Origin of the sequence: Burkholderia glumae LMG 2196 = ATCC 33617, assembly GCF_000960995.1 — a bacterium.
In the GTDB taxonomy this organism is placed as follows: domain Bacteria; phylum Pseudomonadota; class Gammaproteobacteria; order Burkholderiales; family Burkholderiaceae; genus Burkholderia; species Burkholderia glumae.
Genome location: NZ_CP009435.1, coordinates 2,383,848 through 2,440,366, shown reverse-complemented (window position 1 = coordinate 2,440,366; position 56,519 = coordinate 2,383,848). Strand labels below are relative to the sequence as shown.

At 69.3% G+C, this 56,519-nt stretch carries 44 protein-coding genes, 8 tRNA genes and 1 pseudogene (1 of these 53 only partly in view); 17 read left to right on the top strand and 36 right to left on the bottom strand.

The genetic code is table 11. From position 1 onward, the window contains the following. A protein-coding gene (locus KS03_RS30405; RefSeq protein WP_015875320.1) for a pseudouridine synthase crosses the window boundary here: on the top strand, positions 1-1,182 show its 3' portion. 450 nt of this gene lie to the left of the window's left edge; 1,182 of the gene's 1,632 nt are visible here — the last part of the coding sequence; the start codon falls outside the window, past its left edge; its stop codon occupies positions 1,180-1,182. Between the two features lie 103 nt (positions 1,183-1,285). Here KS03_RS30405 and def read toward each other — a convergent pair whose 3' ends face one another. The 5 genes from def to KS03_RS23540 form a co-directional block, all read right to left on the bottom strand. Next, the gene (gene def, locus KS03_RS23560) at positions 1,286-1,819 is read right to left on the bottom strand and encodes a peptide deformylase (RefSeq protein ID WP_015875319.1); all 534 of its coding nucleotides are present in this window, start codon (positions 1,817-1,819) and stop codon (positions 1,286-1,288) included. Then, entirely contained in the window at positions 1,816-4,059 is a 2,244-nt protein-coding gene (gene ligA, locus KS03_RS23555; RefSeq protein ID WP_045678902.1) for an NAD-dependent DNA ligase LigA, read from the bottom strand. Before ligA ends, def begins: the two co-directional genes overlap by 4 nt. 123 nt (positions 4,060-4,182) lie before the next feature. Continuing rightward, the gene (locus KS03_RS23550; protein WP_015875317.1) at positions 4,183-5,487 is read right to left on the bottom strand and encodes a cell division protein ZipA C-terminal FtsZ-binding domain-containing protein; all 1,305 of its coding nucleotides are present in this window, start codon (positions 5,485-5,487) and stop codon (positions 4,183-4,185) included. A gap of 57 nt (positions 5,488-5,544) precedes the next feature. After that, positions 5,545-9,063, bottom strand: coding sequence for a chromosome segregation protein SMC (gene smc, locus KS03_RS23545; RefSeq protein ID WP_015875316.1), 3,519 nt, complete (start codon positions 9,061-9,063; stop codon positions 5,545-5,547). A 130-nt stretch (positions 9,064-9,193) separates the two neighbouring features. Next, complete coding sequence (locus tag KS03_RS23540) at positions 9,194-10,126, bottom strand: DMT family transporter (RefSeq protein WP_015875315.1); 933 nt, start codon at positions 10,124-10,126, stop codon at positions 9,194-9,196. A 292-nt stretch (positions 10,127-10,418) separates the two neighbouring features. Between KS03_RS23540 and dapC the strand changes: the two genes are divergently transcribed. The 6 genes from dapC to cls all read left to right on the top strand — a co-directional run bounded on the left by dapC (position 10,419) and on the right by cls (position 16,608). Continuing rightward, positions 10,419-11,636, top strand: coding sequence for a succinyldiaminopimelate transaminase (gene dapC / locus KS03_RS23535; protein ID WP_015875314.1), 1,218 nt, complete (start codon positions 10,419-10,421; stop codon positions 11,634-11,636). Between the two features lie 46 nt (positions 11,637-11,682). Continuing rightward, on the top strand, positions 11,683-12,510 hold the full coding sequence (gene dapD / locus KS03_RS23530; protein WP_015875313.1) for a 2,3,4,5-tetrahydropyridine-2,6-dicarboxylate N-succinyltransferase: 828 nt from the start codon (positions 11,683-11,685) through the stop codon (positions 12,508-12,510). Then, on the top strand, positions 12,510-12,866 hold the full coding sequence (locus KS03_RS23525) for an ArsC family reductase (RefSeq protein ID WP_015875312.1): 357 nt from the start codon (positions 12,510-12,512) through the stop codon (positions 12,864-12,866). The genes dapD and KS03_RS23525 overlap by 1 nt, the downstream gene beginning before the upstream one ends. A gap of 97 nt (positions 12,867-12,963) precedes the next feature. After that, entirely contained in the window at positions 12,964-14,103 is a 1,140-nt protein-coding gene (gene dapE, locus KS03_RS23520) for a succinyl-diaminopimelate desuccinylase (protein ID WP_015875311.1), read from the top strand. Between the two features lie 10 nt (positions 14,104-14,113). Beyond that, entirely contained in the window at positions 14,114-15,040 is a 927-nt protein-coding gene (gene prmB / locus KS03_RS23515; protein ID WP_015875310.1) for a 50S ribosomal protein L3 N(5)-glutamine methyltransferase, read from the top strand. Positions 15,041-15,168: 128 nt separating this feature from the next. Then, positions 15,169-16,608, top strand: coding sequence for a cardiolipin synthase (gene cls / locus KS03_RS23510; protein WP_015875309.1), 1,440 nt, complete (start codon positions 15,169-15,171; stop codon positions 16,606-16,608). A gap of 41 nt (positions 16,609-16,649) precedes the next feature. On the opposite strand, the gene KS03_RS23505 is transcribed toward cls, so the two are convergent. Then, entirely contained in the window at positions 16,650-17,129 is a 480-nt protein-coding gene (locus KS03_RS23505) for a glutathione peroxidase (protein ID WP_015875308.1), read from the bottom strand. 194 nt (positions 17,130-17,323) lie between these two features. On the opposite strand from KS03_RS23505, the gene KS03_RS23500 reads away from it, so the two are divergent. Next, on the top strand, positions 17,324-19,258 hold the full coding sequence (locus tag KS03_RS23500) for an ATP-binding cassette domain-containing protein (protein ID WP_015875307.1): 1,935 nt from the start codon (positions 17,324-17,326) through the stop codon (positions 19,256-19,258). Positions 19,259-19,298: 40 nt separating this feature from the next. Here KS03_RS23500 and KS03_RS23495 read toward each other — a convergent pair whose 3' ends face one another. The 3 genes from KS03_RS23495 to alr all read right to left on the bottom strand — a co-directional run bounded on the left by KS03_RS23495 (position 19,299) and on the right by alr (position 22,157). Further along, positions 19,299-19,562, bottom strand: a complete 264-nt coding sequence (locus tag KS03_RS23495) for a DUF2866 domain-containing protein (RefSeq protein WP_015875306.1) — start codon at positions 19,560-19,562, stop codon at positions 19,299-19,301. Between the two features lie 137 nt (positions 19,563-19,699). Then, positions 19,700-21,076, bottom strand: a complete 1,377-nt coding sequence (gene radA / locus KS03_RS23490) for a DNA repair protein RadA (protein WP_015875305.1) — start codon at positions 21,074-21,076, stop codon at positions 19,700-19,702. Between the two features lie 10 nt (positions 21,077-21,086). Continuing rightward, positions 21,087-22,157: an alanine racemase gene (gene alr / locus KS03_RS23485; RefSeq protein ID WP_015875304.1), complete on the bottom strand. Its 1,071-nt coding sequence runs from the start codon at positions 22,155-22,157 to the stop codon at positions 21,087-21,089. Between the two features lie 212 nt (positions 22,158-22,369). On the opposite strand from alr, the gene lplT reads away from it, so the two are divergent. Both lplT and thiD read left to right on the top strand, forming a co-directional pair. Beyond that, positions 22,370-23,677: a lysophospholipid transporter LplT gene (lplT, locus tag KS03_RS23480; RefSeq protein ID WP_015875303.1), complete on the top strand. Its 1,308-nt coding sequence runs from the start codon at positions 22,370-22,372 to the stop codon at positions 23,675-23,677. A gap of 145 nt (positions 23,678-23,822) precedes the next feature. Beyond that, complete coding sequence (thiD, locus tag KS03_RS23475; RefSeq protein WP_015875302.1) at positions 23,823-24,632, top strand: bifunctional hydroxymethylpyrimidine kinase/phosphomethylpyrimidine kinase; 810 nt, start codon at positions 23,823-23,825, stop codon at positions 24,630-24,632. Positions 24,633-24,877: 245 nt separating this feature from the next. Here thiD and KS03_RS23470 read toward each other — a convergent pair whose 3' ends face one another. Genes KS03_RS23470 through tsaB form a run of 4 tightly spaced genes read right to left on the bottom strand, consistent with a single transcriptional unit; the run spans position 24,878 to position 28,212 of the window. After that, positions 24,878-25,840 (bottom strand): DUF1853 family protein, encoded by a 963-nt coding sequence (locus KS03_RS23470; protein WP_035982481.1) that lies wholly within the window; start codon positions 25,838-25,840, stop codon positions 24,878-24,880. Next, positions 25,837-26,925 carry a uracil-DNA glycosylase gene (locus KS03_RS23465; protein WP_015875300.1) on the bottom strand — a complete coding sequence of 363 codons (1,089 nt, stop codon included), beginning with the start codon at positions 26,923-26,925 and terminating at the stop codon, positions 25,837-25,839. Before KS03_RS23465 ends, KS03_RS23470 begins: the two co-directional genes overlap by 4 nt. Then, the gene (gene rimI / locus KS03_RS23460; RefSeq protein WP_015875299.1) at positions 26,912-27,409 is read right to left on the bottom strand and encodes a ribosomal protein S18-alanine N-acetyltransferase; all 498 of its coding nucleotides are present in this window, start codon (positions 27,407-27,409) and stop codon (positions 26,912-26,914) included. Before rimI ends, KS03_RS23465 begins: the two co-directional genes overlap by 14 nt. After that, on the bottom strand, positions 27,406-28,212 hold the full coding sequence (gene tsaB, locus KS03_RS23455; RefSeq protein ID WP_015875298.1) for a tRNA (adenosine(37)-N6)-threonylcarbamoyltransferase complex dimerization subunit type 1 TsaB: 807 nt from the start codon (positions 28,210-28,212) through the stop codon (positions 27,406-27,408). Before tsaB ends, rimI begins: the two co-directional genes overlap by 4 nt. Before the next feature lie 146 nt (positions 28,213-28,358). Here tsaB and KS03_RS23450 point away from each other — a divergent pair, with 146 nt between their 5' ends. The 3 genes from KS03_RS23450 to aceA all read left to right on the top strand — a co-directional run bounded on the left by KS03_RS23450 (position 28,359) and on the right by aceA (position 32,364). Continuing rightward, positions 28,359-28,628, top strand: coding sequence for an acyl-CoA-binding protein (locus KS03_RS23450; protein WP_015875297.1), 270 nt, complete (start codon positions 28,359-28,361; stop codon positions 28,626-28,628). Positions 28,629-29,098: 470 nt separating this feature from the next. Then, a complete protein-coding gene (locus tag KS03_RS23445; RefSeq protein WP_015875296.1) occupies positions 29,099-30,673 on the top strand; it encodes a DEAD/DEAH box helicase in 1,575 nt (524 codons plus the stop codon). A gap of 383 nt (positions 30,674-31,056) precedes the next feature. Further along, entirely contained in the window at positions 31,057-32,364 is a 1,308-nt protein-coding gene (gene aceA / locus KS03_RS23440) for an isocitrate lyase (protein ID WP_015875295.1), read from the top strand. Between the two features lie 269 nt (positions 32,365-32,633). Here the strand turns inward: aceA and KS03_RS23435 are convergent, their stop codons facing one another. Further along, positions 32,634-33,536 carry a LysR family transcriptional regulator gene (locus KS03_RS23435; RefSeq protein WP_015875294.1) on the bottom strand — a complete coding sequence of 301 codons (903 nt, stop codon included), beginning with the start codon at positions 33,534-33,536 and terminating at the stop codon, positions 32,634-32,636. Positions 33,537-33,670: 134 nt separating this feature from the next. On the opposite strand from KS03_RS23435, the gene KS03_RS23430 reads away from it, so the two are divergent. Continuing rightward, the gene (locus KS03_RS23430) at positions 33,671-34,444 is read left to right on the top strand and encodes a haloacid dehalogenase type II (protein WP_015875293.1); all 774 of its coding nucleotides are present in this window, start codon (positions 33,671-33,673) and stop codon (positions 34,442-34,444) included. Positions 34,445-34,528: 84 nt separating this feature from the next. Here the strand turns inward: KS03_RS23430 and KS03_RS23425 are convergent, their stop codons facing one another. Continuing rightward, on the bottom strand, positions 34,529-34,933 hold the full coding sequence (locus KS03_RS23425; RefSeq protein WP_015875292.1) for a gamma-glutamylcyclotransferase family protein: 405 nt from the start codon (positions 34,931-34,933) through the stop codon (positions 34,529-34,531). 266 nt (positions 34,934-35,199) lie between these two features. Here KS03_RS23425 and KS03_RS23420 point away from each other — a divergent pair, with 266 nt between their 5' ends. Beyond that, positions 35,200-36,099: an AraC family transcriptional regulator gene (locus KS03_RS23420; RefSeq protein ID WP_015875291.1), complete on the top strand. Its 900-nt coding sequence runs from the start codon at positions 35,200-35,202 to the stop codon at positions 36,097-36,099. 25 nt (positions 36,100-36,124) lie between these two features. Here the strand turns inward: KS03_RS23420 and KS03_RS23415 are convergent, their stop codons facing one another. From KS03_RS23415 to KS03_RS23355, 13 genes are all read right to left on the bottom strand, one after another. Continuing rightward, positions 36,125-36,592, bottom strand: a complete 468-nt coding sequence (locus tag KS03_RS23415; RefSeq protein ID WP_015875290.1) for a GNAT family N-acetyltransferase — start codon at positions 36,590-36,592, stop codon at positions 36,125-36,127. Positions 36,593-36,811: 219 nt separating this feature from the next. Next, positions 36,812-36,888: transfer RNA gene (locus KS03_RS23410), tRNA-Asp, on the bottom strand. Between the two features lie 78 nt (positions 36,889-36,966). Beyond that, positions 36,967-37,042 (bottom strand) — tRNA-Glu (locus tag KS03_RS23405). Between the two features lie 74 nt (positions 37,043-37,116). Further along, positions 37,117-37,193, bottom strand: a tRNA-Asp gene (locus KS03_RS23400). A 74-nt stretch (positions 37,194-37,267) separates the two neighbouring features. Beyond that, positions 37,268-37,343 (bottom strand) — tRNA-Glu (locus tag KS03_RS23395). Positions 37,344-37,424: 81 nt separating this feature from the next. Then, positions 37,425-37,501 (bottom strand) — tRNA-Asp (locus KS03_RS23390). Positions 37,502-37,579: 78 nt separating this feature from the next. Beyond that, positions 37,580-37,655, bottom strand: a tRNA-Glu gene (locus KS03_RS23385). A gap of 159 nt (positions 37,656-37,814) precedes the next feature. Continuing rightward, positions 37,815-37,890, bottom strand: a tRNA-Ala gene (locus KS03_RS23380). Between the two features lie 210 nt (positions 37,891-38,100). Beyond that, positions 38,101-38,176, bottom strand: a tRNA-Ala gene (locus tag KS03_RS23375). 166 nt (positions 38,177-38,342) lie between these two features. Next, positions 38,343-39,743 (bottom strand): glutamate--tRNA ligase, encoded by a 1,401-nt coding sequence (gltX, locus tag KS03_RS23370; RefSeq protein ID WP_015875289.1) that lies wholly within the window; start codon positions 39,741-39,743, stop codon positions 38,343-38,345. 242 nt (positions 39,744-39,985) lie between these two features. Beyond that, positions 39,986-42,463 (bottom strand): trimethylamine-N-oxide reductase TorA, encoded by a 2,478-nt coding sequence (gene torA, locus KS03_RS23365; RefSeq protein ID WP_015875288.1) that lies wholly within the window; start codon positions 42,461-42,463, stop codon positions 39,986-39,988. Continuing rightward, on the bottom strand, positions 42,447-43,139 hold the full coding sequence (locus KS03_RS23360) for a TorD/DmsD family molecular chaperone (protein WP_015875287.1): 693 nt from the start codon (positions 43,137-43,139) through the stop codon (positions 42,447-42,449). Before KS03_RS23360 ends, torA begins: the two co-directional genes overlap by 17 nt. Further along, the gene (locus tag KS03_RS23355; RefSeq protein WP_015875286.1) at positions 43,136-44,761 is read right to left on the bottom strand and encodes a c-type cytochrome; all 1,626 of its coding nucleotides are present in this window, start codon (positions 44,759-44,761) and stop codon (positions 43,136-43,138) included. Before KS03_RS23355 ends, KS03_RS23360 begins: the two co-directional genes overlap by 4 nt. Before the next feature lie 631 nt (positions 44,762-45,392). Between KS03_RS23355 and KS03_RS23350 the strand changes: the two genes are divergently transcribed. Further along, positions 45,393-46,310, top strand: coding sequence for a patatin-like phospholipase family protein (locus tag KS03_RS23350; protein ID WP_015875285.1), 918 nt, complete (start codon positions 45,393-45,395; stop codon positions 46,308-46,310). A gap of 139 nt (positions 46,311-46,449) precedes the next feature. Here KS03_RS23350 and KS03_RS23345 read toward each other — a convergent pair whose 3' ends face one another. The 5 genes from KS03_RS23345 to KS03_RS23325 form a co-directional block, all read right to left on the bottom strand. Further along, complete coding sequence (locus KS03_RS23345; RefSeq protein ID WP_015875284.1) at positions 46,450-47,130, bottom strand: C40 family peptidase; 681 nt, start codon at positions 47,128-47,130, stop codon at positions 46,450-46,452. A gap of 114 nt (positions 47,131-47,244) precedes the next feature. Further along, positions 47,245-49,002, bottom strand: coding sequence for an ABC transporter ATP-binding protein (locus KS03_RS23340; protein ID WP_230674422.1), 1,758 nt, complete (start codon positions 49,000-49,002; stop codon positions 47,245-47,247). Further along, positions 48,999-50,096, bottom strand: coding sequence for an ABC transporter permease (locus KS03_RS23335; protein WP_015875282.1), 1,098 nt, complete (start codon positions 50,094-50,096; stop codon positions 48,999-49,001). The genes KS03_RS23340 and KS03_RS23335 overlap by 4 nt, the downstream gene beginning before the upstream one ends. 1 nt (position 50,097) lies before the next feature. After that, positions 50,098-51,138 carry a microcin C ABC transporter permease YejB gene (locus KS03_RS23330; protein WP_039202107.1) on the bottom strand — a complete coding sequence of 347 codons (1,041 nt, stop codon included), beginning with the start codon at positions 51,136-51,138 and terminating at the stop codon, positions 50,098-50,100. 85 nt (positions 51,139-51,223) lie between these two features. Then, entirely contained in the window at positions 51,224-53,050 is a 1,827-nt protein-coding gene (locus tag KS03_RS23325; RefSeq protein ID WP_045678901.1) for an extracellular solute-binding protein, read from the bottom strand. A gap of 107 nt (positions 53,051-53,157) precedes the next feature. Between KS03_RS23325 and KS03_RS23320 the strand changes: the two genes are divergently transcribed. Continuing rightward, on the top strand, positions 53,158-53,367 hold the full coding sequence (locus KS03_RS23320; RefSeq protein ID WP_017432467.1) for a hypothetical protein: 210 nt from the start codon (positions 53,158-53,160) through the stop codon (positions 53,365-53,367). A 61-nt stretch (positions 53,368-53,428) separates the two neighbouring features. Here KS03_RS23320 and KS03_RS23315 read toward each other — a convergent pair whose 3' ends face one another. The 3 genes and pseudogenes from KS03_RS23315 to KS03_RS33435 form a co-directional block, all read right to left on the bottom strand. Continuing rightward, positions 53,429-53,791: a hypothetical protein gene (locus tag KS03_RS23315; RefSeq protein ID WP_015875279.1), complete on the bottom strand. Its 363-nt coding sequence runs from the start codon at positions 53,789-53,791 to the stop codon at positions 53,429-53,431. A 673-nt stretch (positions 53,792-54,464) separates the two neighbouring features. Further along, the gene (locus KS03_RS23310; protein WP_015875278.1) at positions 54,465-55,337 is read right to left on the bottom strand and encodes a LysR substrate-binding domain-containing protein; all 873 of its coding nucleotides are present in this window, start codon (positions 55,335-55,337) and stop codon (positions 54,465-54,467) included. An 875-nt stretch (positions 55,338-56,212) separates the two neighbouring features. Further along, a pseudogene (locus tag KS03_RS33435) lies at positions 56,213-56,272 on the bottom strand (hypothetical protein); the annotation flags it as partial. Positions 56,273-56,519: the final 247 nt, after the last annotated feature.

Sequence of the window (56,519 nt, the reverse complement as noted above, 5' to 3'; positions counted from 1 at the left end):
GGGCGACCTGCTCGCGACGGCGAGCGCCCCGTCCGCAGCGGCGCACGTCCGCCGCGCGACGGCGAGCGGCCGTTCCGCAGCGAAGGGCGACCTGCTCGTGACGGCGAACGCCCCGTCCGCAGCGGTGCACGCCCGCCGCGCGACGGCGAGCGGCCGTTCCGCAGCGAAGGGCGACCTGCTCGCGATGGCGAGCGCCCCTTGCGCGGCACAGCACGGCCCGTGCGCGACGGCGAGCGCCCGGTCCGCGCCGGTACACGCCCGCCGCGTGACGGCGATCGACCGTCGCGGGTCGAATCCCGCCCCGCTCGCGACACGGATCGCCCGGCCCGCAAGCCGCGCGTCACCACGGAGCGTCCCGCGCCCTCGCGCCTGAAAGTCGCGCAGCCGGTCAAGGCACGTCCGTCGTTCGATTCCGGCGATGAAGCCGGGATGATGCGTCTGTCGAAGCGGATGTCGGAACTCGGCCTCTGCTCGCGGCGCGAGGCGGACGAATGGATCGAGAAGGGCTGGGTGCTCGTCGATGGCGAACGGATCGACACGCTCGGCACCAAGGTGCGCCCGGACCAGAAGATCGAGATCGACGATCAGGCGATCGCCGCCCAGGCCGCGCAGGTCACGATCCTGCTGCACAAGCCGGTCGGCTACGTGTCGGGTCAGGCCGAGGACGGCTACGAGCCGGCCGTGACGCTGATCACGCGCGAGAACCACTGGAGCGGCGACCGCTCCGCACTGCGTCTGTCGCCGCTGCATCTGCGCACGCTGGCGCCGGCCGGGCGGCTCGACATCGATTCGACCGGCTTGCTGGTGCTCACGCAGGACGGCCGCATCGCCAAGCAGCTGATCGGCGAGCAGTCCGACATCGACAAGGAATATCTGGTGCGCGTGCGCTTCGGCGAGCACGTGATCGACGTCGACCAGCATTTCCCGGCCGAATCGCTGGCCAAGCTGCGTCACGGCCTCGAACTCGACGGCGTGCCGCTGAAGCCCGCGATGGTGAGCTGGCAGAACAGCGAACAGCTGCGGTTCGTGCTGCGTGAAGGCAAGAAGCGGCAGATCCGCCGCATGTGCGAGCTGGTCGGGCTCGAGGTGGTCGGCCTGAAACGCGTGCGCATGGGCCGCGTGATGCTCGGTGCGCTGCCGCAGGGCCAGTGGCGCTACCTGGGGGCCGACGAGACGTTCTGATCCTGACGGCGGCGCCGCGCGGCGCCGCCCACGATCCGGCGCGCGCGGCGGCCTGGCCGCGCCGCCAGCCATCTCCCGCGCCTGCTCACGGCGCGCCGCCCGTTCAGTCGTCCGAGTTCGGATCGAGCCCCGGGAACAGCACGTCGGTGAAGCCGAACTTCGAGAAATCGGTGATCCGCATCGGATAGAGCTTGCCGATCAGATGATCGTATTCGTGCTGGACCACGCGCGCGTGAAAATCCTCGGCGATGCGGTCGATGCGCTTGCCGTATTGGTCGAAGCCCGTGTAATGCACCTTGCGGTAGCGGCTCACCACGCCGCGCATGCCCGGCACCGACAGGCAGCCTTCCCAGCCCTCCTCCATGTCCGGCGGCAGGTATTCGATGCTCGGATTGATCAGCACCGTTTCCGGCACGGCCGGCGCGTCGGGATAGCGCGCGTTGTTGCCGAAGCCGAAGATGATCAGCTGCAGCCCGACGCCGATCTGCGGCGCGGCGAGGCCGGCGCCGTTCGCGTGATGCATGGTTTCGAACATGTCGGCCACCAGCTCGTGCAGCGCCGGCGTGTCGAACGCCTCGACCGGCTTCGCCACGTCGAGCAGGCGTGGGTCGCCCATTCTGAGGATCTCGCGGATCATGACGGTGATTCCCCTTTCAGCAGTTGATGCATCCCGTCCTCGTCGAGCACCGGGATGCCGAGTTCCTCGGCCTTCGCGAGCTTGCTGCCCGCCTCCGCGCCGGCCACCACGTAGTCGGTCTTCTTCGAGACCGAACCCGTCACCTTCGCGCCGGCCGCCTCGAGCAGCGCCTTCGCTTCGTCGCGCGAGAGCGTGGGCAGCGTGCCCGTCAGCACCACGGTCTTGCCGGCCAGCACGCCCTGCGGCTCGCGCGGCGCGGGCGGCCCCTCGGGCCAGTCCACCTTCTCGCGCAGCTGCGCGATCACGGTGCGGTTGTGTTCCTCGGCAAAGAACTGATGCAGCGATTCGGCCACCACCGGGCCGACGTCGTTGACTTCGAGCAGAGCGTCGATCGAGGCATCCATGATCGGCTGCAGCGCGCCGAAGTGCTTGGCCAGGTCCTTCGCGGTCGATTCGCCGACGTGGCGGATGCCGAGCGCGTAGATGAAGCGCGCGAGCGTGGTGTGGCGCGCCTTCTCGAGTGAATCGAGCAGGTTCTGCGCGGACTTCTCGGCGAAGCGGTCGAGCGCGGCGAGCGTCGCGAAGCCGAGATGGAACAGGTCGGCCGGGGTGCGCACGAGGTTCTGCTCGACCAATTGGTCGATGATCTTCTCGCCTAGCCCGTCGATGTCGAGCGCGCGGCGCTGCGCGAAATGCCAGAGCGCCTGCTTGCGCTGCGCGGGGCAGAACAGCCCGCCCGTGCAGCGCGCGATCGCCTCGTCGGGCAGGCGCTCGATCCTCGAGCCGCACACGGGGCATTCGGTCGGCATCCTGAACGGTTCCTGCTCGACGAACTCGAACAGGCTCGGCCGCAGGCATCCCCGCCGCACCCGGATGCCGCGGCGATCCGTCGGCTTCAGCAGCCGCGGCTTCCAGGTCATCGGCCGGCCCGACGAGGCGGCCGCGCGCAGCCGGTTGCGCCGCGCGACCGTCCGCACCCCGCGAAACCGGACCCGCACCTGCATCGCGTGCGGGCCGTCCCGGCCGACCACCTCGGGAATCACGTCGCCGGCGCGCCGCACGATCACCGTGTCGCCGACCCGGATGTCCTTGCGGCGCACTTCGTCCTCGTTGTGCAGCGTCGCGTTGGTGACGGTCGCGCCGCCCACGAACACCGGCTCGAGCCGCGCGACCGGCGTGATCGCGCCGGTGCGGCCCACCTGCACCTCGATCGCGACGAGCCTCGTGCGCGCCTCCTGGGCCGGGAACTTGTGCGCGAGCGCGAAGCGCGGCGCGCGCGAGACGAAGCCGAGCCGGTCCTGCTCGTCGCGCCGGTTGACCTTGTAGACCACCCCGTCGATGTCGTAGGGCAGCGCCTCGCGCTTCTCGCCGACCTTGCGGAAGAAGTCGAGCAGCCCTTCGGCGCCCTGCACCACGGCGCGCTCGCGATTGACCGGCAGGCCGAGCGACTCGTACCAGTCGAGCAGGCCGCTGTGCGTGTCGGGCATCGGCGCGCCGTCGAGCACGCCGATGCCATAGGCGAAGAACGACAGCGGGCGCTGCGCGGTGACCTTCGAATCGAGCTGGCGCAGGCTGCCGGCCGCCGCGTTGCGCGGGTTGGCGAACTCGCGCTGCTCGGCCGCGCGCTGGCGCTCGTTGAGGCGCGCGAAATCGCGCTTGTACATCAGCACCTCGCCGCGCACGTCGAGCAGCGCGGGCGGATGCTTGCCCTTCAGCGTCAGCGGAATCGACTTGATGGTGCGCACGTTCTCGGTCACGTCTTCGCCGGTGGTGCCGTCGCCGCGCGTGGCGGCCTGCGTGAACTTGCCATGCACGTAGCGCAGCGAGATCGCGAGCCCGTCGAATTTCAGCTCGCAGGCGTATTCGACCGGCTCGGCGGTGCCGGCCAGATCGACCGCCTTGCCGAGCGCGTCGGCCACCCGCTTGTCGAACGCGGCGATGTCCTCGTCGGTGAAGCCGTTGTTGAGCGAGAGCATCGGCGCGTCGTGGAGCACCGGCGTGAAGCCGTCGGCGGCCTCGCCGCCCACGCGCTGGGTCGGCGAATCGGGAGTGATGAAGTCGGGGTGCTCGGCCTCGATCTGCTGCAGTTCGCGAAACAGCCGGTCGTACTCGGCATCGAGCAGTTCGGGCTGGTCGAGCACGTAATACGCGTGGTTGGCGCGCTCGAGTTCCTGGCGCAGCCACGCCGCGCGCTCGGACGGCTGGCTGGCGGGGGGGGCGGCTGGGGTGGTTCGGGCCATGCTGGCGGCAATCTTCCGGATGACAATCAGGAGACGATTATCTCAGGCGGCGCGCGCTTTGGCGCGCCTGCCGAATGGGAGAAACCCGCGATGCTCAACCGGAATCCGGCCCGCGGCCGGTGCTCACTGGCTGAACAGCCGCCGCGTGACCGGCGAGCCGGCCGGAATCCCGGCTTCCTCGAGCTTCGCGTAGAGCTTCATCAGTTGCTGCTCGATCGCCACCAGCGTCGATTCGGGCAGCGGCCGGCGCGAATCGTCGACCACCTGCGCGCCGATGCGGTCCGACAGCGATTTCGCGTAGTCGCACATCAGCTTGAACGGCAGGATGTCCTCGTCGGCCACCGGCACGTCGAGCACCAGCGTGATCATGTTGCCGCCCTTGTAGGTCAGGTCGTCGCGCAGGAAGTTGGTGTCGCCGAACTGCAGCATGAACACCGGGTTCTGCTTCGCGTCGAGCTTGACGAAGCGCGTGCCGTCGCGCGACAGCAGCAGGCCGTCCTGCGAGGCGACCGCCTGCACGTAGTTCGCCGACCACGGCGCGCCGTCCGACATCACGTTGATCGACAGCTGCGCGTCGCACTGCGCGGCGAATCCGTCGAGCTCGCGCGCCATCGAGACGGTCTCGAGCATGTCGGGGAACTCGGGCGCGCCGTCGATCGCGTCGGCGAACTGGTTGACGCCCGAGACGAATTCCGAATACTCGAGCTCGTTGAGCGGACCGCTGCGGTTCGCGAGCTGCGCGGCCGCGCGCAGTTCCTCGTAGCGCACCCCGTTCTGCAGCAGTTCCCAGCCGCTGCCGCCCTCGGGCTTGCCCTCGATATGCACGGGCTTGCTGCCGGCGCGGCGCAGCCGCTGCGCGGCCGGCACGATGCGCTCGCCGGCGAGCGGCGCGCCGAGCCGGATCGGCACGATGCAGTCGATGCGGCGGTCGACGATGGCCGGCGGCGCGGCCGAGATCGTGGTGGCGGCGGGCAGCACCGGCTCCGCGACGGCCTCGCCGGCACCGGCCGACGCTTCGGCCGGCCCGGCGCCCTCGCCCGCCTCGGCGTCCCGCTCCGCCGGGTCGGTGGCCCCGGCCGTCAGCGTCTCGTCGGCCTGCAGGTCGGCCGGCGTATCGATCGGGGCCGGCTGCGCCGGCGCGCCGCCGAAGGTCGGCTCGACGCGCCTGTCGCGATCGCCCGCGCCGGCCGCGGCCGGCGGCGCCACCGGCTCGAGCGGGGCCGCCGCGCGGCGCGCGGGCTGCCGCACCGGTTCGATGAACGGCGCGTCGTCGTCGCGCTCGTGGCGCGCCAGCGTGTCGGCCGCGTCGGCCGGCATCGGCCGCGGCATCCGGCGGCGCACTTTCGCGGCCTGCCACATGTTGTAGATCCAGATGCCGCCGATCACGACCACGCCAGTACCGACCAACCCGAGTGTCAACTCGTCCATGCATGCTCCATCATGAATGCTGCTTCGAGCGCGCCGCGCCGGCGCGGCCCGCGCCCATCAATTCAAATTCTGTGCAAAACCGGCGGCCGTTTCCATGTCGACCGCCACGATCCGCGACACGCCCTGCTCCTGCATCGTCACGCCGATCAACTGCTGCGCCATCTCCATCGCGATCTTGTTGTGCGAGATGAACAGGAACTGCGTCTTGTCGGACATCGCGCGCACCAGGTTCGCGAAGCGCTCGGTATTGGCGTCGTCGAGCGGCGCGTCCACTTCGTCGAGCAGGCAGAACGGCGCCGGATTGAGCTGGAACATCGCGAACACGAGCGCGGTGGCAGTCAGCGCCTTCTCGCCGCCCGACAGCAGGTGGATCGTCGCGTTCTTCTTGCCGGGCGGCTGCGCCATCACCTGCACGCCGGCATCGAGGATCTCGTCGCCGGTCATGATCAGCTTGGCCTGGCCGCCGCCGAACAGCTTCGGGAACAGGTCGCTGAAATGGTGGTTGACTTCGTCGAAGGTGCCTTGCAGCAGGGTGCGCGTTTCCTGGTCGATCTTGTGGATCGCGTCTTCGAGCGTGGTGATCGCGCTCAGCAGGTCCGCCGACTGCGCGTCGAGGAACACCTTGCGCTCGCTGGCGGCCGCCAGCTCGTCGAGCGCGGCCATGTTGACCGGGCCGAGCGCCGCGATCGCGTTGTTCAGGCGCGTGACCTCGCCCTGCAGGTAGGACGGCTTCAGGTCCGGCGTCAGCTTCGGCAGCAGCGCCGCCTCGTCCACGCCGGCCGCCGCGAGCTGCTCGTCGAACTGCTCGGCCGACAGGCGCGCGGCCTGCTCCTTCAACTGCAGCTCGGTGATGCGCTCGCGCAGCGGCTGCAGCGAGCGCTCCGCCATCAGACGCTGCTCGTCGGCCGCGCGCAGCTTCGCCGTCAGGTCGTCGAGCTCGAGGCGCGCGGCGCCGAGCGCCGCTTCCTTCGCGGCGCGGATTTCCAGCGCGTCCTGCAGGCCGGTGTGCGCGGTCTGCTCGTTGATGGTCTCGAGCTCGGCGCGCGCCTCCTCGAGCGAGGCGGCGATGCGCTCGGTCTGGTCGTGCGCGATCTGGATGGTGCGCTTCAGTTCGTCGATGCGGGTCGCCGAGTTGCGGGCCGCGAAGCGCGCGTCGTTGGCGGCGCGCTCGAGATCGCGCGCCTGCTGGCGCGCGGCGGTCAGCGCCTCGTCGAGTGCCTCGAACGCGAGCTGGTTGTCCTCGAACTTCGCCTGCCGCTCGGCCAGCTCGCCGTCGTACCGCTCGAAGTTGGCCTCGGACTCGGCGCGCAGCGCGCGCTGCTCCTCGATCTGCGCGCCGATCTCCTCGAGTTCCTCGCGGATCTGCGTGCTGCGCTGCGTGTAGCGCTCGTGCGCCTGGGCCAGCTTCAGCACCTCCAGCTGCAGTGCGTGGACGCGCTGCGTCGCGCGTTCGGCCGCGCCGCGCAGCTCGCCGAGCGCGGCGGCCGCCTGCGTATGGGCCGCCTCGGCGCGCACCGCGGCCGTCTTCGCCTCGTCGGCCAGCAGTGCCTGCGCGCGCACCTGGCGGCCGAGGTTCTCGATCTCCTGCTGGCGCGCCAGCATGCCGGCCTGCTCGGAATCGGCCGCGTAGAGCTGCACGCCCGAGCGCGTGACCACGTGGCCCGCCTTCACCACGTAGGCCCCGCCCGCCGGCAGCTGCGCGCGCGCGGCCAGCGCCTGGCCGAGATCGTCGGCGATGAACACCGTGCCGAGCCAGTCGTTGAGCACGGCGCGCAGGCCGGCGTCGTCGATCCGCACCAGCGAGAGCAGCGGCCGCAGGCCGGCCGGCGCGGCGAGCGGCTCGCCCGCCGGCGGCGGCGAGAAGAACGCGAGCTTGGCGGGCGGCGCGTCGGAGGCGAACGCCTTGACCCAGTCGAGGTTCGACACTTCGAGCGCGGCGAGCCGCTCGCGCAGCACCGCCTCGAGCGCGGTTTCCCAGCCGGCCTCGACATGCAGCTTCTTCCAGAGCCGCGGCAGCGCGCCGAGCTCGTGCCGCTCGAGCCAGGGCTGGACCTTGCCTTCCGTCTGGACGTTGTCCTGCAGCTGCCGCAGCGCGGCAAGACGCGCTTCGAGCTGATGGATCTGCGCGCTTTCGGCCTGCACGCGCTCCTGCGCGGCGCGGCGTTCGGCGTCCAGCCCGGGCAGCGCTTCCTGGGCGTCGGCCAGGCGCGCCTGCGCGTCGTGCAGGATTTCCTCGTGCTCGGCGAGCTGCATGCGCAGCTCCTCGAGTTGCGACTCGTCGGGCGCGTCGAGCCCGCCCGCCTCCGACTTCAGCCGCTCGTGGCGCTGCTGCAGCTGCATCAGCTGCTGGTCGGCATTGCGCTGGTGCGCGGCCTCCAGCTTCAGCGCCTGCTCGGTCTGCGAAATCCGGCTGCGCTCTTCGTTGAGCTGCGCCTGCGCGTCGCGCCAGCGCGCTTCGAGCGCCGGCAGTGCGTCGTGCTTGGCGGCCGCGTCGTCTTCGGCCAGCGCGGCCTTCTCGTCGGCGATCGCGCGCGCCTCCTCGGCTTGCTCCAGATCGTCGTGCGCCTTCTGCGTCTGGGCCTGCCACTGCTCGCGCTGCGCCACGAGCGCGGCGATCTGCGCCTGCACCCGGTTGCGCGACTCGACGATGAACTTGATCTCGGCCTCGAGCCGGCTGACCTCGGCGTTGGCCTCGTAGAGCGCGCCCTGCGCGCCCTGCATCGCGTCGCTCGCCGCATAGTTCGCCACGCGCAGCGTTTCGAGCTGGGCCTCGACCTCGCGCAGCTTCGCGGTCTGCGCCTCGAGATCGATCTGCGCCTGCTCGATGCCGCGCTGCTGCTTGTGCTGCTCGCCCTGCGCCTCGTTCCTGCGCAGCAGCCACAGCAGGCGCTGCTTCTCCTCGCCGTCGGCGAGCAGTTCCTTGTACTTGGTGGCCACCACGGCCTGCGCTTCGAGCTTTTCGAGGTTCGCGCCCAGCTCGCGCACGATGTCCTCCACGCGCGTGAGGTTCTCGCGCGTGTCATGGAGACGGTTCTCGGTCTCGCGGCGGCGCTCCTTGTACTTCGACACGCCCGCGGCTTCCTCCAGGAACACGCGCAGTTCCTCGGGCTTGGCCTCGATGATGCGCGCGATCATGCCCTGCCCGATGATCGCGTAGGCGCGCGGCCCGAGGCCGGTCCCGAGGAAGATGTCCTGGATGTCGCGGCGCCGCGCCGGCAGGTTGTTGATGTAGTAGCTGGAGGTGCCGTCGCGCGTCAGCACGCGCTTGACGGCGATCTCGCCGTACTGGCCCCACTGGCCGGCCGCGCGGCCGTCGGAGTTGTCGAAGATCAGTTCGACGCTGGCGCGGCTGCCGGGCTTGCGCGCCGTCGAGCCGTTGAAGATCACGTCCTGCATCGACTCGCCGCGCAGCTCCGAGGCGCGCGACTCACCGAGCACCCAGCGCACGGCATCGATGATGTTGGACTTGCCGCAACCGTTCGGGCCGACCACGCCGACGAGCTGGCCCGGAACCTGGAAATGCGTGGGATCGACAAAGGATTTGAAGCCTGCGAGTTTGATCGAGCTCAGTCGCACGTCGGTATCGGTATTGAATGTGAATTGAAACGGGCGGCAACCGGCGGCACGTCGCGCGCGCCGCCCATTCCGAAGAAAATCGGGCCGACCGGCCGCGCGGTCGTGCCGCGAGCCGCGTCAAGCGGTCCAATCATACCATCGCGCGCGCACCGTCCCGGCCGTCCGCGTCGCCGGCCGGGGCCTTGTGGACGCGGGCCGACAGCAGGGTCGCGGCCACGATGCAGGCGCCGCCCGCCCACTCGCGCGCGCCTGGCAGCTCGCCCGCGAACAGCCAGGCCGAGAGCGCGGTCACGACGATCTCGAACAACATGATGATCGACGCGCGGTTGGCCGGCACCCGGGCAAGCCCGTATTGCACCAGCACGTTGTTGAGCGCGGTGACCACCCCGATCGCGGCACCGATGCCGAGCGCCGCACCGAGCGCATGCGGCGCCGGCAGCGGCGGCACGCCCTCGACGAACATCGCGGCGAAGCTGAACGCGGCACCGCCCGCGAACAGCGTGGCGGTGCGCATCTCGGGCCGCAGCTCGGGCAGATCGCGCGCGATCCGGACCGACAGCACGTTGCCCATCGCGAAACTGAGACCGGCGGCAAGCCCCGCCCATTCGGCCGGATTCGACGGCAGCGGCGCGCCGAGCCCCGGCGACCAGAGCATCAGCATCGCGCCCGAGATCGACAGCGCCGCGAGCGCGGCGGTGGCCCAGGTGAGCCGGTCGCGCAGCAGGAAATGCGCGTAGATCGCGGTCCAGGCCGGGGTCAGATAGAACAGCAGCATCACGCGCAGCACCTGGCCGTGGATCGTGCCCCAGACGAAGCCGAGGTTGGTGATGCCGGCAGCCGCGCCGAGCGCGAGCAACAGCCAGTGCCAGCGCAGCGTGCGCAGCGAGCGGCGGCGCCAGACCACCACGAACAGGCAGGAACAGAGGCAGGTCAGCGCGCCGGCCGCGGTGCCGGTCAGCCCCTGTCCCGCCAGCAGCCGCAGCGGGTACCAGACGAGGCCCCACACCGAGGCGCCCACCAGGATCGCGAGGGTCGGCAGCGCCGACCGTTGATTGCCCATCATTTCCGCTGTTCCGCCCTGTCCGCCCCTGGAGGTTGCCGCCCGCCCGCGGGCACCGCGCGCCGGCGACGGCACGCTATAATCGCCCGGCTGCCGGCCCGGCGCGTCGCCATCCCGGCCACCGAAGCCTGGCAGGCCGACCCGCCAGGCCGGGTCCGGCGCCGCGCGCCCGAGGCCGCCGCCGTGCTGCGCCGGCCCTGCGCCGCCGGCCGCCGCCCTCGGCGGTCGTGCGGCCGGGCCGCGCTCCGATTCAATCCGTCCCCGACGGCCTTCCACCGCCCCGATATCCTAGCCCGTGAATCCACGACTCGATACGCTCCAGCCCTATCCGTTCGAAAAGCTCCGCGCGCTGTTCAAGGACGTGACGCCGTGTGCCGCTTACGCCCCGATCAGTTTCGGCATCGGCGAGCCCAAGCACCCGACGCCGGCCCTGATCCGCGAGGCCGTGGTCGACGCGCTCGACGGGCTCGCGTCGTATCCGGCCACGGCCGGCTCCGCGCCGCTGCGCGCCGCGATCGCCGGCTGGATCGAGCGCCGCTACGGGCTGCCCGCGATCGACGCGGCGCGCGAGGTGCTGCCGGTGTCGGGCTCGCGCGAGGCGCTGTTCTCGCTGGCGCAGGCCGTGATCGACGCGACGCCGCGCGCCGACGGCGAGACCGCGATCGTACTCTGTCCCAATCCGTTCTATCAAATCTACGAGGGCGCGGCGCTGCTGGCCGGCGCCACGCCATGGTTCGTCAACAGCGACCCGGCGCGCAATTTCGCGCCCGATTTCTCGACGGTCCCCGACCACATCTGGGCGCGCACCCAGCTGCTGTTCGTCTGCTCGCCGGGCAATCCGACCGGCGCCGTGCTCAAGCTCGACGACTGGCGCGAGCTGTTCGCGCTGTCGGACCGCCACGGCTTCGTGATCGCCTCCGACGAGTGCTATTCGGAGATCTATTTCGACGAGTCGGCCCCGCCGCTCGGCGGCCTCGACGCGGCACACCGGCTCGGCCGCGGCTTCGAGCGGCTGGTGATGCTGTCGAGCCTGTCCAAGCGCTCGAACGTGCCGGGCATGCGCTCGGGCTTCGTGGCCGGCGACGCGGCAATCCTCGAGCGCTTCCTGCTCTACCGCACCTATCACGGCGCGGCGCTCTCGCCGGTCTGGCAGCGCGCGAGCATCGTCGCGTGGGGGGACGAGGCGCACGTGCGCGATAACCGCGCGCGCTATGCGCAGAAGTTCAACACCGTCACGCCGATGCTGGCCGAGGTGCTCGACGTCGCCCTGCCCGACGCCGCGTTCTACCTGTGGGCCAACGTGGCACGCACCGGGCTCACCGACACCGAGTTCGCCCGGCGTCTGCACGCCGACTATAATGTGACGGTTTTGCCCGGCTCGTACCTCGCGCGCGACGCGCACGGCACGAATCCGGGCCGCGATTTCGTGCGCATCGCGCTCGTGGCCGGCGCCGACGAATGCGTCGAGGGTGCGCGGCGCATCGTCGAATTCTGCCGCGGCCTCGCCCGCTGAGCCCGCCCGTTTCCCCTTCATCCCACTTCCAGCGAAGCAATCAACCATGTCGCAACAACTTCAGCAAATCATCGACAACGCGTGGGAAACCCGCGCTGAACTGTCGCCGAAGGCGGCCCCCGCCGAGGTCCGCGAAGCCGTCGCCCACGCGATCGAGCAGCTCGATCGCGGCGCGCTGCGCGTGGCCGAGAAGCAGGGCGGCGACTGGATCGTCCATCAATGGCTGAAGAAGGCCGTGCTGCTGTCGTTCCGCCTCGAGGACAACGCACCGATGCCGGCGGGCGGCTACTCGCAGTTCTACGACAAGGTGCCCTCGAAGTTCGCCAGCTACACGGCCGAGGACTTCGCCGCGGGCGGCTTCCGCGTGGTGCCGCCGGCCGTCGCGCGGCGCGGCTCGTTCATCGCGAGGAACGTGGTGCTGATGCCGTCGTACACCAACATCGGCGCCTACGTCGACGAAGGCACCATGGTCGACACCTGGGCCACCGTCGGCTCGTGCGCGCAGATCGGCAAGAACGTCCACCTGTCGGGCGGCGTCGGCATCGGCGGCGTGCTGGAGCCGCTGCAGGCCAACCCCGTCATCATCGAGGACAACTGCTTCATCGGCGCGCGCTCGGAAGTCGTGGAAGGCGTGATCGTCGAGGAAAACTCGGTGATCTCGATGGGCGTCTACCTCGGCCAGAGCACCAAGATCTACGACCGCGAGACGGGCGAAGTCAGCTACGGCCGGATTCCCGCCGGCTCGGTGGTGGTGGCCGGCAACCTGCCGTCCAAGGACGGCTCGCACAGCCTGTACTGCGCCGTGATCGTCAAGAAGGTCGACGCCAAGACGCGCGCCAAGGTCGGCCTGAACGAACTGCTGCGGGGCGACTGATGACGACCGTCGTCTACGGCATCCCCAACTGCGACACGGTGAAGAAGGCCCGCAGCTGGCTCGACGATCACGACGTCGCGTTCGATTTCCATGACTTCAAGAAGGCCGGCCTCACCGAGGCCGTCATCAAGGGCTGGCTGAAGGACGTGCCGCTGGAGGTGCTCGTCAACCGCCGCGGCACCACCTGGCGCGCGCTGCCCGACGAGGCCAAGGCCGCCGCCGACAGCGAGGCCGGCGCGATCGCGCTGATGCTCGACAAGCCGTCGGTGATCAAGCGCCCGGTGGTGGTGGTCGACGGCCGCGTGAAGGCGGTCGGCTTCGTGGCCGACCAGTACGCGGCGCTGTTCGCCGCCTAGGCCGGCGGCGCGGCGCGCGCGACACCCGGCGCGCCGCTGCGCCACCCCGCCCTGCCGGCCGCCGCGCCGGCATTTTTCATCGAAAGTGGTCCGAACCATGTCCGCCACCCTTGCCCTTACCGAACAGCTGATCGCCCGCGCGTCGGTGACGCCCGACGACCAGCACTGCCAGCAGATCATGATCGAGCGCCTCGCCGCGATCGGCTTCGACTGCGAGACCCTCGCTTCAAACGGCGTGACCAATCTGTGGGCCGTCAGGCGCGGCAGCGCCGGCCGCGACGGCAAGCTGCTCGCGTTCGCGGGCCACACCGACGTGGTGCCGACCGGCCCGCTCGAACAGTGGAGCTCGCCGCCCTTCGTCCCCGCGCATCGCGACGGCAGGCTCTACGGCCGCGGTGCGGCCGACATGAAGACCTCGCTGGCCGGCTTCGTGGTGGCAAGCGAGGAGTTCGTGGCCGCCCACCCGGACCATCGCGGCTCGATCGCGATGCTGATCACGAGCGACGAGGAAGGCCCCGCCACCGACGGCACCGTCAAGGTGATCGAGGCGCTCGCCGCGCGCGGCGAGCGCCTCGACTACTGCATCGTCGGCGAGCCGACCTCGTCGGCCACGCTCGGCGACATGGTCAAGAACGGCCGGCGCGGCTCGATGTCGGGCGAACTCGTCGTGAAGGGCGTGCAAGGCCACATCGCCTATCCGCATCTGGCGAAGAATCCGATCCACCTGCTCGCGCCGGCGCTGGCCGAACTGGCCGCCGAACGCTGGGACGACGGCAACGAGTATTTCCCGCCCACCACCTGGCAGGTCTCGAACCTGCACGGCGGCACCGGCGCGACCAACGTGATTCCCGGCCACGTCACGCTGCTGTTCAACTTCCGCTTCTCGACCGCGAGCACGGTGGACGGGCTCAAGGCGCGTGTCCACGCGATCCTCGACCGGCACGGCTTCGAATACGCGCTGACCTGGTCGGTCAGCGGGCTGCCGTTCCTGACGCCGCGCGGCGAGCTGTCGGACGCGCTGGAGCGGGCGATCCTCGCCGAAACCGGCGTGGTGACCGAGCTGTCGACCACGGGCGGGACCTCCGACGGCCGCTTCATCGCGCGGATCTGCCCGCAGGTGATCGAGTTCGGCCCGCCCAACGGCTCGATCCACAAGATCGACGAGCACATCGAGCTGCGCTTCGTCGACCCGCTCAAGAACGTGTACCGCCGCGTGCTCGAACAACTGATCGCCTGACGGAGCCGCCATGACGACCCCCACGCCCACCACGCCGTTCCAGACCGTCCGCGACCTGGTCCGCTATGCGGTGACGCGCTTCTCGGCCGCGCAGCTCGCGTTCGGCCACGGCTCGGACAACGCCTACGACGAAGCCGTCTATCTGGTGCTGCATACGCTGCACCTGCCGCTCGACACGCTCGAGCCGTTCCTCGACGCGCGCCTGCTGGCCGACGAGATCGACGCGGTATTGCAGCGCATCGAGCGCCGCGCCGGGGAGCGCCTGCCGGCTGCCTACTTGACCAACGAGGCGTGGATGCACGGCCACCGCTTCTACGTCGACGAGCGCGTGATCGTGCCGCGCTCGTTCATCGGCGAGTTGCTCGACGACGGCCTGCAGCCCTACGTGGCCGACCCCGAGCAGGTCGGTGCCGTGCTCGAGCTCTGCACCGGCTCGGGCTGCCTCGCGGTGCTCGCGGCCGAGGCGTTCCCGAACGCCGAGATCGACGCGGTCGACCTGTCCGAGGACGCTCTCGCCGTGGCCGAGATCAACGTGGCGGACTACCGGCTCGACCACCGCATCGCGCTGCACCACGGCGACCTCTACGCGCCGCTGCCCGCCGAGCGGCTCGCCGATCCGGAGCTGCGCTACGACGTGATCCTGAGCAATCCGCCCTACGTGAACGCCGCCTCGATGGCCGCGCTGCCCGACGAGTACCGCCACGAGCCCGAGATGGCGCTGGCGGGCGGCGACGACGGCATGGACGTGGTGCGGCGGATCCTGCGCGAGGCGAAGAAGTGGCTGAAGGAAGACGGCGTGCTGGTGGTCGAGATCGGCAACGAGCGGCCGCACGTCGAGGCCGCGTTCGGCGGGCTCGACCTGATCTGGCTGCCGACCAGCGCCGGCGACGACTGCGTGTTCCTGATCCACGCCGCCGATCTGCCGCATTCGGCATAAGGCGACGCGGGACGGCCGGCGCGGGACGGATGGCCCGCAACTCGCGCCGGACGGCGCGGTTCGATAAGATGCAGGACCGGCTGCCGCATCCCGCGGCGCGCCGCGAACCATCCGGACCTCCACGCTCGATGCAACTCGACTGGCTCCATCTCGGCACCTTCGTCGCGCTCGCCCACATCCTCGGGACGATCGCGGCATGCCACGCGATCCTCAACACCCGCACCTCGCAGGGCGCGATCGCCTGGGCGGTCTCGCTGACCGCGATGCCGTACCTGACGCTGATCCCCTACCTGTTCCTCGGCCGCAGCAAGTTCTCCGGCTACGTGAACGCGCGCCGCCACGAGACGGCCGCGCTGCGCACGCGCTCGCGCCCCTCGGCCTGGGACACGCACGGCAGCTCGCTCGGCGCCCCGGCCGATACGCTCGGGCTCGCGACGGTGCGCGCGCTGACCCACCTCGGCGGCATGCCGTTCGTGGGCGGCAACGCGGTGCGGCTGCTGGTGAACGGCGAGGCGACGTTCGCGGCGATCCTCGCGGCGATCGAAGCGGCGCGTCACTACGTGATCGTGCAGTTCTTCATCGTGCGCGACGACACGCTCGGCGAAATGCTGCGCGACGCGCTGCTCGCCTGCGCCGCGCGCGGCCTGCGCTGCTATCTGCTGTACGACAGCATCGGCAGCTTCGACCTGCCGCACGCCTACGTGAACCGGCTGCGCGCGGGCGGCGTCGAGGTCCATCCGTTCGCCACCCACAAGCAGTTCGTCAACCGCTTCCAGCTCAACTTCCGCAATCACCGCAAGATCGTGGTGGTGGACGGCGAATGCGCGTTCGTGGGCGGCCACAACGTGGGCGTGGAGTATCTCGGCGCGAACCCGCGGCTCTCGCCGTGGCGCGACACGCACATCGAGCTGCGCGGGCCGGTGGTCGCCAACATCCAGTACGTGTTCGCGGAGGACTGGCACTGGGCCACCCAGTCGCTGCCGGCCGCCGCGCCGACGCCGCCCGCGGCGCCGGACCAGGACATGCATTGCCTGGTGGTGCCGATGGGGCCGGCCGACAAGCAGGAGACCGGCTCGCTGTTCTTCGTCGAGGCGATCCACGCGGCGCGCGAGCGGGTCTGGATCACCACGCCCTACCTGGTGCCCGACGAGGCCGTGATCGCGGCGCTCAAGCTCGCGGTGATGCGCGGCGTGGACGTGCGGATCCTGATCCCGATCCGGCGCGACCACTACGTGGTGTTCGAGGCCTCGAAGCTCTACGCGCGCGACCTGATCGAGGCCGGCGTGCGGATCTTCCGCTACCGGCCCGGCTTCCTGCACCAGAAGGTGGTGCTGATCGACGGCAAGGCCGCCGCGATCGGCAGCGCGAACCTCGACAACCGTTCGTTCCGCCTCAACTTCGAGATCATGGTGCTGACCGTGGACGCCGGCTTCGCGGCCGACGTCGACGCGATGCTCACGGCCGACTTCGCCTGCGCCGACGAGGTCGATCGCGGCGAGCTGGCGCGCGCGGGCGCCTGGCGGCGCATGCTGATACACGTCGCGCGGCTGTTCGCGCCGATCCTCTGAGCCGCCCCGGCCCCGGCCCCGGCACCGCGCCGCCGGGCAGCTCACAGCAGCTTTTCGATGTCCTCGGCGATCTCGTCGGGCTTGGTCTGCGGCGCGTAGCGCTTGACGACGTTGCCGCTGCGGTCCGCCAGGAACTTCGTGAAATTCCACTTGATCATCTTGGTGCCGAGCAGGCCCGGCGCCTCGTCGGTCAGGTAGCGGAACAGCGGATGCGCATGCTCGCCCTTCACGTCGATCTTCTCGAACAGCGGGAACGTGACGCCGAAGCGCTGCTCGCAGAACGCGCCGATCTGCGCGGCGTCGCCGGGCTCCTGGCCGCCGAACTGGTTGCACGGGAAGCCGAGCACGGCCAGCCCGCGCGCGCCGAAGCGCTCGTGCAGCTGCTGCAGGCCCGCGTACTGCGGCGTGAACCCGCATTCGCTCGCGGTGTTGACGATCAGCAGCACCTTGCCGCGATAGGCATCGAGCGAGACCTCGCCGCCGCCGAGCGCGTTGGCGCTGAATGAATAGAGTGTCGACATCGGTTTGCCTCCTGACGGATATGGGCGAATGGGAACTGCGGCGGCGTTTCGAAACGCGGCGACCGGCCGCCGCCCGTCACGCAGTCTATGCGAAACCGTCCGGGCGCGCCGGCCGCCCGAACGGAGAATCGCCCGCAGCGGGCGGGCGGGCGGTCTAGAATAGCGGTCTTTCCCGCCTCTTCCCTGCTCCCGTCGTGATCCGTTTCAACCAGTTCAGCCTCGCCCGCGGTACCAAGCCGCTGTTCGAAGGCGCCACGTTCGCGCTCAACCCCGGCGAAAAGGCCGGCCTCGTCGGCGCGAACGGCGCGGGCAAATCGACGCTCTTCTCGGTATTGCGCCACGAGCTGCACGCCGACGCCGGCGATTTCTCGATCCCGCCGTCGTGGCAGATCGCGCATGTCTCGCAGGAGACGCCCGCCGTCGATCGCAGCGCGCTCGACTACACGCTCGACGGCGACGCCCAGTTGCGCCAGATCGAGGCGCGCATCGCCGCGGCGGCCGCCGCCCACGACGGCGCGGCCGAGGCCGAGGCGCACGCCGCGTTCGCCGACGCCGACGGCTACACCGCGCCCGCGCGCGCCGAGGCCCTGCTGCTCGGGCTCGGCTTCACGCTCGCGCAGACGCGCGAGCAGGTCGCGAACTTCTCGGGCGGCTGGCGCATGCGCCTGAACCTCGCGCAGGCACTGATGTGCCGCTCCGATCTGCTCCTGCTCGACGAACCGACCAACCACCTGGATCTCGACGCGATCGTCTGGCTCGAGGACTGGCTGCACCGCTACGCCGGCACGCTCGTGGTGATCTCGCACGATCGCGAGTTCCTCGACGCGATCTGCAACGTCACGCTGCACCTGGAGCATCGCCAGGTGAAGCGCTACGGCGGCAACTACTCGCAGTTCGAGGTGTTGCGCGCGCAGCAGCTCGCGCTGCAGCAGAGCGCCTACGAAAAGCAGCAGAAGACCATCGAGCACCTGCAGGGCTTCATCAACCGCTTCAAGGCCAAGGCGTCGAAGGCCAAGCAGGCGCAAAGCCGCGTCAAGGCGCTCGAACGGATGGAGCGGATCGCGCCGTCGCACGCGGCTTCCGCGTTCACGTTCGCGTTCCGCACGCCCGATTCGGCGCCCAACCCGATGCTGGTGATGGAGGACGTGGTGTGCGGCTATCGCGACGAGGCCGGCCACGCGCTGCCGATCGTCGAGCGCGTCGCGCTGTCGATCCAGAACGGCCAGCGCATCGGCCTGCTCGGCGCGAACGGCCAGGGCAAGTCGACCCTGATCAAGACGCTGGCCGGCACCCTCGCGCCGCTGGCGGGCGAGGTGCGCGGCGGCAAGGGCCTGACGATCGGCTATTTCGCGCAGCACCAGCTTGAGACGCTGCGGCCCGACGATTCGCCGCTCGCGCATCTGGCGCGGCTCGCGCCCGATGCACGCGAGCAGGAACTGCGCGACTTCCTCGGCGGCTTCAATTTCTCGGGCGACATGGCCTCCGCGCCGATCGCGCCGTTCTCGGGCGGCGAGAAGGCGCGCCTCGCGCTGGCGCTGATCATCTGGCGCAAGCCGAACCTGCTGCTGCTCGACGAGCCGACCAACCACCTCGACCTCGAAACGCGCGACGCGCTGACCCTGGCGCTCGCGCAGTTCGACGGCACGCTGATCCTGGTCTCGCACGACCGGCATCTGCTGCGTGCCACCACCGACCAGTTCATGCTGGTCGCGAACCACCGGCTGCAGCCGTTCGACGGCGACCTCGACGACTATCGCGACTGGCTGCTGCAGCACGCCGCCGAGCAGCGCGCCGCGGCGCGCGGCGAGGCCGGCGAGGGGGGCGCCAGCGCCGGCGCGGCGGGCAACCGCAAGGATCTGAAGCGGCAGGAGGCCCAGGAGCGGCAACGTCTGTCGCAGCTCAGGAAACCGCTGCAGACCAAGCTCACGAAGCTCGAAAAGGAGATGGAGACGCTCAACGCCGAGAAGGCGAAGCTCGATGCCTTCGTCGCCGACGCGGGCAGTTACGCGGCCGAGAAGAAGACCGAACTGACCGAGGCGATCCGCCGGCTCGGCGAGGTGACGAGCCGGCTCGAGGCGCTCGAACTCGACTGGCTCGAGCTTCAGGAACAGCTGGAACAGATCGGCTGAGCAAGGGCCGCGGCGCGCCCGCCCGCAGGCCGGCGCGTGGTCAGCGGCGCGGCAGGGTCTCGCGCGGCATCTGCTCGTCGTCGTGCATCAGGTAGCGACGCCCGTCGAGCGGCCGGCGTATCGTCTCGACCACCTCCGCCTCGGTGACGTGCTCGGCCACCACGCGGCGCGCGATCCGCCCTTCGTCATCGACCCATTCCACGATCCGGCAGCCCCGGCCGAAGGGCGGCCGGATCGGCTCCGACACGCGGCAGCCGCGCAGGTTGTAGAGATGCTGACCGACAGCTTGCTGTGACTGTTTCAAGGTTGGGTTTCCTTTCCGACCGGCCACACCGGCGAGACACGATGCGGCCAAGCATAGGGGAAAACCGCGGCGCGACGAGTTACAGCGGTGCATGGAAACGTTACATGGAGTTACCGCGCGGCGGGCGCCGCACGGCCTCACTCGAGGCCGCGCACGCGGTCGATGGCCTGCTCGATGCGCTCGACGGCCATCACGGTGAGCCCCTCGATCGGCTGCTTGGGCGCGTTGGCCTTGGGAATCAGGGCCATCGTGAAGCCCAGCTTGGCGGCCTCGCGCAGGCGCTCCTGGCCGCGCGGCGACGGCCGGATCTCGCCGGCCAGCCCCACTTCGCCGAATACGATCAGACCCTTCGGCAACGCTTTGTTACGCATCGACGAATGGATCGCCAGCAGCACCGCCAGATCGGCCGCCGGCTCGGTGATCTTGACGCCGCCCACCGCATTCAGGAACACGTCCTGATCGAAGCAGGCGATGCCCGCGTGGCGGTGCAGCACGGCCAGCAGCATGGCCAGCCGGTTCTGTTCGAGCCCGACGGCGAGCCGGCGCGGATTCGGCACGTTGGCGGTGTCGACGAGCGCCTGCACCTCCACCAGCAGCGGCCGCGAGCCCTCCTGCGTGACCAGCACGCAGGAGCCGGGCACCACCTCCTCGTGCTGCGAGAGGAACAGCGCGGACGGGTTCGCCACGCCGCGCAAGCCGCGCTCGGTCATCGCGAACACGCCGAGTTCGTTGACGGCGCCGAAGCGGTTCTTGATCGCGCGCACCAGCCGGTACGACGAATGCGTGTCGCCCTCGAAATACAGCACCGTGTCGACGATGTGCTCGAGCACGCGCGGGCCGGCCAGGGCGCCCTCCTTCGTGACGTGACCGACCATTATGATCGCGGTGCCGGACTGCTTGGCGATGCGCGTGAGCTGCGCCGCGCACTCGCGCACCTGCGCGACCGAGCCCGGCGCCGACGACAGCGCGTCCGAATAGACCGTCTGGATCGAATCGATCACGGCCACGTCGGGGCGCTCCGCGTCGATCGTGGCCTGGATCTTCTCGAGCTGGATCTCGGCCAGCAGCTTCAGGTCGGCCGCGTCGCCGCCATGGTCGAGCAGCGCGAGCCGCTGCGCGCGCAGCGCGATCTGCGCGGCCGATTCCTCGCCGCTGATGTAGAGCGCGCGCCGTTGGCTCGCGAGCTGCGCGAGCGACTGCAGCAGCAGCGTGGACTTGCCGATGCCGGGGTCGCCGCCGATCAGCACCACGCCGCCCGCCACCAGCCCGCCGCCGAGCACGCGATCGAACTCGCCGATGCCGGTCGTGAAGCGCGGCACGTCGGCCGCGTCGATGTCGGCCAGGCGCTGCACCGGCGCGCTCTTGGCGAGCGCCTGGAAGCGGTGCGAGGACGGCGTCTCGGCAGCCGATTCGAGCAGCGTGTTCCAGGCATGGCAGGCCGGGCACTGGCCCTGCCATTTCGGCGACTGGCCGCCGCATGCAGTACAGACGTAGACGGTTTTCTGTTTTGCCACGAACCCGCCCTTATTCCGCCCGAACCGGCACGCGCTGGGCCACCGCGCACATCAGTTCGTAGCCCACCGTCGCGCAGTGCGCGGCCACGTCGTCGACCGGCAGCGCGCGGCCCCAGAGCTCGACGCGCGCGCCGATCCCGGCCTGCGGCACCGGCGTCAGGTCGACCGTGATCATGTCCATCGAGACGCGTCCGACGATCCGCGTGCGCACCCCGTCGACCAGCACCGGCGTGCCCTCCGGCGCGACCCGCGGATAGCCGTCGGCATAGCCGCAGGCCACCACGCCGATCCGCATCGCCTGCGTGGCGACGAACGCGCCGCCGTAACCCACCGCGTCGCCCGCCTTGATCGACTGCACGGCGATCAGCTCGGAGGCGAGCGTCATGGCCGGCTGCAGCCCGGCGTCGGCGATGTCGGCCGCGCGGCCCGAGGGCGAGGCGCCATACAGCAGGATGCCGGGGCGCACCCAGTCGTGATGGGTTTGCGCGTGCCACATCACGGCGGCCGAGTTCGCGAGGCAGCGCGCGCCGGCGATGCCCTCGGCGCCGCGCTCGAACGCGGCCATCTGCGCGGCCACGCCGCGCTCGCCGTCGGCATCGGCGAAGTGCGTCATCAGCGTGATCTGGCCGATTCCGGGACAGGTCCGCGCACGCTCCCAGGCCGCGCGATACTTGTCGACCGAATAGCCGAGCCGGTTCATGCCGCTGTTCATCTTCAAGAGGATGTTGACCGGCTTCGACAGGCGCGCCGTCTCGAGCATGCGCATCTGATCGTCGTTATGCAGCGCGGTGGTAAGGCTGTAGCGATCGATCACGTCCACGTCGGTCGAGCGGAAGAAGCCCTCGAGCAGCAGGATCGGCCCCGCCCAGCCCAGCTCGCGCAGGCGCACCGCCTCGTCGACGTCGAGCAGGCCGAAGCCGTCGGTGCCGCGCAGCCCGGGGAACGCGCGCGCGAGGCCGTGCCCGTAGGCATTGGCCTTGACGACGGCCCAGACCTTCGAGCGCGGCGCGAAACGGCGCGCGGCCGCGAGATTGTTAGCAAGTGCGGCGGTATGAATCGTGGCGGAAATCGGGCGCGGCATAAGGAAATGTCATAAAGACCCAGGCGAATCAGCAGCTTACCGCACCTCGTGGGCACGGTGACGCGAGCAGCAAGCAGCGGTCGGGGATTCTTGCTAGTCGGATTTGCCGTATTTTCATGATATAAAGCCGTGCGCACAACCTATTTTGCACGGGATCAGTCCGATTGCACGGCCCCTGCGGCCGAGCCGCAGCGAGGAAAGCATCGCTTCAGATGAAAAAAGGTTTTTACTCCATCATGGCCGCGCAGTTTTTCTCTTCGCTGGCCGACAGTGCGCTTCTCATCGCCGCCATCGCCCTGCTGAAAGATCTGCACGCGCCGAACTGGATGATTCCGCTGCTCAAGCTGTTCTTCGTCCTGTCCTATGTCGTGCTGGCCGCTTTCGTGGGTGCCTTCGCCGATTCGCGTCCGAAGGGACGCGTGATGTTCATCACCAACTCGATCAAGGTGATCGGCTGCCTGATCATGCTGCTCGGCGCGCATCCGCTGCTCGCCTACGGCATCGTCGGCTTCGGCGCGGCCGCCTATTCGCCCGCCAAGTACGGCATCCTCACCGAGCTGCTGCCCCCCGACCGGCTGGTGGCCGCCAACGGCTGGATCGAGGGCACCACGGTCGGCTCGATCATCCTCGGCACGGTGCTCGGCGGCGCGCTGATCAGCCCGCACCTGGCCTCGCACGTCATCAGGTACACCCCGCCCTGGATCAACACGCCGGCCGAGGCCGCGATGCTCGTGATCATGGCGATCTACGTCTTGGCGGCGCTGTTCAACCTGCGCATCCCCGACACCGGCGCGCGCTACCCGCGCCAGCAGCACGGCGTGCTGCGCCTCGTCACCGATTTCGCCGATTGTTTCGTGGTGCTGTGGCGCGACAAGCTCGGGCAGATCTCGCTGGCCGTCACCACGCTGTTCTGGGGCGCCGGCGCGACGCTGCAGTTCATCGTGCTGAAGTGGGCCGAGGTGTCGCTCGGCATGTCGCTGTCCGAGGGCGCGATCCTGCAGGCCGTGGTCGCGCTCGGCGTGGCCGGCGGCGCGATGGCCGCGGCCAGCCGGATTCCGCTCAAGAAATCGCTGAAGGTGCTGCCGGTCGGCATCATGATGGGCATCGCCGTGATGCTGATGGCGTTCTACACGCGCGACCTGCTGCCCGCCAAATGGGTGCTGCACGTCTGGCACGTCCGGATCCCCTTCTACCTGGTGGTCGCCTACGTGTTCCTGATGATCGTCGGCGCGCTGTCCGGCTTCTTCGTGGTGCCGATGAACGCGCTGCTGCAGCACCGCGGCCACGTGCTGCTGTCGGCCGGCCACTCGATCGCGGTGCAGAACTTCAACGAGAACCTGTCGGTGCTCGTGATGCTGTGCCTCTATGCGATGCTGGTCTGGCTCGACGTGCCGGTGGGCATCGTGATCGTGCTGTTCGGCACCTTCGTGTGCCTGACGATGTGGCTCGTGATGCGCCGCCACCTCGCCAACCAGCGGCAGTTCGACTCCGTCGCGCTGATCGGCGAGAGCCGCCACTGAGGCGCGGCACCCAGCCCCGGCCGGGCGGCGAGACCGCCCGCGGGGCCGTCCCGATCTGCCGCAGTCCGGCTCGATCGGCCCGTCCGGACGCCGTCCGGCCTTGTGCGTTTCCGATCCGCCGGCCCGCGCGACCGGCCCCTGCACGATGACCCGACCCATTCCGAATGCCCTGACCATCGCCGGCTCCGATTCGGGCGGCGGCGCCGGCATCCAGGCCGACCTGAAGGCCTTCTCCGCGCTCGGCGCCTACGGCGCGAGCGTGATTACCGCGCTGACCGCGCAGAACACGCGCGGCGTCACGGCCGTGCATGCCCCCGAGGCCGACTTCATTCGCGCCCAGCTCGACGCCGTGTTCGACGACATCCGGATCGACGCCGTGAAGATCGGCATGCTCGCCAACGCCTCGATCGTGGGCGCGGTGGCGGCGGCCCTCGAACGGTACGCGCCGCCGTTCGTCGTGCTCGACACCGTGATGATCTCGAAAAGCCGGCACGCGCTGCTCGCGCCCGACGCCGTGGCCGCGCTGCGCGACACGCTGCTGCCGCGCGCGGACCTGGTCACGCCGAACCTGCCCGAGGCAGCCGCCCTGCTAGGCTGCGACGAGGCGGCGAACGAGGCCGAAATGGTCGAACAGGGGCGCGCGCTCGTCGCGCGCGGCGCGCGCGCGGTGCTGATGAAGGGCGGCCATCTGGCAGGCGCCGCGGACTGTCCCGACTGGCTGATCCGCACCGACGGCGAACTGCGCATCGGCGGCGAGCGGATCGCCGTCGCCCATACCCACGGCACCGGCTGCACGCTGTCGGCGGCGATCGCGGCGCTGCGGCCGCAGCGCGCCGACCTCGCGGCGGCCGTGGCCGACGCGAAACGCTATCTGGCCGAGGCGATCGCCGCGAGCACGCGACTGGCGATCGGACACGGCATCGGGCCGGTCCATCATTTCCATCGCTGGTGGTGAGCCCCCGCTGACGCAGCGGCCGGTGCGGCGGCGGGCATTGGCCGGCTGCGAGCCGCCTCTACCGCCTCTACCGCCGGATCGCACCGGATCGCACCGGATCGCGCTCGGCCCCGCCGGGCCGAGGCCTCGCCGGCATGCCGGCCCGTGCCGCCCTCGCCTGATGCGCTCGGCGGCGGCCGGGCATCGCCGCCACGCCGCGGCACGGCTCGGGCCGACCGGCAGCGCTCCTCTCGAGCTTTCCCGCCTCACCGCTGCGGGGCGGCGAATGCGTGCACGCGCGCCGGCCAACCGTCGTCGACGATGAAGCCGCGCAGCATCTCGTGCCAAGCGCCATCCTCGCCGCGCCGCACGGCTGCCACCAAGCACGGCGCCGGGCGCGCCCGCACCGCCTCGAACAGCGTCGTGGCGTCGAGCGGCACGAGCGCGCCGTCCTGGCCCGCGTCTTCGAAGCGCCGCGGCGCGAGCCACGCGAGCCGCGGCAGCACCACCCAGCGGGTGCCGGCCGGCTGCCGCGCCGCGAGACTCGGCCAGTTGCCGCATGGCGTCCAGAAGCCGCGCGAATGGGCCGGGTCGAGCGCCGCGGGCGCCGTCACGGCGGCGCCGTCGCGGTAGAACAGCCAGCCCTTCACGAGCATGCGCGCCGCCCACGGCCCCGGCTGGCCGGCGAACGCGAATTCGTCGCGTGCACTCAGGCGCAGCTGGTGATCGACGAGCCGGCGGTATTTGAGATCGAAGCGGTCGGCCAGATTCGGGCCGACGTAGTCGCGCAGCGCGGCCGTGCCGTCGGGCGCGGCGCAAAGATAGCATTTGACGGCGAGCTCCCAGTGCAGGCGCTCGCCGTCGGGCGCGACCAGCAGCAAGTCGCATTCGCCGAGCGTGCGGCCGCTCACGCGCACCGGCAGGTTCGCCGCGACCAGCGTCCAGGCCGGCGCCTGCGCGGCGAAGAATTCGAGCAGCGCCTCGGCGTAGCGGCCGAGCCGGGTCGGCCGCGCCGCGCCCAGGGCGGCGGCCAGCGGCGCCGGATCGGCGTCGAGCGCGCTCAGCCAGGCGGCGATCCGCGCCGCCTCCCCCGGGCCGCGCCACGGGCGCGCAAGCGGGGCCTCGGCCGAAGCCGCCAGCAGGTCGGCGCTGGCCAGCAGCCAGCCGAGATCGCGCACCGCCGTGTCGCGCAGCCCGACCCACGGTACGGACTGCACGACGGCGGTCATGCGTCGCCCGCCGCCTTGCCCGCCCCGCCGATGGTGTCGCGCGCGAGGCACAGATCGGCCCAGGCCTTCGCCTTGTCGGGCAGGCTGCGCAGCAGGTAGGCAGGATGGTAGGACACCACCACCGGCACGCCTTCGTAATGATGGATGCGGCCGCGCATCGAGGCGATGCTGCCCGTGGACTTCAGCAGCGTCTGCGCGGCGAAGCGGCCCATCGCGACGATCAGCTTCGGCTTCACGAGCTCGACCTGACGCTGCAGGTAGGGCTCGCAGCGCGCCACTTCGTCGGGCTCGGGATTGCGGTTGCCGGGCGGGCGACACTTGATCACGTTCGCGATGTAGACGTTCTCGCCGCGCTTGAGCGACAGCGCATGCAGCATGCTGTCGAGCAGCTTGCCGGCCTGGCCGACGAACGGCTCGCCCTGCTTGTCCTCGTTCTCGCCGGGCGCCTCGCCGATCAGCATCCAGTCGGCCTCGCGGTCGCCCACGCCAAACACGGTCCGGGTGCGCTTCTCGCAAAGCCGGCAGCGCCGGCATTCGGCGACGCGCGCCTCCAGTTCGTCCCAGCCGAGTCCGGCCACGGGCGAGCGCGCGACGGCCGGCTCCGCCGGCTCGAATGAGTGGCCGGCATCGGACATGGGCACCAGATCGAACCACGACGGATCCTCGAGCGACGGGTCGGCGTCGGGCGGCATCTGGTCGGCCGCGCCGGCGGGCGCGGCCGTGTCGGGGCGGGCCTCGCGCCGGCGCGCGGCGGCCGGCGCGGAATGCGCCTCGGCGGCGGCATCGAGCGAGGCAGCGGAGGCAGCGCGGGCCCCGGCGTGCGCCGGCTCGCCGCGCGGCGGCACCGCCTCGTGCGCCGCCGTGCCGGCCGGCGGCAAGGGCGCCTCGCTCGCGTCGCGAGTGGCCGAGGCGGCCGGCCGCTGCCCGGCGGCGGGTCGCGCCAGCGCGGCGCCCGGCATCGGCGCGGCCCCGTCATCGGCCAGCGCCACCGCACCCTCGGCCGCCGCCGGCGCGTCGGCGGCACTACGCCGCACCCAGAGCGGCCCGAGGCCCATTTCGTCGAGTGCCGAGTCAAGCCAGCTCATGCGCGCCTCCTTGGGAATTCAGCGACAGCCGCATCACGATCGCGTCCTCACGCATCCGATGCTTCGCCGGGTAGTAGTGCTTGCGCCGGCCGATGGTCTCGAAGCCGAAGCGCTCGTACAGCTCGATCGCGCGCGGATTCGAGGGCCGCACCTCGAGCAGCACGCCCACCAGCCGCTCGGCCCGCGTGAGCCGCACCGCCTCGCGCAGCAGCGCCAGGCCGCAGCCGCTGCGCTGCGCGACCGGCGCCACGCACAGGTTCAGCAGATGCATCTCGTCAACCACCGGCATCAGCACGCAATAGCCGAGCAGCGTACCCGTCACATGCCGCATGCAAACGCCGAAATAGCCGTTGCGCAGCGAATCCTCGAAATTGCCGCGCGACCACGGAAACTCGTAGGCGACCTTCTCGATCGCCACCACCTCGTCCAGGTCGGCATCGGTCATCGGCGCGAGGTAACGGTCGGTCATCAGCACGCCGCTCATCGGCCGCTCCCCTTCCCCCCCGCGCGCTCCCCGCCCTTCGCGCCCGCACGCGCGGCAAGCCGCTCGGCCGTGGTCTGCGCGACCTTGTTGCGGACGTAGTCGGGCGCCGCCTGGTCGGCCGGCACGGTGCGCCCGGCGCGAAACGCGCGCAGCGCGACATGGGCGAGCGGCACGGCGTGCGGCAGCGCGGCGGCATCGACGAACGCGGCGCGCGCGGCGGCCGGCAGCCGCGCGCCGAACGCGGCGGCGGCGTTGCCGGCCAGCACGAACGCGGCGTCCGGCGCCACCAGCGCGGCCGGCGCGTCGAGCGAGGCCGGCTGCAGCACGCGCCAGTCCGCGGCGGCGGCATCCCATGCATAGTCGGCCCAGTAGGCTTCGTCCATGCGCGCGTCGAGTGCGGCGAGCACGCGCGCGGGCGGCTCGCGGCCCGCCTCGAGCGCGTTGAGCCGCGCATGCTCGGCGCAGGCGAGCAGCGTGCCGACCGGCACGACCGGCAGGTCGCGGCCGAACGCGAGCCCCTGCGCGACGCCGGTGGCGGTGCGCAGTCCGGTGAACGAACCGGGGCCGGCGCCGAACGCGATCGCGGCGCAATCGGCGAGCGTGCGGCCGGCCTCGTCGAGCAGCTCGCGCACGGCGGGCAGCACGCGCGTGCTGGAGACGGCGCCCGTCTCGTCGTGGCGGAACCAGACGCGCGGCGTGGCGGTGGAAGCGTCCGCCCCGGCGGACGCGGCAATCAGGGCGACCGAGCAGAATTCGGTCGAGGTATCGATGGCGAGGAGCACGTTTTGCGTCATGGCCGACATTGTAATGCGGCACCTCGCCATGCCGGGTCTTTCCGGCGGCCGGCATGGCGCTCGCGGCGCCGGCGCGGTTTGGAAGAAAGGTTCGAGCCGCGCGGCGGCCGCGCTTGCTACCATTTGCCGACCTGAAAACCCCTCGGAGACACTCGATGAGCGACATCACCGCCCAGTTCAACCAAGCGCAGGAAGACGTCAAGCAACTGTCCGAGCGCCCGGGCAACCTGACGCTGCTGCGCCTGTACGCGCTCTTCAAGCAGGGCACCGAAGGCGATGCGCACGGCGACAAGCCGGGCTTCGCCGACATCGTCGGCAAGTACAAGTACGACGCCTGGGCGGCCCTCAAGGGCACCCCGCAGGAAACCGCGCAGCGGCAGTACGTCGAACTCGTCGAATCGCTGAAGAACGGCACCGCGTCGTGATCGGGCGGGCGCCGGCGCGCCGCGCCGACGCCCGGCACCCCGTCGGAAACCCAAGCAAACGCATCGAAGCCGCCGCCATCCCAGCGCGAGATGGCCGGCATTTGCGCAAAAAGGTGCGACAAAAGTGGCGCAGCGCAGCAAATCCGGCTACAATGTCGTTTGCGTCATCGCACCGGCCGGCCAGCAGGCCGCACCGCCTGACGCCTAGTACGTTTCGCTCCAATCCAGTTTAGAACCTGTCCCCTCCTGCCTCTCTGGGTCTTCGCACCCATCAAGTATCAGGCTGGCGGCAAGCGTGACCGATAGTCGGTACGCGCCGCATCCGAAACAGCTTCTAACAGCACCCGTGAGTGAGTCCGCGTTTGCAGAACGCGGACGTCTGTCACGTTCCCGATTTGCTCGATGCATCCGTCGACTTGGGCATGCACGATTGGCGCCGACGTTTCACTCACCGTGTTTCAAGGATTGATATGACTTCGAGCCAACCCCAAAGCCCGCTCAACGCGATTGCCGACGAGGCACTCGGTTTGTCCGCCGCCGCCCCCGTGCAGCCTGCCGCTGCCGCCGCGCAACCGGCCAGCGACGAGCCGAGCTTCGCCTCGCTCGGGCTGTCGCCGGAGATCGTCTCCGCGCTGCAGGCCGCCGGCTATGTGAAGCCGACGCCGGTGCAGCAGCGCGCGATCCCCGCCGGCATCGCGGGCCGCGACCTGCTGGTGTCGAGCCCGACGGGCTCGGGCAAGACCGCCGCGTTCATGCTGCCCGCCATCGAGCGTTTCGCCCAGTTGCAGAAGACCCAGGCCCAGCAGCCGCGCGAGCCGCAGTCGGGCGACCGCCGCCAGCGCCGTCCTCAGCCGGTGGCCCGCCCCGGCCTGCTGGTGCTCACGCCCACGCGTGAACTCGCGATGCAGGTCACCACCGCCGCCTCCACCTACGGCAAGCACCTGCGCCGCCTGCGCACGGTCAGCATCCTCGGCGGCGTGGCCTATGGCCAGCAGCTGATGCTGCTCGCGAAGAACCCGGAAATCCTGGTCGCCACGCCGGGCCGCCTGCTCGACCACCTCGAGCGCGGCCGCATCGATCTGTCCGAACTGAAGATGCTGGTGCTCGACGAGGCCGACCGCATGCTCGACATGGGCTTCATCGACGACATCGAGACGATCGTTGCCGCCACCCCCGCGACGCGCCAGACCATGCTGTTCTCGGCCACGCTCGACGGCAAGATCGGCTCGCTCACGAGCCGCCTGCTGAAGGAGCCGGAGCGCATCGAGATCGTCCAGAAGCTCGAGGCGCGCACCAACATCGCGCAGACCGTGCATTACGTGGACGACCGCGACCACAAGGACCGTCTGCTCGACCACCTGCTGCGCGACGACGCGCTCGACCAGGCGATCATCTTCACCGCCACCAAGATCGACGCCGACCAGCTGGCCGGCCGTCTGGCCGACGCCGGCTTCGAATCGGCCGCGCTGCACGGCGACCTGCCGCAGGGCGCGCGCAACCGCACGATCCGCGCGCTGCGCGAGCGCCGCGTGCGCGTGCTGGTGGCCACCGACGTCGCCGCGCGCGGCATCGACATCCCGGGCATCACGCACGTGTTCAACTACGACCTGCCGAAGTTCGCGGAAGACTACGTCCACCGGATCGGCCGCACCGGCCGCGCGGGCCGCTCGGGCATCGCGGTGAGCCTCGTGCATCACGCCGAACAGGGTGCGTTGAAGCGCATCGAGCGCTTCGTGCGCACCCCGCTGCCGGTCAACGTGATCGAAGGCTTCGAACCGCGCAAGGCGCCGCCGCGCGGCGGTCCGGGCCGCGGCCGTCCGGGCGGCGGCAGCGGCGGCGGCCGGCGCTTTGGCAGCGGCAGCAGCAAGCCGGGCGGCAGCCGCGAAGGCGGCTACGGCAGCGGCAACCGCAGCTACGGCGGCGGCGGCAGCAGCGGCAATGGCTGGGGCAACAAGTCGGCCAACGGCGGCGGCAATCGCGAGGGCGGCTACGGCAGCCGTCGCAGCGACGCGCCGCGCGGTCCGCGCCGCGGCTCGGCGGCCTGAGCGCGCGTCACCCGCCGCTCATCGCGGCGGGCGATCTCACGACCGGTGCTTCAGCACCGGTTTTTTTTCGTCCATTGTCGGCATTTCACGATACGGAAAAATTTTTTGCCTCGTAAAAAATCGTGTTGCGTGGCACAAGCGAGGCGATTGCGGGATGGGAAAACGCATTTCTCATTACAAAAAATGATTTTAAATATTTGATTTAAAATACTTATTTATTTTAGAGCGACCCCTGAAAGACGCTGTCGCAGCGCCCGCCGTTTCCCTAGACTCTTCTACAAGAGTTCACGAAACGCGGCGCCGGGCGCCAGGCTCCCCACGCTTCGTGATTCGCCGATTCGCGTCACTCAACGATTCACGTTCAATCCATCAAGGAGCTCATCATGTCGCGTCAGCAACAGGCGAAGGAACTGCAGCAGCAGTGGGAGAAGGATCCGCGCTGGAAAGGCATCAAGCGCAGCTACACGGCAGAAGACGTGGTCCGCCTGCGCGGCTCGCTGGCCGTCGAGCACACCATCGCGAAGCACGGCGCCGAGAAGCTCTGGAAGCTGATCAACACCGAGCCGTTCGTCAACGCGCTCGGCGCACTGACCGGCAACCAGGCGATGCAGCAGGTCAAGGCCGGCCTCAAGGCGATCTACCTGTCGGGATGGCAGGTCGCGGGCGATGCCAACGTGGCCGGCGAAATGTATCCGGACCAGTCGCTTTATCCGGCCAACTCGGTGCCGCTCGTCGTCAAGCGCATCAACAACACGCTCACGCGCGCCGACCAGATCCAGTGGTCCGAGGGCAAGAATCCCGGCGACGAAGGCTACGTGGACTACTTCGCGCCGATCGTGGCCGACGCGGAAGCCGGCTTCGGGGGCGTGCTGAATGCGTTCGAGCTGATGAAGGCCATGATCGAAGCCGGTGCCTCGGGCGTGCATTTCGAGGACCAGCTCGCGTCCGTGAAGAAGTGCGGCCACATGGGCGGCAAGGTGCTGGTGCCGACCCGCGAGAACGTCGCGAAGCTGACGGCCGCGCGGCTCGCAGCCGACGTGATGGGTGTGCCGGCCGTGCTGATCGCGCGCACCGACGCCGAGGCAGCCGATCTCATCACCTCCGACATCGACGACAACGACCGGCCGTTCCTGACCGGCGAGCGCACCGTCGAAGGCTTCTTCCGCACCAAGCCCGGCATCGACCAGGCGATTTCGCGCGGCCTCGCCTACGCGCCCTATGCCGACCTGGTCTGGTGCGAGACCGGCAAGCCCGACCTCGACTACGCCAAGCGCTTCGCCGAGGCGATCCACAAGCAGTTCCCGGACAAGCTGCTCTCCTACAACTGCTCGCCGTCGTTCAACTGGAAGAAGAACCTCGATGACGCGACCATCGCGAAGTTCCAGAAGGAGCTGGGCGCGATGGGCTACAAGTTCCAGTTCATCACGCTGGCCGGCTTCCATTCGCTGAACTACTCGATGTTCAACCTCGCGCACGGCTATGCACGCACCCAGATGAGCGCGTTCGTCGAGTTGCAGCAGGCCGAGTTCGCGGCGGCCGAGAAGGGCTTCACCGCCGTCAAGCACCAGCGCGAAGTGGGCACCGGCTACTTCGACGCCGTCACGCAGACCGTCGAGCGCGAAGCGTCGACCACGGCACTGCACGGCTCGACCGAGGACGAACAGTTCTTCGACGGCCAGAAGGTGGCCTGAGGCACCGGGCGACACGACAGGCAGGGCCGCGTCGCGCCAGCCCCTTGCGATGCGGCCAAGGGGCGCCTCGGCCGGTCCGCCGGTGCGCCCCACAGGGAGTCACAACAAAACGGACGGCAATCCGCGCCGGTCATCTGCGACCGGTTACCCGCGACACAAGCCGGGCGCGCGACGCACGCGCCCGGCATCGCGACGCCGACGGCGTCGCAGGCCGTTGAATCCGCGCGCCGGCCCTGGCGCGCGGATTTTTCCTTCCCGCCGCGCCGGCCTCAGCCCCAGTAATCGGGCTGGTCGTAGGTATGCTTGAGGAAATCGAGGAACAAGCGCACCCGCAGCGGCAGATGGCGGCGCTGCGCAAACACGGCGTGGATGCCGATCGGCGGCGCCGCGAACGCATCGAGCACGCTGACGAGGCGCCCCGCCCGGATGTCGGCACCCACCTCCCACCAAGAGCGCCAGGCGAGCCCGTGGCCGTCGAGGCACCATTCGTGCAGCACCGCGCCGTCCGAGCATTCCATGGTGCCGTTCACGCGGATCGAGACGGTCCCGCCGTCGTGCTGGAAGGTCCAGCCGCGCTGCTGGTTCGCGTTCGCGGCAAGCGCAAGGCACTGGTGGCCGGCCAGATCGTCGAGCGTGGCGGGAGTGCCCGCGCGTGCGAGATAGGCCGGCGAGGCCACGCACACGCGCCGGTTCTCGCCGAGCTTCAGCGATACCAGCGACGAATCGGGCAACTCGCCGAGCCGCACCGCGCAATCGAACCCTTCGTTGACGAGATCGACCATCCGGTCGGACAGATCGAGCGTGATCGACACGTCCGGATGCGCGGCCGTGAACGCCGGCACGAGCGGCGCGACGTGGCGGCGGCCGAAGCCCGCCGGCCCCGATACGCGCAGGTGCCCGCTCGCCTTCACGCCACCGGCCGACACGCTGGCCTCGGCGTTCTGCATGTCGTTGACGATGCGCTGGCAGTCCTCGAGAAACGCCGAGCCCTCGAAGGTCAGCGTCAGCTTGCGCGTGGTGCGCACCAGCAGCTTCACGCCGAGCCGCTCCTCGAGCGCGTCGATGCGGCGGCCGATGATCGCGGGCGCGACGCCTTCGGCGTGCGCGGCGGCGGACAGGCTGCCTTTCGCGGCCACCGCGATGAAGGTTTCGATTTGCTTGAAGCGATCCATGACGACGGGAGAATGGCGTGCCGGCCAGATTAGGTTGATGAAAGTAAAAGATCAAGTGATGTAGAACTTATTTTCAGGCCCGGTACATCACGAATAGAATCGCCTTCACCCCGTCCGTCCCGAGTGTCCCGCCCATGTCGCCCGTCACGCCCGTCGGCACCACCGCTTCCCAGGCATTCGCCGCGTGGCCGAAAGCCATCCTGTTCGATGCCTATGGCACGCTGTTCGACGTCCATGCCGTGCTGGCCGCTGCGGAGCAGCTGTTTGCCGGCCGCGGCGAGGCGCTGTCGCAGCTGTGGCGGCGCAAGCAGATCGAATACACGCAATTGCGCACGCTGGCCGACCCGGCCGGCGCGTACTACCGGCCATTCTGGGACATCACGCGCGACGCGCTGCGGCACGCCTGCCGCGCGCTCGGCCTGACGCTCGGGCCGGCGGCCGAAAAACGGCTGATGGACGAATACGCGTGCCTGTCGACGCATCCCGACACCGTGCCGGCGCTGCGCCGGCTGCGCGAGCTGCCCGGCGCGCCGCGCCTAGCGATTCTCTCGAACGGCGACGCGCGGATGCTCGACATCGCGGTCAAGAGCGCAGGCATGTCGGGGCTGTTCGAGCAGGTGCTGTCGGTCGAGGCGGTGCGTGCCTACAAGCCCGCTGCCGCCGCTTACCGGCTCGGCGCCGAGGCGTTCTGCGCAAGCCCGAGCGAGCTCGTGTTCGTGTCGTCGAACGGCTGGGACGTAGCCGGCGCGGGCTGGTACGGCTACCTCACCTTCTGGCTCAACCGCACCGGCGCACCAGCCGAGGAACTCGGTATCGCGCCCGCCGGCGCCGGCTCGCGCATGGACGACCTGCTCGCCTTCATCGGCACCGCGCAGCGCTCGGCGCCGCCCCCAGGCGCGGCACACTGAGCTTGCGCCCACCGGCCGGCTTCGTGCGCGACGCTGCCCGGCCGTGATATCCGCCGCGCGACGGGAAGCGGCGCGGTGCGCGCTTCAGCTGCGCGCGAGCCGGTAGCCGACCCAGTCGCCCGACACGATGCGAGGGCGGTCCGCGACCGACTGTTCGTCGACCGGGTAGTACAGGCAGTCGTAGCGTCGCCCGGCCAGTTCGACGCTGGTCTGCCGCGCGGCGAACAAGCCGGTGACGCCGGGGTAGACCTCCTCGATCTCGTCGAGCACCGGCACCAGCCGCTCGTCGATCGCATAGACATCGCCCTGCACGACGTCGTCGCCATCGGCCACCACCATCCCCGGATAGGCACCGAAATCGTAAAGCCGACCCTTCAGCACGCCCGATCCGACCAGTTGCGGCGGCGCGATGCCATGGCGCGCCGCCGCGCGGCCGATGTCGTTGATTTCGCCGGCGCGCAGCGTGCCGTAGACGAATACATGGCGCATCGTGATGTCCTTCTCCCTTGAGGTCCTGTGATGAAAAACGGCTTGTGCACGGGCAGGTCTGCGCCGCCCGTCGCGAATCGACCGGCATTGCCATCGCGGAGTTCCGCGGCGGGCCGCCTCGCGCCTGCGGCGGCAGTCGGCCCGCCGCGCCTGCTGCATCCCGGCCCGGCGCGCCCGCGCCGCTCATTATCGGAGCAAGCGGCCTCGGCGCATGCCAGCCGGCCGGCCGTCCTACAATACCGGTTCGTCCAGCCGCGCTGCTCACGATGCAACCGTCCGCCGCCACGTCGATCACCATCGACATTCCACCCGAGTTCTCGCCAACCCCCGAACACCCGCTGCGCGTGCGCTCGCGGCCGATGGCGTCGCGCATGCGAATCCCCGAACACACGCACGCGTGGGGGCAGCTCGCCTATGCTTCGCGCGGCGTGCTGCGCGTGGCAACGGCCGGCACGACCTGGATGGTGCCGCCCTCGCGCGCGATCTGGATTCCACCGCGCACCTCGCACGAGCTCGTGGTAGTCGAGGATGCGTTTCTGCGCACGCTCTACATCGACGAATCGGCGATCCCGGGCGGCCTCGACGCCTGCCGCGTGGTGGAAGTATCGGGCCTGCTGCGCGAGCTGATCGTGGCACTCGACGTGCGCACGCTCGCGCAGGCTCGAGAACGGCTGCTCACGCCCCTGATCCTCGACGAACTCACGCGCAGCGAGCCACTGCCGCTCGCGGTGCCGATGCCGACCGAGAAGCGCCTGCGCGCGCTCTGCGAGGCAGTGCTCGCGCACCCGGCGCAGGCCGAGTCGCTCGACCATTGGGCCGCCGCAGTCGGCGCGAGCACGCGAACCATCGCGCGGCTATTTCGCCAGGAACTGGGAGTGAGCTTCACGCAATGGCAGCAGCAGGCACTGGTCGCGCGTGCGATTCCATTGCTCAATCAAGGACGGCCGATATCGCATGTCGCGCACGAACTCGGCTACCAGAGCCAGAGTGCGTTCTCGGCGATGTTCCGGCGTGCGTTCGGCAAGAGCCCGCGCGCATTCATGCTCGGCGACGCCGGCGCCGCCACGGCCGATTCCGCCGAATCGACCGACCCCGCCCCGGGCGAGCCCACCGCCACCGCGACCACCGCCGGGCCGGCAGCAAGCGACGAAGCCGCCATGCGCTGAGTCCGTGGACATGACGCCTGTCGCGTCACCCTACCGGCCGCGCCATGTAGCGGATCGAGCCCAACTGGGCGAGCCGCGGCCCGGCGAGCCGGTAGCCGAGGCGCAGATAGAGCCGCGCAGCCGGATTGTCGACGAACACGCGCAGTTGCGTCTCGCGCAGGCCGCGCGCCTGGGCCCAGCGATGCGCCGTATCGAGCAGATAGCCGCCTGCTCCGAGCCCGCGATGGCCTTGGCGGATCTGCACGTCACGAATATGGAGCGCATCGCGCTCCTCGGTCAGCCGCATCACGCCGATTCGTTCACCGTCACGCTCGAGAATGAAGTTCTCCGATTCGCACCAGCTCAAATAGAACAGATCGGTACGCCATTGCAAACCGTGGCGCAGGTAGTAACTGCCCATGTTGCCGTGCGTCAGCGTCTCGGCAAATTCGAAATCGTCCGGCTCGGCCGGGCGAAGCTGAAACAAAAGTCGGACATCGGTGGGATCGGGCATGGCGTCGAGAGAGATCCTCGGATCTCTTCACGATAGCGCAGCGAGCCGCCGATGCAATGGCAAATTCCACGCATGGCGCTACCGGGACAGCGCGATGCGTTGTCAAGGGATGGGTTGATGCCGCGGGCTCGATGACGACGCCATCGAGCAAACCGCCCGCTTGGGCGACGCTCGATACGGACGAAAAAATACCCGCTGACGCGGGTATTTTTCACAACTTGGCGGAGCGGACGGGACTCGAACCCGCGACCCCCGGCGTGACAGGCCGGTATTCTAACCGACTGAACTACCGCTCCACACGTTTGTCACGACAACCCGGCGTCGGTTAAACTCCGGCCTGCCTGCTTTGCACTCGTCGAATGCGCCGCGATGACTGGCGTCCCCTAGGGGATTCGAACCCCTGTACTCACCGTGAAAGGGTGATGTCCTAGGCCTCTAGACGAAGGGGACTACGTACCACTTCAACTTGCTGCACTTCCGATGCGAAGGCCCGTTCATCCTGAAGCCGAACGGGCTTGGCATGCTGGCGGAGCGGACGGGGCTCGAACCCGCGACCCCCGGCGTGACAGGCCGGTATTCTAACCAACTGAACTACCGCTCCAGCTTTTCTCGCTATCCGACAGGGCCATCTGCCCTGCCGCCACGTCGCCCGAATCTCGAACGACGCCAGAATCCTGGCGTCCCCTAGGGGATTCGAACCCCTGTACTCACCGTGAAAGGGTGATGTCCTAGGCCTCTAGACGAAGGGGACTGCGTACCGCGAACAACTCTACTACCTGTGCCGCTAACGATAAAGCCCGTTCATCATGCAGCCGAACGGGCTTTGCGTTGGTGGCGGAGCGGACGGGACTCGAACCCGCGACCCCCGGCGTGACAGGCCGGTATTCTAACCGACTGAACTACCGCTCCACACGTTTGTCACGACAACCCGGCGTCGGTTAAACTCCGGCCTGCCTGCTTTGCACTCGTCGAATGCGCCGCGATGACTGGCGTCCCCTAGGGGATTCGAACCCCTGTACTCACCGTGAAAGGGTGATGTCCTAGGCCTCTAGACGAAGGGGACAAAATCTTTTCAGATTTGTCTTGCCACTGGAATTTGCTGCTTACCGCATCCAGCAAAGACCGAGATTCTTACCTGTTTTCTACCTTTTGTGAAGCATTTTTTTCAAAATTACTTCACCGTTTGCTCAAACCTGCTGCAACACTGCCGAGACCAGTTTGATGGTGGAGGTAAGCGGGATCGAACCGCTGACCTCTTGCATGCCATGCAAGCGCTCTCCCAGCTGAGCTATACCCCCTTTTTGCAGCGGTTCATCCTGAAAGCCTGCCGTCGTGACCCCACATGAAGCCGACAGAAGCTTTTTGGACTTACCCGACTACTGGAATTTGCTGCTCATCACTTTCAGCAAAGACCAAAATTCTTACTCGCTTTTCGTGCCTCGCGAAGTTAGTTTCAATCCAACTTCACGCTGCAACGAACACTGCCCAACTTGGCGAGACTGTTCTGATGGTGGAGGTAAGCGGGATCGAACCGCTGACCTCTTGCATGCCATGCAAGCGCTCTCCCAGCTGAGCTATACCCCCTTGCAGAACAGAAATGCGATTTTAGAGGGCTTTTCGCAGCTTGTAAATACCCCTTTTCCAAACCCGCAAAATTTTTTGCGAAACATCGGCAAGCTAGGGCATAGGAGGCGTGCGGCCACGTCAGCCGCGCCGCGCGCCGCCCCGTTCAGCCTTGTCGATCACGCTCTCATGCGCTGAGCCGCGAAATCACCACGTCGCGCTCGAACAGCGCGAGCACGGCGTCGAGCGATGGCGTATGCGTGGTGCCGACCACCAGCAGCCGCACCGGCATGGCCAGCGCCGGCATCTTGAGCCCGTGCGCGGCGAGCGTCGCCTTCAGCGCGGCGGCGATGCCTTCCTTGCTCCACTCGGCCGTCTTCAGCGCCTCGGTGAAGGCCGCGAGCGCCGGCTTCACGGCCTCGGTCACACGCTGCGCGAGTTCGTCTGCGTCGGGCGCCGGGATGCGATAGAACATCGCCGCGCCCTCGGCGATCTCCTTGACGGTCGAGGCGCGATCCTTCATCAGGCCGATCACGGCAGCCAGTTCCGGGCCGCTCTCCAGTGCCGTGTCGTCGATGCCGAGCGCCGCGAAAAACGGCTTGGCGAGCGCCGCGAGGCGCGCGTTGTCGGCTTCCTTGATGTAATGGTTGTTGAACCAGTTCAGCTTGGCCAAGTCGTACTGCGCCGGCGACTTGCCGAGATGCTCGAGATCGAACCACGCCACGAACTGCTCGCGCGAGAAGATCTCGGCGTCGCCGTGCGACCAGCCGAGCCGCGCGAGATAATTGAGCACCGCCTCGGGCAGATAGCCTGCATCGCGGTAGCCCATCACGCTCATCGCGCCGTGACGCTTGCTCATCTTCTCGCCCTGCTCGTTGAGCACGGTGGGCAGATGCGCGTAAACAGGCACTTCCCCGCCGAGCGCGCGCAGGATGTTGATCTGGCGCGGCGTGTTGTTGACATGGTCGTCGCCGCGAATCACGTGCGTGATGTTCATGTCGAGATCGTCGACGACAACACAGAAATTATAGGTAGGCGTGCCGTCCGGCCGCGCAATCACGAGATCGTCCAGTTCCTCGTTCGAGATCTCGATGCGGCCCTTCACGGCGTCGTCCCAGACCACCGAGCCCGTCAGCGGGTTGCGGAAACGCAGCACCGGCTGCACGCCCGCGGGCGGCTGCGGCAGCACCTTGCCCGGCTCCGGCCGCCAGGTGCCGTCGTAGCGCGGCTTCTCACCGGCCTCGCGCTGGCGCTCGCGCACCGCGTCGAGTTCCTCGGTGGACATGTAGCATGGGTACGCGAGCCCCTTTTCGACCATCTGCGCCAGCACCTCGCGATAGCGGTCCATGCGCTGCATCTGGTAGAACGGGCCTTCGTCAAAATCGAGATCGAGCCACTTCATGCCTTCGAGGATCGCGTCGACAGCGACGTCCGACGAGCGCTCCACGTCCGTGTCCTCGATGCGCAGCACGAACACGCCTTGAGTGCTGCGGGCGAAGGCCCACGGGTAGAGGGCGGAGCGGATGTTGCCGAGATGTATGAAGCCGGTCGGACTCGGCGCGAAACGGGTACGGACTTGACGTGTCATGGACGGTAGCTCGATGGCCGCTCGCGGCGGCCCGATGAATGATGGTGCGGTGACGGCGCACGCCGCGAGCGACTGCGCGAAACCGCCGGCACCGGAACGAAAAGGGGGAAATTATACCTGCCGGCGATGCGATTCCCGATGCGGGCAGTGGGCGGGATGCCGGCCCGATAGTGGATGCAGGCCGAACCGGATGCGCGGCCGGGCGGCGGCCATTGCGCCGCCCGGCCGCGAAGCCCATGGCGTCATGCGCCCTCAGGCGCCTGAAACACGTCGAGCACCGGCGGCTCGCCGTGAAACTTCTCGGCGTCGGCGATCGCCGTATGGGCGCAGGTGCCCTGCGCCAGTCGCGACGTGCCAATGCCGACCGTCAGATTGTTGACGTCACCGTAACGGCACAGGCTGCCGGGACGGCCCGGCTCGACGGGATCGAACCAGCCGCCCTCGTGGATCATCAGGCAGCCGCGGCGAATCGTGTCGGTCACCTTCACGCCCACCAGAATCTGGCCGCGCTCGTTGAACACGCGAATCACATCGCCGTCCACGATACCCCGCGCGGAGGCGTCCTCGGGATGCATCAGGCATGGCTCGCGATCGCGGATGGTGTAGGTCTTGCGCAGCATCGTGCCACACAGCTGCGAATGCAGACGGCTGTGCGGATGCGGGCTCACGACATGCAGCGGAAACTTCGCGCCCGGCCCGTCGAGCCGCTCGATCGGCTCCATCCAGGTCGGATGCGGCGGGCAATCGTCGTAGTGCATGCGCTCGATGGCCGAACTGTAGATCTCGATCTTCCCCGAGGCGGTGCCAAGCGCGTTGAGCAGCGGATCGTCGCGGAACGCCTGGTGGCGCACGAAGCGCCGGGCAGCGGCCTCGATCGGAAACGCCAGCGCCTGGTTGCTGTTCCAGAACGCCTCGAATACCGGCATTTCCATCGACATGCCGCGCGCCTGCACGCGAGCCGCCTCGTAGAAGAGGCGAATCCAATCCATCTCGCCGCGCCCCTCGGTAAACGCCTTGCCGGTGCCGAGCCGCTCGCAGATCGCGGCGAAAATCGCGTAATCGCTGCGCGCCTCGTAGAGCGGCGGGACGACCCGATGCAGCGCGAGGATGTGCGTGCTCGAATAGTCGCCAATCTGCTCGATGTCGTCGCGCTCGTAGGGTGTCGCGGCGGGCAGCACGATGTCGGCATGGCGTGCCGTCGGGGTCCACTGGAAATCGTGGACGATGAAGGTATCGAGCTTGCGCCATGCCGCGATCATCGCGTTGCGATCCTGGTGGTGCGCGAACGGATCGCCGCCCGCCCAGTAGGCCAGGTGAACGTCCGGGTAAATCGCGCGCGTGCCGTTGAAGTCGAACGGCTTGCCGGGATTGTTCAGCATCTCCACCACGCGCGACACGGGAATCTTGCGCGCGGCGGCGTCCTTGAACACGGCGCGCGCGTTGCCTGCGTCGATGCCGGGCAGCACCGGGCTCTTCGCCGCCGGGCTGCCGCCGTTCGCGTAGTGATAGGTGAAGCCGTATCCGCCGCCGGGCAGGCCGATCTGGCCGAGCATGCTGGCGAGCGTGACGAGCATCCAGTGCGCCTGCTCGCCGTGATGCTGGCGCTGGATCGACCACCCGGCGGCAAGCATGGTGCGCTTGGCGGCGAACTGGCGTGCGAGGCCGCGGATCGTTTCGGCCGGCACCCCGCAGATGCGCGAGGCCCACTCGGCATCCTTCGGCACCTGATCCGATTGGCCGGTCAGGTAGGGCACGAAACGTTCGAAACCGGTCGTGTAGCGCGCGAGGAACGCCTTGTCATAGCGCTGCTCGAGATACAGCGTATGGGCGATGCCCAGCATCATCGCGACATCGGTCTGCGGGCGCGGCGCGATCCACTCGGCATCGAAGTAGCGGCAGGTCTCGCTGCGTACGGGATCGATGCAGATCACGCGCGTGCCTTTCCTGCGCAGCGCTTCCATGGCCGGATAGGCGGCGTGGTCGGGCACCAGCCAGCCGATCTGGTTGGTCGAGACAGGATTGGCGCCCCAGAACACCATCAGCTCGGTATGGTCGATGACCACGGGCCAGACGGTCGGCTGCTCGTAGACGTCGATCGAGCCCACCACATAAGGCAGGATGACCTGGGCCGCGCCCGTCGAATAATCGCCGCTGTAGCCGACGAAGCCGCCGTTGACGGTCATCATGCGGGCGAGCAGCGTGCGCGGCGGCTGTAGCTTGCCCGTCGATTGCCAGCCGTATGAGCCCGCGTAGATGCCGCCCGCGCCGTACTTGCCGCGCACGCGCCGCAGTTCGTTGGCGACCAGGTCGAGCGCCCGATCCCAGCTGACGCGCACGAAGTCGCCGCGCCCGCGGCCCGCGACGTCGGCGCCGGGCCCGTGCTCGAGCCACGCGCGCCGGACCATGGGATAGCGGATCCGGGTCGGCGAGTAGATCGAGTCGATCACGCCCGGCAATTGATGCGACGGATGCGGATCGCCCTCCCAGGGCTTCACGCCGGTAATGAGGCCGTTCTTCACGCTCGCGCGAAAGGCGCCCCAGTGCGATCCCGTCAGGACGTCACGCGTGTCATCCGACGAGGCCGCGGACGCCGCGCGCGCGCACGGCTCCAGCAGCCCGAAGCCGGCCGTCGCGCCATACAGGCCGGTGGCGAACGCCGCCTTGACGAATGCGCGCCGCGAAAGGCCGGTGGCGAGCGGCGAATCAGGTTCCTTCGGCATGGTGATGCCCTCCGTTTGCGAGTGAGCGGCAGCTGCGCGAGCACGCCTGCGCGACGTCGCCGGCGTGGCCGGTCGCGCCGTCAGGCCCGCCGCCGGGCGGCGGCGAGGCGGCGAACAGCGCGCCCAGCACCGTGGCCAAGGCGCCGTGGAAGCCTCCCGGGTCGGCACGGCGGCAATCCGCGACGAAGCGCGGCACCCAGCGACGCAATCGCGCCTCCAGCCCCGCGAGTTCGTCGGCGCTGCCATCGCGCAGCAGGCGCGCGAACAGCGCCAGCTCGACGCACAGGTGATCGGGCGGCTCGCCGCCGCGCACGTCCAGGCCGACGCGCCGCAGCAGCGCGGCGACCTCGTGCGCGGCCCGATCGACCCAGCGCGTTCCGGTGTACGCGCTCTCGCAGAGCGGCACGGCCACGGTACCGTGCACGCCCTCGAACAGGCGCGTGTGCGCGACCGACAGGTCGAGCGCCACCTCGCGCGGCGCCGCATCGCTGACCAGGACGGCACGCATCGTGGCGATCGCCTGCGCGCAGTCGAGTTCGAGCGCGAGCGCATCGAACAGCGCCGCGGCCTCGGGCTCACGGTAGCGCGCCACGGCATCGGCATCGGGCGAAGCGGCCAGCAACCCGGCGATCCAGGCCACCACGAACGCGCGGAATTCGTCCGCCTCGCTCGTCATCGCGACGCACTCCCGACGCCGGGGCCGACGTCCTTCGAATGGTTCTGCAGCCAGGCGAGCAGCAGGCGGTATTGATCGTCGTCCAGCGACGTGAAGCGCCGCATCGCCCCGAGGGTGCCGACCCATTGGTTGGCAAGGAAATCCTCGCTGTCGGGCCGCGCGTGGCAAACCGCGCAGGTATGGCTCATCAGGTCGTCGCTGTAATGCCAGAGCGTCTGGAGATTCGTGGCCAGGGCGTCGCGCCTCACCCAGACGGTCAGGTCGCCGGGCGTCCAGTCCTGGCCGGTCTGCGCGTCGCGCACCGTCGTGCCATGCACAACCCGCGCCGCGGCGGCGGCCGACACCACCGCCTCCATGATCCGCTGACCTTGCCGCGCGTAGATCGCGCTTTCCGAGCCGGCCTGCTGCCAGCCGTGCAGCCGCACCTTCAGCCAGTCGCCGTCTCGCTCGAGCACGGCCAGTTCGGCCGCGGCGAGCAGCTTGCCGTCCTCCGGCGCGGTCGCGCCGACCTTCGGTCGTTCGAGATAGAAGCGCTTGGTGGCAACCACGTAGAGCGGGCTCGCCTTCGCCAGTTCGGCGGCCGGCGCGGCCAGCGCGTCGAGCTTCGAGGCGGCCGCGCTCGCGGTGTCGGCCGGCGGCAAGAACACGACCTGACTGGTCCGGTTCGGTGCGGGCAGGTTCGGATTCGGCGAATCGACGGCCGGCACTGTCTTCAAATAGGTGGCGATGGCGAGCCGGTCGGCGTCCGTGAGCTGCGAGGTATTGTGGATCACTTTCCGCATGTCGCCGCCGGCGCGGATGCCGATCGGCGTCACGCCCTGCTTCAGATAGCGTGCGATGTCGTCGGCCAACCAATAGTCGATGCCGGTGCCGTCCGGCGTGATGTTCGGCACGTAGCCCGTGCCTTCCGCGTTCGGTCCGCCCGAGAAGCGCCGGCCGGCGCGAATCACGCCGATCGCGTTGCGCGGCGAATGACATTCGGCGCAATGGCCCGGCCCTTCGACGAGATACCGGCCGCGCAGCCATTGCACGCTCTTGCCGGCTTCGACAGGCAGCGGCTGGCCCGACAGGAACGCGAGCCGCCAAAGGCCGATGCCGCGACGGATCGAGAACGGAAACCGGAGGTCGTGGCCGGGCTGGCGCCCCGGCACGGGCGGCAGCGTCTTCAGATAGGCGAACAGGTCGCGCAGGTCGTCGGCCGTCATGTGCTGATACGACGTGTACGGGAACGCCGGATAGGCATTGCCCTTGTCCGGCAGCACCCCTTCGCGCATCGCGGTGATGAACTGATCGAGCGTCCAGGCGCCGATGCCGTCCTTCACGTCGGGCGAGATGTTGGGCATGCGGAACGTGCCGAACGCGGTGCGGAGCGTGCGGCCGCCGCCCAGTAGCGTATCGTCGTGCCGATTCGGTGATGCATGGCAGGTGGCGCAATCGCCGGCCAGGAACAGGGTCCTGCCGTTGCGCAGATCGGCGGGCGCGGCGCTGACGGCATCGCGCTGCGGCCGCGTGAGGCGCCACGTGACTGGCGAGGTCAGCACCCAGAACAGCGCGAGCGCGCCCACCACGAGCACGCCGACGAGCCTGCCCAGCCGTTTTCCGCCTCCCGCCCGTTTCATCATGGCCTCCTTGCAGGGATCCGCCGCGCGAGGCTGCCGCCGAGCCACCTTCGGGATGCCGTGGCGACGCGGCCGGCGCCCGGCGCGCCTCGTCTCCCGGCGCACCGGGAGGCCGGGGTACGAGAACTCCGGTGCCTGTCAGCTTAGTGATTGGCCGCCGGCCAAACTTGACTCACCACAAGGCGCGGACCTGCCACGGCAGGCGCGCCGCGAGCCGCATGACTGTCGACAAGCGTGATCGGACTATGTGGCCGGATCGGTCGGCGCTTCGATGGACACGGCTACCGTTCGTGTGGCACACGACCGGATCGCCGTCGACCCGGCACGCCCGGCAGCGCCGCGCGACGGCCGTCGCCTCGAACCCCGATGCTCCTGCCGACGCACCGCCGGCCGGCCTCGACGGCTGGCAAATTCGCTATCGAAAGCCATCGACGACGGGCGCGCCGGCCGCGGCACCGTCGCGTAACCGGCTCGCGCCACCGGCTTTTCGCCGGTGCCGCCCCGCTTGCTTTATGATGTGCGCGCCGCGGCGGATGCGCAGCGCGCGAGGCCGTGCCGGCCATCGAGCGCCGTGCCGCCTCGCCGTCGGTTGCACCCCATCCCGTGTGACGCTCGCCTGCCGGAGAATTCGTCGATGTCGTCGTCCCCTCGCCTGTCCCGCCGCCACTTCTCGCTCGCCGCGATGTCCGCCTCGCTGGCCGCCTGCACGTCGTTCGGCGGCAAGACCTCGCCGCCCGCGGCCACCGCCACGCGCCGGCCGCTGAAGATCGGCATCGCGCTCGGCGGCGGCGCCGCGCGCGGCTTCGCGCACATCGGCGTGCTGAAGGCGCTCGAGGCGCGCAACGTCCAGATCGACCTCGTGGCCGGCACCAGCGCCGGCTCGGTGGTGGGCGCGCTCTACGCCTCCGGCATGAACGCATTCGAGATCAACAAGCTCGCGCTGACCATGGATGAAGCCTCGATCAGCGACTGGGCGCTGCCGTGGCGCTCGCGCGGGCTGCTGATGGGCGTGGCGCTGCAGAACTACATCAACAAGACGCTGAACAACCGGCCGATCGAGAAAATGGCCAAGCCGCTCGGCATCGTCGCCACCGATCTGCAGAACGGCCAGCCGATCCTGTTCCAGCGCGGCAACACGGGCCTCGCCGTGCGAGCGTCGAGCAGCGTGCCGTCGGTGTTCGAGCCGGTGCGGATCGGCACGCGTGAATACGTGGACGGCGGCCTCGTGAGCCCGGTGCCGGCCTCGTTCGCGCGCAAGATGGGCGCCGATTTCGTGATCGCCGTGGACATCTCGGCCCGCCCCGAGGGCGCACCGACGCAGAATCCGATCGAACTGCTGCTGCAGACCTTCACGATCATGGGCCAGACCATCAAGGCCTACGAACTCGACAAGTACGCCGACGTGGTGATCCGCCCGAATCTGGCCGAGATGAGCGCAAGCGATTTCATGCAGCGCAACGCGGCGATCCTGGCCGGCGAGGAAGCGGCCGCGAAGCTCATGCCGGAGTTGCAGGGCAAGCTGGCGGCCGCCGCGGCACGCGCCGCGGGCTGAGGCCCGCGCGAGCCGGGCCGTGAGGCGGCGGCGCCCCGCCGCCAAAGAAAAACCCCGGCCTCCTTGCGCAGGCCGGGGTGGCTCGATCGATGGGCGCGCCAACGCCCCGCGACGTGACGCGGGCGCAGCCCGCCCGCGCTCAGTTGCCGGGATTGAAGTCGGACGGATTGCCGTTGATAGTCGCGCTCACGCGCTGGCGCAGTTCGTCGGGCTTGGTCGGGAACTCCGACTCGAGCCGGCGAGCCCCGGTGAAACGCTTTTCCCAGTAGCTGCTTTCGAGATCGTCGACGCGGATCGTGCTGCCGGTGGACGGCGAGTGCACGAACTTGTTATCGCCGATGTAGATGCCGACGTGTGAGAAGGTGCGGCGCATCGTGTTGAAGAACACGAGATCGCCCGGCTTCAGCTCGCTCATGCGAACCTTCTCGCCGACGCGGCTCATCTCCTCGGCGCGGCGCGGCAGCGACATGCCCAGCGTGTCCTGGAACACGTAGCGCACGAAGCCGCTGCAATCGAGCCCGGAATCGGGTGAATTGCCACCCCAGCGGTAGCGTACGCCGATCATGTTCAGCGCACCGACCACCACGTCGCCCGCCTTGCCGGCCATGCCGGACAGGAACGAACGCGCGCCGCCGCTCGGGGCGCTCGGCTGGGCATTGAGGACGGAGGGCGTCGGCACGGACTGTGGCGACAATGCGACGTTCTGATTCAAGCTGCCTGCTTCGTCGGCGAACGCGCCGGAAGTTGCAGCCATCAGAGCGCCAAAAAACAACCCGGCGACAGCGCGCCTGCAAACCTGAGTGATGGATCGGTACTGCATCGGTCGGTAATATTGTGCTTAAAAATCAGCTGATTGGCGGAAATTTCGGTCGATACTAGCTAGACGGTATTTGTTTGTCAAAATGAATTGAAAAATTCAATCAAGTTCTGCACATCATTGGGGCAGGTTCCGCCCCTCGACGGCAGCCAGCAACTTGCGCGTGTACGGGTGTGACGGTGCCGTGAAAATTTTCTCCACATCACCGGTTTCGACAATCACCCCGCCCTGCATCACCGCCACCCGGTGCGCCATCGCGCCGATCACCTCGAGGTCGTGGCTGATGAACAGGTAGGCGAGGTTGTACTTGCGCTGCAGGCCCGCGAGCAGCTTGAGCACCTGTTGCTGGATCGACACGTCGAGCGCGCTGGTGGGCTCGTCGAGCACCAGCACGCGCGGCTCCAGCACCAGCGCGCGAGCAATCGCGACACGTTGCCGTTGGCCGCCCGAAAACTCGTGCGGATAGCGATGCAACACCGTGCGGTCGAGCCCGACCTCGCGCAGCACCGCAATCACGCGCTCGCGGCGCGCCTCGGCCGACAGCTCGGGCCGGTGCAGCTCGAGCCCCTCGCCGACGATGCGCTCGATGGTGTAGCGCGGCGACAGCGAGCCGAACGGGTCCTGGAACACCACCTGCAGCCGCGACCGCAGCGTGCGCGCCTCGGTGCCGCACCAGCTCGCGAGCGGCCGGCCGTCGAATTCGATGCTGCCGCCGGCGGTCCGCTGCAGGCCCAGCAGCGCCATCGCCAGCGTCGACTTGCCCGAGCCAGATTCGCCGACCACGCCCAGCGTCTCTCCCTGCCGCACCGACACGCTGGCGCGCTCGACCGCGGTGAACTGCCCGCTGCGGAACCAGCCGCCAATGCCGGGCAGCTTGTGCCGGTAGACCACCGTCACCTCGCGCGCGTCGAGCACCACCGGCGCGATCGGCAGCACCGGCGCGGCGGTGCGCCGCGGCCGGCTGTCGAGCAGCCGGCGCGTGTAGGGATGATCGGGCTCGGCGAAGATCCGCTCGACCGGCCCGCTCTCGACCAGACGCCCCTTCTCCATCACGGCGACGCGCTGCGCGAAACGCCGCACCAAGTTCAGATCGTGCGTGATCAGCAGGATCGCCATGCCGCGGCCGTGCTCCGCGTCGCGCTGCAGGTCGAGCAGCAGTTCGACGATCTGCGCGCGGATCGTGACGTCGAGCGCCGTGGTGGGCTCGTCGGCGAGCAGCAGGCGCGGCCGGCAGGCCAGCGCCATCGCGATCATCGCGCGCTGGCGCTGGCCGCCCGAGAGCTGGTGCGGATAGCTGTCGACGCGGCGTTCGGCCTCGGCGATGCCGGTGCGTCCCAGCAGCGCGATCGCCCGCGCCCGCGCCTCGCGCTGCGAGACGCCGTCGTGCAGCACGATGGTTTCCATGATCTGGTCGCCGATCGTATAGAGCGGGTTCAGCGCGCTCATCGGCTCCTGGAAGATCATCGCGATCTCGGCGCCGCGCAGCCCGCGCATCGCGCGTTCGCTCTTCGCGCCGAGCTCGGCGCCGTCGAAGCGGATCGTGCCGCTCTGCTCGGCCTCGCGCAGCAGCCGCAGGATGGCGAGCGCCGTGACGCTCTTGCCCGAACCCGATTCGCCGACCAGCGCCACGCGCTCGCCGCGGCCCACCGTCAACGAGACGTCGTCGACGGCCAGCGTCTCGCCGAACGCAACGCGCAGGTGCTCGATCGACAGCAGCGGCACGGCGCCGGCGTCGTGGCTGGGTGCCTCGCCGCCCGCCCGGGCGGGCGCGCCGGACACCGCGTCCGGCGTCGGTGCCGCGGTCGGCGGCGCGTCGTCCGGGGCGCGGCCCACCTTGCGCGGCGGCTTGGCCGATGGCTTCGACGGCCGCGTCATCGCACGCCTCCCGCCGCGCGCGAGGTATCGGCGATGCGCGAGTCGAGCGCATTGCGCAGCGCGTCGCCCATGAAGGTCAGCAGCAGCAGCGTGAACACCAGCACCGCGAAGGTCGCAAGCGAGATCCACCAGGCGTCGAGGTTCGCCTTGCCCTGCGCGAGCAGTTCGCCGAGGCTCGGCGTGGGCGGCGGCACGCCGAGCCCGAGGAAGTCGAGGCTGGTCAGCGCGAGGATCGAGCCGCTCATGCGAAACGGCAGGAACGTGATCACGGGCGTGAGGCTGTTGGGCAGCACGTGGCGCCAGATGATCTGCCAGTTGGTGAGGCCGATCGCGCGCGCGGCACGCACGTAGTCCTGGGTGCGGTTGCGCAGGAACTCGGCGCGCACGTAGTCGGCAAGGCCGACCCAGCCGAACAGCGACAGCAGCACGATCAGCAGCAAGAAGCTCGGCTCGAAGATCGACGCGAAGATGATCAGCAGGTAGAGCTCGGGCATCGAGCTCCAGATCTCGATCAGACGCTGCCCGACGATGTCGATGCGCCCGCCGTAGAAGCCTTGCACGGCGCCGGCCGCGATGCCGAGGACGGTGCCGATCAGCGTCAGCACCAGCGCGAACTCCACCGACACGGCGAAGCCGTACACCAGCCGCGCGAGCAGGTCGCGGCCCTGCGCGTCGGTGCCGAGCCAGTTATCGCGCGACGGCGGCGCCGGGTTCGGCAGCGCCGAGAAATAGTTGAGCGTGGTGGCCGAATAATGGTTCGGCGGATACAGCACGAAGTTGCCGGGCGCCTCGAGCTTGCCGCGCACATAAGGGTCGAGATAATCGGCCGGGGTCGGGAAGTCCCCGCCGAAGGTGGTCTCGGCGTAGTCCTTCACGATCGGGAAATAATAGTGCCCGTCGTAGCGCACCACCAGCGGCCGGTCGTTCGACCAGAGCGGCGCGGCCAGCGCGACGGCGAATGCCACCACGAACACCACGAAGCTCCAGTAGCCGAGGCGCTGGCCGCGAAAACGCCGCCAGACGCGGCGCGCGGGCGATGGCGAGACGCGCGCGCGGGCGGCGTCGATCCGGGAGGAAACGGCGGCTCGGCTCACGTCAGCGCTCCAGTTGGTCGAATTGAATTCGCGGGTCGACCCAGACGTAGCAGAGGTCGGAGACCAGCTTCGTGACGAGGCCGATCAGCGTGAACAGGTAGAGCGTACCGAGCACCACCGGGTAGTCGCGGCGCACCACCGATTCGTAGGACAGCAGCCCCAGGCCGTCGAGCGAGAACAGCGTCTCGATCAGCAGGCTGCCGGTGAAGAACGCGGCGACGAACGCGCCCGGAAAGCCGACCACGAGCGGCAGCAGCGCGTTGCGAAACACGTGCTTCCACAGCACGCGCCGCTCGCTGAGCCCCTTGGCGCGCGCGGTCAGCACGTACTGCTTGCGGATCTCGTCGAGGAACGCGTTCTTGGTCAGCATGGTGATCACGGCGAAGCTGCCCACCACCGAGGCGGTGATCGGCAGCACCAGATGCCAGAGGTAGTCGGTCAGCTTGCCGAGCAGGCTCAGCTGCGCGAAGTTGTCCGAGGTCAGGCCGCGCAGCGGGAACAGCTGCCAGAACGAGCCGCCGCCGAACAGCACCAGCAGCAGCACACCGAGCACGAAGCCCGGGATCGCATAGCCCACCAGCACCATCAGGCTCGTCACGAGATCGAACGACGAGCCGTTGTAGACCGCCTTCGCGATGCCGAGCGGGATCGAGATCAGGTAGGTCAGCAGGAAGGTCCACACGCCGATGCTGATCGACACCGGCAGCTTCGAGACGACCAGCGACCAGACGCTCTGATGATGGAAATAGCTCTGGCCCAGATCGAAGCGCGCGAAGCGCTCGAGCATCAGCCCGTAGCGCTCAAGCGGCGGCTTGTCGAAGCCGTACAGCGCCTTGAGCTGCGCGAGCTGCTGGGCGTCCACGCCCGAGTAGTTGCGCAGCCCGAACGGCGCGCGGCCCTGCTCGGCGCCCTTGCGCAATTCCTGCACGGCCTGTTCCACCGGGCCGCCGGGCACGAACTGGATCACCGCGAACGTGATCGTCAGCACGCCCAGCAAGGTCGGGATCATCAGCAGCAGACGTTTGAGGATATAGCTCCACATAGGCGAGGTCGGCATGCGGCGCGCGCGGCGCGGTTGAGGAAGCGGCGGCCGGCCCGGCCGCCGCATGCGGAATGCGGCGAGGCGCTCAAGGTGCAGGGTGCGCCGCCGCGTCGGGTTTCGCCCACCACATCGACGCCACCCAGTCATCGGCCGAATAGTACAGCGGCAGCGTGGCCGGATAGGCGAGCGTGTGCTGGTAGGCGACGCGGTGCACCGTGCTGTACCACTGCGGCACCACGTAGTAGCCGTGCATCAGCACGCGGTCGAGCGCGTGGGTGGCGTCGAGCAGTTGCTCGCGCGTCTGCGCCTGCAGCAGCGCCTTCAGGATCGCGTCGACGGCCGGCGACTTCAGCCCGATCAGATTGCTCGAGCCGGGCTGGTCCGCATAGCGGCTCGCGAAGCGCGTGGCCTGCTCGGCGCCGGGCACCTGCACGCCCGGATAGCGCACCGTCGTCATATCGTAGTCGAACGCGTCGAGGCGCTTTTGCAGCAGCGCGAAATCGGCGGTGCGAAAGCGCGCCTCGATGCCGAGCTTGGCAAGATTGCGCTGATAGGCGGTGACCACCGGTTCCATCCCGCCGCCCGAATCGTCGAGGATCTCGAAGCGGAACGGCTCGCCCTTCGCGTTGCGCAGCGCGCCGTCGCGATAGGTCCAGCCGGCCTCGGCCAGCAGCGCGCGCGCCTTGAGCAGATTGGCGCGCAGCGAGCCGGGCGGGTTCGTGTCGGGCTGCACCGGCATCGGTCCGAACACGGCCGGGTCGAGCTGCTTGCGCAGCGGCTCGAGGATCGCTAGCTCGCCCGCGCCCGGCGTGCCGCGCGCCTGCAGTTCGGTGTCGGCGAAGTAGCTGTTCAGGCGCGTGTAGCCGCCGTAGAACAGCTGCCGGTTCAGCCATTCGAAATCGAATGCGAGATCGAGCGCCTCGCGCACGCGCACGTCCTGAAACAGCGGCCGGCGCAGGTTCATCAGGAAGCCCTGCATGCCGGCGCCGTTGTGCTGGCGAAACTCGCGCTTGATCAGCTCGCCGTCGTCGAAACGCTTGCCCACGTCGCGCCGTACCCAGTTGCGCGCGATGTATTCGACCAGCACGTCGTACTCGCCGGCCTTGAAGGCCTCGAGCCGCGCGACGCTGTCGCCATAGAGCTTGTAGACGATCCGGTCGAAGTTGTCGGTGCCGACCCGCACCGGCAGCGCGGTCCCCCAGTAGTGGGGATCGCGCCGGTAAGTGATGGTGCGCCCGCTGTCATAGTGGTCGATCAGATAGGGGCCGCTGCCGATCGGCGGCTGGAACGCGAGCTGGTCGAACGGCACCCGCGTGCCGTCCGGCCTCGCCCCCCACTTGCGCGAGAACACCGGCACGGCACCCGCGATCAGCGGCAGCTCGCGGTCGGTGCGCGTGAACTCGAAGCGTACCGTGGCCGGATCGACCACCACCACGCGCGCGATCTCGGAGAAATAGGCGGCATACTGCGGCGCGGCCTGCGGGCTCTTCAGCGTATCGAACGAATACTTGACGTCGGCCGCCGTGACCGGGTCGCCGTTCGAGAAGCGCGCGCGCGGGTTCAGGTGGAACGTCACCGACAGGTGGTCCGGGGCAATCGCGATGTCGTCGGCGAGCAGCCCATAGGCACTCGCCGGCTCGTCGGCGCTGCCGGTGGTCAGGCTTTCGAAGATCGTGCCGAGCCCGGGGGCCGGGTTGCCGCGCAGCGTGAACGGATTGAACTTGTCGAAGGTGGTGAGCCGGTTCGGGTTCGCGAGCACCAGCGTACCGCCCTTCGGCGCATCGGGATTCACGTAGTCGAAATGCCGGAAGCCGGGCGGGTATTTCGGCTCCCCGTATTGGGCGATCGCATAGGCCGCGTGGGCGGAAAGCGGCGCGGCGGCACCGCAGAGGGCCAGCAGCACGGCCGTCAACCAGCGCCACCAGCCGGGCTCGCGGCCATCCGGGACACGGACATCGGAAACACGACGAGGCACGGCGGCCCGAAACGGGGAAGTCGGCATGAAGGCGGAATCGCTCGATGGTCAATGACGATGCCGGGCATTCTACCGAGTCCGCCGCGCGCGCGGGCGGCGGCAACAACGCCATGCACCGCCGGGCGCAAGCGACGGGGCGATGTGCGGCCGCCATCGCGGCGCCCGCGCATCGCTCCGCCACACCGCCGGCCTTCACGATCGCGACGTGCAAAACAAAACCGCCCGCAGCCGGGCGGTATTTCGAGCGCGCGTGACGCGCGCCAGCCGTCGGTCCGTACGGCGCCGGCATGGCCGCCGGCCCGCACCGCGCCGGCGTCAGTGGCGCCAGCCGCCGTGATCGCCGTGCCAGCCCGGGCCGCCGCGCCAACCCGGACCACCGTGCCAACCCGGACCGTCGCCATGCCAGCCGCCGTGGCGGCGATACCATTCCTCGCGGCCCCAGTAGCGGCGGCCATCCCAGTAACGATCGCCGTGCCAGCCGATCACGATTGCGGGCGGCGGCGCATAGACCGGTGCGGGCTGATAGACGACGGGAGGCGGCGGCGCATAGACCGGCGCCGGCGCCACGTAGGCCGGCGCCCCCAGATTGATGCCGATATTGACGCCCGCCATTGCGGCGCCGGACACGAACAACGCAGCCAGACCAGTCACGAGCGAAGCAACACGCAAGCTTTTCATGGAGTCCCCTTACGGTGGTTTGATTAGGTGATTCGACTATAACGACTCACGCCCCACCCGCATATTTCCACTTTGTAAGAACTGATGCGTGGCGTCGCGCGACCTTCTTCCGGCTAACGTCTTGTTACATTTGACCGGCGTGATGGAGGTGGGTCGCCGCGCATGCGGAGCGAGCCGGTCGGCCGGAGCGACACGGCACCGCCCGCGGTCGCGGCCCGCGTCGGGCCTCGGGCGTGATCAGTGCCTGGGGCCTGTGCCTCTCCGCTCTGCTTGCGCCGCAGGCCGCGTTTCGTGCGGTCCACGTGCACTTGCTAGGGGCGGCCCGCCGGGAAGACCCTCACGAACGGCGTGCCGGGCAGCCTCCGCATACCGTCGATCCAGCGCGGCGCCTAGCCGTTGACGATTGCCCCGTCGCGCACGACGAACGGAAGTTCTGTCAGGTCGAACACGGACGGCGTGGATGGACTCGGCGCCGCGAGACGCCTTCGGATAGGGACGATCACACCGGGTCGTGTCGCTTCCCTCACGGCATGACGCGGCGACGCGCTGCTCGGTTGAGATGCACGGCGAGATCGAGTCGATGCGCCCCGCCGCCGCTTATCCGCTGGCGCGCGCCGACGAGCGCGGCTACGCGCGCGTGAGCCGCGAAACCGTCCAGCCGCGCCGCCGGCCCTCAGTCGCGGTCCTCGGCGCAGATCGCGATGAACCACTCGCAGAACGCCAGCGTGGCATGGCTGCTTTCCTTGTCGTAGACGAGGTAGTAGCCGTGATCATCGAGCGTGGACACCTCGGAGAGCACCACCAGTTCGCCACGCGCGATCTCGCGACGAAACACGTCCACGGGGCATAGCGCCACGCCGTGCCCGGCGATCACGGCCGTCGCGAGCAGGTTGGAGTCCTGATAGACGGGGCCATGGGTCAGCCCCTCGGGGCGCAGGCCCGCCGCCTCGAACCATGCATCCCAGGCCGAGACGAATCGGTCATGCAGCAGCGTGGCATGGTTGAGCCGCGCGTCGCAGCGCTTCTGCGCCAGATACCGCGGGCTCGCCACCGGCTTGCTGGTGCGCGAGAACAGCATCGCGCGGGCGCTGTTCTTCGACGGCATGTGCTGATGCGTGATCAGCACGTCGTGCCGCTCGGGATCGAACTGCTCGTGTGCGCGCGAATACGACACCTCGATCGCGATGTCGGGGTGGAACGCCGCGAAGCGCGGCAGCGCCGGTATCAGCCAGCGTGTGGCCACCGACGGGATGCAGGCCACCGAGATGCCCTTGCGGTGGCGGTTGATGCTCAGTGACTGCGACACTGCCGAAATCGCCGCCAACGCCGGCTGAATCGTGTGGAAGTATTGCTCGCCGGCCGAGGTCAGCACGGCCCCGCGCCCGGTGCGCTCGAACAGGCGCCGGCCGAGCCAGGCCTCGAGCTTCTTGATCTGGCCGCTCACGGCGGCGTGCGTCACGTGCAGTTCTTCGCCCGCTCGCGACAGGCTCTTCAGGCGTGCGGTGGCCTCGAAGGCACGCAGGGCGTTCAACGGCGGCAGGATCATGGCTGGATGGCTCCATCGGGAAACGGTCGACACGCGCGGCGCGGCGCCGCGCCGCGCGTGGGGGGGAGCCGCGCGTTCATTGCAGCTATGCGCGGGCCACGCGCTCGACGATCGGCATCGACGCATCCAGCTTGTCGAGCGTGAGGTAGTCGTAGATGGCGCCCTTCATGCCCACCTCGCCCGGTCCGACGCTCACCATCGATAACCCCGGAGCGGGCGCTGTCACGGCGCCGTCCGAGTGATCGGCAACGCCGGCCGGCCCCGGTTCGGCCATGCCCTGCGCGCGGCAAGCCACGACACACGGCGGCGCCGCGAACGGATGATCGTCGTGGCCGATCTGGCCGTGACGCGGAATCGAGCGACTCGAGCATGACCTGCGGCCCGGCAATCGCGCGCCACGCGGCCGCCACCGGCTCGTGCCGCCGGCCCGGCACCAGCCGCAGGCCGATGTCGGCCGGCCCCCGGGGTCGCGCGCGCGGCGTCGCCGGGCCACCGCGAATCGTGCCGACGTCGACGCTGGACGCGCCGACGAGGCAGTGGGCCGGCTCCGCGAGTCGCGAGACGCGCGCGCAGTCAAGATAGCGCGCGAGCCGCCCGATCGCGTCGCCGCGGTCGCCCGTGCGGTCCTTCGAGAACGCGTCGTGCCCATAGCCGCCGCGCGCGCTGGCATGCAACCACCGTGCGCCGCTCTGCGTGGCGAAGGCGCGCTTGCCGGGCGCCAAAATCAGCGGCGCGCGCCGGCAGTTCGCGTTCTCGGCCGCCGAGACCGCCAGCAGTTGGCGACCCTGCGGCGGCCAGCCGGCCAGGCATGGATTCAGCGCGGCCACCGCTACCGTCCCGCCGTTCATGTCGGCTGCGCCGCGGCCGTAGAGCCGCCCTTCGCGGCGCTCGCGCGCGAACGCGTCGACGGGCCAGCGCTCGCGCTCGCGCGCCACACCGATGGTGTCGACATGCGCCGGGAACACCAGCGCGGTGCGTCGGCCGGCGCGTCAAGCACCGTCACGATCTTCACGAAGAACACCGCCGCCACGATCAGCGAGTCGAGTAAATCGTCGAAAGCGGATTGAATGCAGCTTCGAAAACAGCTCTCACTTGGACTCCTCGTTCTCTGAGAATTTTCATTGGGAGGCAGCGCCCCCGCCCGCGGCACGATTTTGCCCGCTCGACCCGCCATTGGCTGGC

Excerpts from the sequence above, each read along its gene's own strand:
- def (WP_015875319.1), bottom strand. The coding sequence starts at position 1,819 with ATGATCCGCGAGATCCTCAGAATGGGCGACCCACGCCTGCTCGACGTG.
- ligA (WP_045678902.1), bottom strand. The coding sequence starts at position 4,059 with ATGGCCCGAACCACCCCAGCCGCCCCCCCCGCCAGCCAGCCGTCCGAG.
- KS03_RS23550 (WP_015875317.1), bottom strand. The coding sequence starts at position 5,487 with ATGGACGAGTTGACACTCGGGTTGGTCGGTACTGGCGTGGTCGTGATC.
- KS03_RS23540 (WP_015875315.1), bottom strand. The coding sequence starts at position 10,126 with ATGATGGGCAATCAACGGTCGGCGCTGCCGACCCTCGCGATCCTGGTG.
- dapD (WP_015875313.1), top strand. The coding sequence starts at position 11,683 with ATGTCGCAACAACTTCAGCAAATCATCGACAACGCGTGGGAAACCCGC.
- KS03_RS23525 (WP_015875312.1), top strand. The coding sequence starts at position 12,510 with ATGACGACCGTCGTCTACGGCATCCCCAACTGCGACACGGTGAAGAAG.
- dapE (WP_015875311.1), top strand. The coding sequence starts at position 12,964 with ATGTCCGCCACCCTTGCCCTTACCGAACAGCTGATCGCCCGCGCGTCG.
- prmB (WP_015875310.1), top strand. The coding sequence starts at position 14,114 with ATGACGACCCCCACGCCCACCACGCCGTTCCAGACCGTCCGCGACCTG.
- cls (WP_015875309.1), top strand. The coding sequence starts at position 15,169 with ATGCAACTCGACTGGCTCCATCTCGGCACCTTCGTCGCGCTCGCCCAC.
- KS03_RS23505 (WP_015875308.1), bottom strand. The coding sequence starts at position 17,129 with ATGTCGACACTCTATTCATTCAGCGCCAACGCGCTCGGCGGCGGCGAG.
- alr (WP_015875304.1), bottom strand. The coding sequence starts at position 22,157 with ATGCCGCGCCCGATTTCCGCCACGATTCATACCGCCGCACTTGCTAAC.
- lplT (WP_015875303.1), top strand. The coding sequence starts at position 22,370 with ATGAAAAAAGGTTTTTACTCCATCATGGCCGCGCAGTTTTTCTCTTCG.
- thiD (WP_015875302.1), top strand. The coding sequence starts at position 23,823 with ATGACCCGACCCATTCCGAATGCCCTGACCATCGCCGGCTCCGATTCG.
- KS03_RS23470 (WP_035982481.1), bottom strand. The coding sequence starts at position 25,840 with ATGACCGCCGTCGTGCAGTCCGTACCGTGGGTCGGGCTGCGCGACACG.
- KS03_RS23465 (WP_015875300.1), bottom strand. The coding sequence starts at position 26,925 with ATGAGCTGGCTTGACTCGGCACTCGACGAAATGGGCCTCGGGCCGCTC.
- rimI (WP_015875299.1), bottom strand. The coding sequence starts at position 27,409 with ATGAGCGGCGTGCTGATGACCGACCGTTACCTCGCGCCGATGACCGAT.
- tsaB (WP_015875298.1), bottom strand. The coding sequence starts at position 28,212 with ATGTCGGCCATGACGCAAAACGTGCTCCTCGCCATCGATACCTCGACC.
- KS03_RS23450 (WP_015875297.1), top strand. The coding sequence starts at position 28,359 with ATGAGCGACATCACCGCCCAGTTCAACCAAGCGCAGGAAGACGTCAAG.
- KS03_RS23445 (WP_015875296.1), top strand. The coding sequence starts at position 29,099 with ATGACTTCGAGCCAACCCCAAAGCCCGCTCAACGCGATTGCCGACGAG.
- aceA (WP_015875295.1), top strand. The coding sequence starts at position 31,057 with ATGTCGCGTCAGCAACAGGCGAAGGAACTGCAGCAGCAGTGGGAGAAG.
- KS03_RS23435 (WP_015875294.1), bottom strand. The coding sequence starts at position 33,536 with ATGGATCGCTTCAAGCAAATCGAAACCTTCATCGCGGTGGCCGCGAAA.
- KS03_RS23430 (WP_015875293.1), top strand. The coding sequence starts at position 33,671 with ATGTCGCCCGTCACGCCCGTCGGCACCACCGCTTCCCAGGCATTCGCC.
- KS03_RS23425 (WP_015875292.1), bottom strand. The coding sequence starts at position 34,933 with ATGCGCCATGTATTCGTCTACGGCACGCTGCGCGCCGGCGAAATCAAC.
- KS03_RS23420 (WP_015875291.1), top strand. The coding sequence starts at position 35,200 with ATGCAACCGTCCGCCGCCACGTCGATCACCATCGACATTCCACCCGAG.
- KS03_RS23415 (WP_015875290.1), bottom strand. The coding sequence starts at position 36,592 with ATGCCCGATCCCACCGATGTCCGACTTTTGTTTCAGCTTCGCCCGGCC.
- gltX (WP_015875289.1), bottom strand. The coding sequence starts at position 39,743 with ATGACACGTCAAGTCCGTACCCGTTTCGCGCCGAGTCCGACCGGCTTC.
- torA (WP_015875288.1), bottom strand. The coding sequence starts at position 42,463 with ATGCCGAAGGAACCTGATTCGCCGCTCGCCACCGGCCTTTCGCGGCGC.
- KS03_RS23360 (WP_015875287.1), bottom strand. The coding sequence starts at position 43,139 with ATGACGAGCGAGGCGGACGAATTCCGCGCGTTCGTGGTGGCCTGGATC.
- KS03_RS23355 (WP_015875286.1), bottom strand. The coding sequence starts at position 44,761 with ATGATGAAACGGGCGGGAGGCGGAAAACGGCTGGGCAGGCTCGTCGGC.
- KS03_RS23350 (WP_015875285.1), top strand. The coding sequence starts at position 45,393 with ATGTCGTCGTCCCCTCGCCTGTCCCGCCGCCACTTCTCGCTCGCCGCG.
- KS03_RS23345 (WP_015875284.1), bottom strand. The coding sequence starts at position 47,130 with ATGCAGTACCGATCCATCACTCAGGTTTGCAGGCGCGCTGTCGCCGGG.
- KS03_RS23340 (WP_230674422.1), bottom strand. The coding sequence starts at position 49,002 with ATGACGCGGCCGTCGAAGCCATCGGCCAAGCCGCCGCGCAAGGTGGGC.
- KS03_RS23330 (WP_039202107.1), bottom strand. The coding sequence starts at position 51,138 with ATGTGGAGCTATATCCTCAAACGTCTGCTGCTGATGATCCCGACCTTG.
- KS03_RS23320 (WP_017432467.1), top strand. The coding sequence starts at position 53,158 with ATGGTCAATGACGATGCCGGGCATTCTACCGAGTCCGCCGCGCGCGCG.
- KS03_RS23315 (WP_015875279.1), bottom strand. The coding sequence starts at position 53,791 with ATGAAAAGCTTGCGTGTTGCTTCGCTCGTGACTGGTCTGGCTGCGTTG.
- KS03_RS23310 (WP_015875278.1), bottom strand. The coding sequence starts at position 55,337 with ATGATCCTGCCGCCGTTGAACGCCCTGCGTGCCTTCGAGGCCACCGCA.